Origin of the sequence: Stenotrophomonas indicatrix (assembly GCF_002750975.1) — a bacterium.
Lineage (GTDB): Bacteria > Pseudomonadota > Gammaproteobacteria > Xanthomonadales > Xanthomonadaceae > Stenotrophomonas > Stenotrophomonas indicatrix.
This window is the reverse complement of record NZ_PEJS01000001.1, coordinates 3,751,810-3,808,698: the sequence shown is the minus strand read 5'-3', so window position 1 is coordinate 3,808,698 and position 56,889 is coordinate 3,751,810. Positions and strand designations below refer to the sequence as shown.

General features: G+C 66.4%; 53 protein-coding genes and 2 tRNA genes (2 of these 55 cut by a window edge). 33 read left to right on the top strand and 22 right to left on the bottom strand.

Annotated features, from left to right (window positions below):
* The 3 genes from CR918_RS17570 to CR918_RS17560 form a co-directional block, all read right to left on the bottom strand.
* Positions 1 to 598: the start of a monovalent cation/H+ antiporter subunit A gene (locus CR918_RS17570; protein WP_032976643.1), read on the bottom strand. The gene continues 2,231 nt to the left of window position 1, outside the view; 598 of the gene's 2,829 nt are visible here — the first part of the coding sequence; its start codon is at positions 596 to 598; the stop codon falls past the left edge of the window.
* A gap of 331 nt (positions 599 to 929) precedes the next feature.
* Positions 930 to 1,415 (bottom strand): Mpo1 family 2-hydroxy fatty acid dioxygenase, encoded by a 486-nt coding sequence (locus tag CR918_RS17565; RefSeq protein WP_025874603.1) that lies wholly within the window; start codon positions 1,413 to 1,415, stop codon positions 930 to 932.
* Positions 1,416 to 1,693: 278 nt separating this feature from the next.
* Entirely contained in the window at positions 1,694 to 2,620 is a 927-nt protein-coding gene (locus CR918_RS17560; protein ID WP_032976644.1) for a phosphoribosylaminoimidazolesuccinocarboxamide synthase, read from the bottom strand.
* Between the two features lie 141 nt (positions 2,621 to 2,761).
* Between CR918_RS17560 and CR918_RS17555 the strand changes: the two genes are divergently transcribed.
* The 5 genes from CR918_RS17555 to yegS all read left to right on the top strand — a co-directional run bounded on the left by CR918_RS17555 (position 2,762) and on the right by yegS (position 6,162).
* Entirely contained in the window at positions 2,762 to 3,091 is a 330-nt protein-coding gene (locus CR918_RS17555) for a J domain-containing protein (RefSeq protein ID WP_025874605.1), read from the top strand.
* A 57-nt stretch (positions 3,092 to 3,148) separates the two neighbouring features.
* Entirely contained in the window at positions 3,149 to 3,823 is a 675-nt protein-coding gene (rpe, locus tag CR918_RS17550; RefSeq protein WP_025874606.1) for a ribulose-phosphate 3-epimerase, read from the top strand.
* 57 nt (positions 3,824 to 3,880) lie between these two features.
* The gene (locus tag CR918_RS17545; RefSeq protein ID WP_099843947.1) at positions 3,881 to 4,360 is read left to right on the top strand and encodes a GNAT family N-acetyltransferase; all 480 of its coding nucleotides are present in this window, start codon (positions 3,881 to 3,883) and stop codon (positions 4,358 to 4,360) included.
* Positions 4,361 to 4,386: 26 nt separating this feature from the next.
* Entirely contained in the window at positions 4,387 to 4,974 is a 588-nt protein-coding gene (locus CR918_RS17540) for a hypothetical protein (protein WP_099843944.1), read from the top strand.
* A 255-nt stretch (positions 4,975 to 5,229) separates the two neighbouring features.
* Positions 5,230 to 6,162 (top strand): lipid kinase YegS, encoded by a 933-nt coding sequence (gene yegS / locus CR918_RS17535; protein WP_099843942.1) that lies wholly within the window; start codon positions 5,230 to 5,232, stop codon positions 6,160 to 6,162.
* Between the two features lie 8 nt (positions 6,163 to 6,170).
* On the opposite strand, the gene CR918_RS17530 is transcribed toward yegS, so the two are convergent.
* Positions 6,171 to 7,043: an ankyrin repeat domain-containing protein gene (locus CR918_RS17530; protein WP_243379137.1), complete on the bottom strand. Its 873-nt coding sequence runs from the start codon at positions 7,041 to 7,043 to the stop codon at positions 6,171 to 6,173.
* A 103-nt stretch (positions 7,044 to 7,146) separates the two neighbouring features.
* Here CR918_RS17530 and CR918_RS17525 point away from each other — a divergent pair, with 103 nt between their 5' ends.
* The 7 genes from CR918_RS17525 to CR918_RS17495 all read left to right on the top strand — a co-directional run bounded on the left by CR918_RS17525 (position 7,147) and on the right by CR918_RS17495 (position 15,235).
* Positions 7,147 to 9,501: a Tle-like phospholipase domain-containing protein gene (locus CR918_RS17525; RefSeq protein ID WP_243379135.1), complete on the top strand. Its 2,355-nt coding sequence runs from the start codon at positions 7,147 to 7,149 to the stop codon at positions 9,499 to 9,501.
* A gap of 176 nt (positions 9,502 to 9,677) precedes the next feature.
* Complete coding sequence (trpE, locus tag CR918_RS17520) at positions 9,678 to 11,168, top strand: anthranilate synthase component I (RefSeq protein ID WP_025874612.1); 1,491 nt, start codon at positions 9,678 to 9,680, stop codon at positions 11,166 to 11,168.
* A 67-nt stretch (positions 11,169 to 11,235) separates the two neighbouring features.
* Complete coding sequence (locus CR918_RS17515; protein ID WP_080149680.1) at positions 11,236 to 12,015, top strand: SIMPL domain-containing protein; 780 nt, start codon at positions 11,236 to 11,238, stop codon at positions 12,013 to 12,015.
* Positions 12,016 to 12,017: 2 nt separating this feature from the next.
* Positions 12,018 to 12,605: an anthranilate synthase component II gene (locus tag CR918_RS17510; protein WP_025874614.1), complete on the top strand. Its 588-nt coding sequence runs from the start codon at positions 12,018 to 12,020 to the stop codon at positions 12,603 to 12,605.
* A 16-nt stretch (positions 12,606 to 12,621) separates the two neighbouring features.
* Complete coding sequence (gene trpD, locus CR918_RS17505; protein WP_025874615.1) at positions 12,622 to 13,653, top strand: anthranilate phosphoribosyltransferase; 1,032 nt, start codon at positions 12,622 to 12,624, stop codon at positions 13,651 to 13,653.
* Positions 13,654 to 13,727: 74 nt separating this feature from the next.
* Complete coding sequence (gene trpC / locus CR918_RS17500) at positions 13,728 to 14,522, top strand: indole-3-glycerol phosphate synthase TrpC (RefSeq protein WP_033832398.1); 795 nt, start codon at positions 13,728 to 13,730, stop codon at positions 14,520 to 14,522.
* A complete protein-coding gene (locus CR918_RS17495; RefSeq protein ID WP_099843939.1) occupies positions 14,519 to 15,235 on the top strand; it encodes a haloacid dehalogenase-like hydrolase in 717 nt (238 codons plus the stop codon). The genes trpC and CR918_RS17495 overlap by 4 nt, the downstream gene beginning before the upstream one ends.
* 151 nt (positions 15,236 to 15,386) lie before the next feature.
* On the opposite strand, the gene CR918_RS17490 is transcribed toward CR918_RS17495, so the two are convergent.
* Together CR918_RS17490 and crp are read right to left on the bottom strand one after the other, a co-directional pair.
* Positions 15,387 to 16,148 carry a sulfite exporter TauE/SafE family protein gene (locus CR918_RS17490; RefSeq protein ID WP_025874618.1) on the bottom strand — a complete coding sequence of 254 codons (762 nt, stop codon included), beginning with the start codon at positions 16,146 to 16,148 and terminating at the stop codon, positions 15,387 to 15,389.
* 137 nt (positions 16,149 to 16,285) lie between these two features.
* Entirely contained in the window at positions 16,286 to 16,975 is a 690-nt protein-coding gene (gene crp, locus CR918_RS17485) for a cAMP-activated global transcriptional regulator CRP (protein WP_025874619.1), read from the bottom strand.
* A gap of 150 nt (positions 16,976 to 17,125) precedes the next feature.
* On the opposite strand from crp, the gene speD reads away from it, so the two are divergent.
* Both speD and CR918_RS17475 read left to right on the top strand, forming a co-directional pair.
* Entirely contained in the window at positions 17,126 to 17,920 is a 795-nt protein-coding gene (speD, locus tag CR918_RS17480) for an adenosylmethionine decarboxylase (protein ID WP_025874620.1), read from the top strand.
* 165 nt (positions 17,921 to 18,085) lie between these two features.
* Positions 18,086 to 18,406 carry a DMT family transporter gene (locus tag CR918_RS17475; protein ID WP_025874621.1) on the top strand — a complete coding sequence of 107 codons (321 nt, stop codon included), beginning with the start codon at positions 18,086 to 18,088 and terminating at the stop codon, positions 18,404 to 18,406.
* 93 nt (positions 18,407 to 18,499) lie between these two features.
* On the opposite strand, the gene coq7 is transcribed toward CR918_RS17475, so the two are convergent.
* Entirely contained in the window at positions 18,500 to 19,144 is a 645-nt protein-coding gene (coq7, locus tag CR918_RS17470) for a 2-polyprenyl-3-methyl-6-methoxy-1,4-benzoquinone monooxygenase (RefSeq protein ID WP_099843937.1), read from the bottom strand.
* 196 nt (positions 19,145 to 19,340) lie between these two features.
* Between coq7 and rplM the strand changes: the two genes are divergently transcribed.
* Both rplM and rpsI read left to right on the top strand, forming a co-directional pair.
* Positions 19,341 to 19,769, top strand: coding sequence for a 50S ribosomal protein L13 (rplM, locus tag CR918_RS17465; protein WP_025874623.1), 429 nt, complete (start codon positions 19,341 to 19,343; stop codon positions 19,767 to 19,769).
* Positions 19,770 to 19,771: 2 nt separating this feature from the next.
* Positions 19,772 to 20,164: a 30S ribosomal protein S9 gene (rpsI, locus tag CR918_RS17460; protein ID WP_005411311.1), complete on the top strand. Its 393-nt coding sequence runs from the start codon at positions 19,772 to 19,774 to the stop codon at positions 20,162 to 20,164.
* A 281-nt stretch (positions 20,165 to 20,445) separates the two neighbouring features.
* Here the strand turns inward: rpsI and CR918_RS17455 are convergent.
* A tRNA-Gln gene (locus CR918_RS17455) sits at positions 20,446 to 20,519 on the bottom strand.
* 52 nt (positions 20,520 to 20,571) lie between these two features.
* Positions 20,572 to 20,648: transfer RNA gene (locus tag CR918_RS17450), tRNA-Met, on the bottom strand.
* Positions 20,649 to 20,769: 121 nt separating this feature from the next.
* Between CR918_RS17450 and CR918_RS17445 the strand changes: the two genes are divergently transcribed.
* The 4 genes from CR918_RS17445 to bfr all read left to right on the top strand — a co-directional run bounded on the left by CR918_RS17445 (position 20,770) and on the right by bfr (position 22,648).
* Positions 20,770 to 21,393: an RNA pyrophosphohydrolase gene (locus tag CR918_RS17445; RefSeq protein ID WP_025874624.1), complete on the top strand. Its 624-nt coding sequence runs from the start codon at positions 20,770 to 20,772 to the stop codon at positions 21,391 to 21,393.
* Positions 21,390 to 21,692 carry a hypothetical protein gene (locus tag CR918_RS21345; RefSeq protein ID WP_243379132.1) on the top strand — a complete coding sequence of 101 codons (303 nt, stop codon included), beginning with the start codon at positions 21,390 to 21,392 and terminating at the stop codon, positions 21,690 to 21,692. The genes CR918_RS17445 and CR918_RS21345 overlap by 4 nt, the downstream gene beginning before the upstream one ends.
* A 135-nt stretch (positions 21,693 to 21,827) precedes the next feature.
* A complete protein-coding gene (locus CR918_RS17435; protein ID WP_032951724.1) occupies positions 21,828 to 22,037 on the top strand; it encodes a (2Fe-2S)-binding protein in 210 nt (69 codons plus the stop codon).
* A gap of 140 nt (positions 22,038 to 22,177) precedes the next feature.
* Entirely contained in the window at positions 22,178 to 22,648 is a 471-nt protein-coding gene (gene bfr / locus CR918_RS17430) for a bacterioferritin (protein WP_025874625.1), read from the top strand.
* Between the two features lies 1 nt (position 22,649).
* Here the strand turns inward: bfr and CR918_RS17425 are convergent, their stop codons facing one another.
* From CR918_RS17425 to CR918_RS17415, 3 genes are read right to left on the bottom strand one after another with little or no spacing between them, the layout of a single operon-like run.
* Positions 22,650 to 24,854 carry an ATP-binding protein gene (locus CR918_RS17425; protein ID WP_099843933.1) on the bottom strand — a complete coding sequence of 735 codons (2,205 nt, stop codon included), beginning with the start codon at positions 24,852 to 24,854 and terminating at the stop codon, positions 22,650 to 22,652.
* Complete coding sequence (locus CR918_RS17420) at positions 24,855 to 26,750, bottom strand: EAL domain-containing protein (protein WP_032976658.1); 1,896 nt, start codon at positions 26,748 to 26,750, stop codon at positions 24,855 to 24,857.
* A gap of 44 nt (positions 26,751 to 26,794) precedes the next feature.
* Positions 26,795 to 27,412, bottom strand: a complete 618-nt coding sequence (locus tag CR918_RS17415) for a DUF4126 domain-containing protein (RefSeq protein WP_025874628.1) — start codon at positions 27,410 to 27,412, stop codon at positions 26,795 to 26,797.
* Positions 27,413 to 27,590: 178 nt separating this feature from the next.
* Here CR918_RS17415 and CR918_RS17410 point away from each other — a divergent pair, with 178 nt between their 5' ends.
* The 5 genes from CR918_RS17410 to ampE all read left to right on the top strand — a co-directional run bounded on the left by CR918_RS17410 (position 27,591) and on the right by ampE (position 31,280).
* Positions 27,591 to 28,334: a DUF6776 family protein gene (locus CR918_RS17410; RefSeq protein ID WP_025874629.1), complete on the top strand. Its 744-nt coding sequence runs from the start codon at positions 27,591 to 27,593 to the stop codon at positions 28,332 to 28,334.
* Between the two features lie 4 nt (positions 28,335 to 28,338).
* The gene (locus tag CR918_RS17405) at positions 28,339 to 28,800 is read left to right on the top strand and encodes a bactofilin family protein (protein ID WP_099843931.1); all 462 of its coding nucleotides are present in this window, start codon (positions 28,339 to 28,341) and stop codon (positions 28,798 to 28,800) included.
* Between the two features lie 31 nt (positions 28,801 to 28,831).
* Positions 28,832 to 29,224: an iron-sulfur cluster insertion protein ErpA gene (erpA, locus tag CR918_RS17400; RefSeq protein ID WP_025874631.1), complete on the top strand. Its 393-nt coding sequence runs from the start codon at positions 28,832 to 28,834 to the stop codon at positions 29,222 to 29,224.
* A 141-nt stretch (positions 29,225 to 29,365) separates the two neighbouring features.
* A complete protein-coding gene (gene nudC, locus CR918_RS17395; protein WP_025874632.1) occupies positions 29,366 to 30,298 on the top strand; it encodes an NAD(+) diphosphatase in 933 nt (310 codons plus the stop codon).
* 94 nt (positions 30,299 to 30,392) lie between these two features.
* Positions 30,393 to 31,280: a regulatory signaling modulator protein AmpE gene (gene ampE / locus CR918_RS17390; protein WP_025874633.1), complete on the top strand. Its 888-nt coding sequence runs from the start codon at positions 30,393 to 30,395 to the stop codon at positions 31,278 to 31,280.
* 514 nt (positions 31,281 to 31,794) lie between these two features.
* Here the strand turns inward: ampE and CR918_RS17380 are convergent.
* The 10 genes from CR918_RS17380 to CR918_RS17335 all read right to left on the bottom strand — a co-directional run bounded on the left by CR918_RS17380 (position 31,795) and on the right by CR918_RS17335 (position 48,372).
* Entirely contained in the window at positions 31,795 to 32,220 is a 426-nt protein-coding gene (locus CR918_RS17380; RefSeq protein WP_025874634.1) for a DUF2752 domain-containing protein, read from the bottom strand.
* A gap of 43 nt (positions 32,221 to 32,263) precedes the next feature.
* Positions 32,264 to 32,548, bottom strand: a complete 285-nt coding sequence (locus CR918_RS17375) for a CD225/dispanin family protein (protein ID WP_025874635.1) — start codon at positions 32,546 to 32,548, stop codon at positions 32,264 to 32,266.
* A 33-nt stretch (positions 32,549 to 32,581) separates the two neighbouring features.
* Entirely contained in the window at positions 32,582 to 32,869 is a 288-nt protein-coding gene (locus tag CR918_RS17370; RefSeq protein WP_025874636.1) for a CD225/dispanin family protein, read from the bottom strand.
* Between the two features lie 181 nt (positions 32,870 to 33,050).
* On the bottom strand, positions 33,051 to 34,940 hold the full coding sequence (locus tag CR918_RS17365) for an MFS transporter (RefSeq protein WP_099843927.1): 1,890 nt from the start codon (positions 34,938 to 34,940) through the stop codon (positions 33,051 to 33,053).
* A 93-nt stretch (positions 34,941 to 35,033) separates the two neighbouring features.
* On the bottom strand, positions 35,034 to 35,831 hold the full coding sequence (locus CR918_RS17360) for an SDR family NAD(P)-dependent oxidoreductase (RefSeq protein WP_025874638.1): 798 nt from the start codon (positions 35,829 to 35,831) through the stop codon (positions 35,034 to 35,036).
* A 180-nt stretch (positions 35,832 to 36,011) separates the two neighbouring features.
* Positions 36,012 to 38,189 (bottom strand): YccS family putative transporter, encoded by a 2,178-nt coding sequence (gene yccS, locus CR918_RS17355; protein ID WP_099843925.1) that lies wholly within the window; start codon positions 38,187 to 38,189, stop codon positions 36,012 to 36,014.
* A gap of 136 nt (positions 38,190 to 38,325) precedes the next feature.
* Positions 38,326 to 40,383 carry a TonB-dependent siderophore receptor gene (locus tag CR918_RS17350; protein ID WP_099843923.1) on the bottom strand — a complete coding sequence of 686 codons (2,058 nt, stop codon included), beginning with the start codon at positions 40,381 to 40,383 and terminating at the stop codon, positions 38,326 to 38,328.
* A gap of 288 nt (positions 40,384 to 40,671) precedes the next feature.
* Positions 40,672 to 43,794 (bottom strand): efflux RND transporter permease subunit, encoded by a 3,123-nt coding sequence (locus tag CR918_RS17345; protein ID WP_099843921.1) that lies wholly within the window; start codon positions 43,792 to 43,794, stop codon positions 40,672 to 40,674.
* A 31-nt stretch (positions 43,795 to 43,825) separates the two neighbouring features.
* Positions 43,826 to 47,059: an efflux RND transporter permease subunit gene (locus tag CR918_RS17340; protein WP_025874642.1), complete on the bottom strand. Its 3,234-nt coding sequence runs from the start codon at positions 47,057 to 47,059 to the stop codon at positions 43,826 to 43,828.
* Positions 47,060 to 47,133: 74 nt separating this feature from the next.
* Positions 47,134 to 48,372: an efflux RND transporter periplasmic adaptor subunit gene (locus tag CR918_RS17335; RefSeq protein WP_032976663.1), complete on the bottom strand. Its 1,239-nt coding sequence runs from the start codon at positions 48,370 to 48,372 to the stop codon at positions 47,134 to 47,136.
* A 186-nt stretch (positions 48,373 to 48,558) separates the two neighbouring features.
* Between CR918_RS17335 and CR918_RS17330 the strand changes: the two genes are divergently transcribed.
* From CR918_RS17330 to CR918_RS17295, 8 genes are all read left to right on the top strand, one after another.
* A complete protein-coding gene (locus CR918_RS17330; RefSeq protein WP_025874644.1) occupies positions 48,559 to 49,878 on the top strand; it encodes a M20 family metallopeptidase in 1,320 nt (439 codons plus the stop codon).
* Between the two features lie 583 nt (positions 49,879 to 50,461).
* Positions 50,462 to 51,280, top strand: a complete 819-nt coding sequence (gene queF, locus CR918_RS17325; protein WP_099843920.1) for an NADPH-dependent 7-cyano-7-deazaguanine reductase QueF — start codon at positions 50,462 to 50,464, stop codon at positions 51,278 to 51,280.
* A gap of 205 nt (positions 51,281 to 51,485) precedes the next feature.
* Positions 51,486 to 51,779 carry a LysM peptidoglycan-binding domain-containing protein gene (locus CR918_RS17320; protein ID WP_025878595.1) on the top strand — a complete coding sequence of 98 codons (294 nt, stop codon included), beginning with the start codon at positions 51,486 to 51,488 and terminating at the stop codon, positions 51,777 to 51,779.
* Positions 51,780 to 51,826: 47 nt separating this feature from the next.
* The gene (locus CR918_RS17315) at positions 51,827 to 52,330 is read left to right on the top strand and encodes a hypothetical protein (RefSeq protein ID WP_025878596.1); all 504 of its coding nucleotides are present in this window, start codon (positions 51,827 to 51,829) and stop codon (positions 52,328 to 52,330) included.
* A 371-nt stretch (positions 52,331 to 52,701) separates the two neighbouring features.
* A complete protein-coding gene (locus CR918_RS17310) occupies positions 52,702 to 54,924 on the top strand; it encodes an NADP-dependent isocitrate dehydrogenase (protein WP_099843918.1) in 2,223 nt (740 codons plus the stop codon).
* Positions 54,925 to 55,256: 332 nt separating this feature from the next.
* Positions 55,257 to 56,204 carry a hypothetical protein gene (locus CR918_RS17305; RefSeq protein WP_099843916.1) on the top strand — a complete coding sequence of 316 codons (948 nt, stop codon included), beginning with the start codon at positions 55,257 to 55,259 and terminating at the stop codon, positions 56,202 to 56,204.
* Positions 56,197 to 56,745 carry a GTP-binding protein gene (locus tag CR918_RS17300; protein WP_025878599.1) on the top strand — a complete coding sequence of 183 codons (549 nt, stop codon included), beginning with the start codon at positions 56,197 to 56,199 and terminating at the stop codon, positions 56,743 to 56,745. The genes CR918_RS17305 and CR918_RS17300 overlap by 8 nt, the downstream gene beginning before the upstream one ends.
* On the top strand, positions 56,738 to 56,889 hold the 5' portion of the coding sequence (locus CR918_RS17295; RefSeq protein ID WP_032976421.1) for a roadblock/LC7 domain-containing protein. It continues 265 nt past the right edge of the window; 152 of the gene's 417 nt are visible here — the first part of the coding sequence; its start codon is at positions 56,738 to 56,740; its stop codon lies off the right edge, out of view. The genes CR918_RS17300 and CR918_RS17295 overlap by 8 nt, the downstream gene beginning before the upstream one ends.

Genomic DNA, 56,889 nt, shown 5'->3' with positions numbered 1-56,889 from the left:
CGCCGGCGGCCAGCACCACGTCCAGGTCGAAGCTGCCGACGATGCGGCCGATCAGCAGCACGCCGGCCAGCAGCGCCAGGCCGCCGCCACCGGTGATCACCAGCGCCATCCGCGCGCCCTCGCGCGCGTCCTGGCGGTGCGACCAGAAACCGATCAGCAGGAACGAGCTGATGCTGGTCATTTCCCAGAAGACCATCAGCAGCAACAGGTTGCCCGACAGCACCATGCCCAGCATGGCGCCCATGAACAGCAACAGGTAGGTATAGAAGCGGTGCGCGTTGTCCTGGCTGCTGAGGTAATAGCGCGCATACAGCACCACCAGCGCGCCGATGCCCAGCACCAGCCCCGCGAACATCCAGGCCAGGCCATCCAGGCGCAGGGTGAAGTCCAGGCCGATCTGCGGCAGCCACGGAACCATCGTGCGCACCACCTGGCCATCAAGCACCGATGGGGTCAGCCAGGCGAGGATCGCCAGCCCGCCCAACGGCGCCAGCGCCGCCAGCCAGGCAGCAGTCGAGCGCGAACTACGGGGGAAGGCTGCGACAGCCACTGCCATGAGGAATGGCAGGGCCAGCAGCAGGGGCAGGCTGGGGAGCATGCAGGGAATCCATGATTCACGAGCAGGTCAGGGAGCATAACAGGCTGCCAAATGTCGCCGAAACCCATTGAACAGCGATCAATTGCATGTAACGTGCGCTGATTCATTTTTTCTGCGATGCAGCATGCCGCGCGGATGACCATCAGGACCCGCTGGGCAGGTCCACCCTACGCCCACGCAGGGACAGCGCAGCCCCTGTCGCACAGGGACCGGCGCCGCTGGGCGGGGCAAGGTGAGGAGGTCACCGCGGCAGGCTGGCAGGCGCGCCGTGCAGTGTCGGTGACGGGATCTGCCCGTTCAGGAAACGAAGGCGTCGACGCGGCGACGCTGGTCAGTAGCGCCAGTCGAGCTTGCGATAGGCCTTGGCCATCACCCACGCCGGGCCGATCAGCAGGTAGGTCAGGTCGGTCAGGAAGCTGGGCTTGCGGCCTTCGAACTTGTGGCCGATGAACTGCGCGATCCAGGCGACGACGAATACGCCGATGGCCAGCGAGCGCAGGTTGTGCAGGCCGATTTCCGCTTCCAGCAGCCGGCACAGGCAGCCGAACACGAAGAACTGGATGAGCATGCCGATGCCAAGCGGACGCGACAGCTTGTTGTAGAAGCACCACGCGCTGAACATCGCGAACGCCGACCAGATGCCGTATTGGAACCAGGTGATCAGCGGCGGCACGCACCACAGCAGGGCCACCACCGACCACAGGATCGCCGGCACCGCCACCACGTGGATGCGCTGGTTGACCACATTGCGGTGGTCGTCGGAGTAGCTGGCGAAATAGCGGTCGATCGGACGCGCAAGCTGGGTGCTGGTCTGCATGTGGCCAGCATACCCCGGCCGGGGCCGCCAGTAGAGCCAGGCCATGCCTGGCTGCAGTTTCGCCGGGGTTGCCGGCCAGCGGCCGGCACTACCAACCGTCAGTAGAGCCAGGCCATGCCTGGCTGCAGGTTCGCGGGGTTGCTGGCCAGCGGCCGGCACTGCCAACCGCCAGTAGAGCCAGGCCATGCCTGGCTGCAGTTTCGCCGGGGTTGCCGGCCAGCGGCCGGCACTACCGCACTCAGAACGCCCCCGCCACGCGGGCCGGGGGCGCAGGGGGATCAGTCGACGCTGATCCCGGCCAGACGCTGCAGCGCCTCGGCGTACTTGGCGCGGGTGCGCTCGATGATCTCCGCCGGGATGCTGGGGCCCGGGGCGGTCTTGCCCCAGTCCAGCGTCTCCAGGTAGTCACGCACGAACTGCTTGTCGTAGCTCGGCGGGCTGGTGCCCACTTCGTACTCGTCGGCAGGCCAGTAGCGCGAGGAATCCGGCGTCAGCATCTCGTCCATGATGTACAGGCGACCGTCGGCGTCGGTACCGAACTCGAACTTGGTGTCGGCCAGGATGATGCCGTGCTCGCGTGCGTAATCGGCCGCGAACTTGTAGATGCGCAGCGTCGCGTCGCGCACCCGCTCGGCCATTTCCGCACCGACCGTCTTCACCATCGCGTCGAAGTCGATGTTCTCGTCATGGTCGCCAACGGCGGCCTTGGTCGAGGGGGTGAAGATCGGCTCGGGCAGCTGCTCGGCCTGGCGCAGGCCGTCGGGCAGCTCGATGCCGCTGACCTTGCCGGTGCGCTGGTAGTCCTTCCAGCCGCTGCCGATCAGGTAGCCACGGGCGATGGCTTCCACCGGTACCGGCTTCAGCTTGCGGGTGACCACCGCGCGCTTGGCGTACAGGGCCGCGTCCACGCCCTCGGGCAGCACGCTGGCCACATCAATGCCGGTCAGGTGGTTGGGCATCAGGTGCGCGGTCTTGGCGAACCAGAAGTTGGACACCTGGCAGAGCATCTCGCCCTTGCCCGGGATCGGGTCGGGCAGGACCACATCGAACGCCGACAGGCGATCGGTGGCGACCATCAAGAGGTAGTCCCCCGGTGGGGTCCCGGCTGGCAGCCGCTCGCGCGGGATATCGAACACGTCACGCACCTTGCCGCGGTGGCGCAAGGGCAGGCCGGGGAGATCGGATTGCAACAGCGTGGTTGGCACGGGCACTCCTGGGGCTTCGTCGATACGGCTGCCCAACGGACCCGGCGGGCCCGCTGACCAGCGGGCGGCCTAGTGTAAAGCGGTCCGGGCCCGCTGTGACGTAAAATGAGCGTCCATTTCGCCGGTCGACCCTGGGGCGCCATGCGCTGGTACGGAAAACTGCTCGGATTCATCGCCGGCGCCCTGCTGTTCCGGCCCAATCCGCTGTTCGGCGCGGTGGTCGGCCTGTTGCTGGGGCATGCCTTCGACAGCGACTGGTTCCGCCTGAACAAGGAGAACCCGTACCGCGAGCTGGGGCTGACCTCCGAGGCCACCGATGCCGAGGTCGAGCGCGCCTACCGCAAGCTGATCTCCCAGTACCACCCCGACAAGCTGGGCGGCGCCGCCCCCGAGCTGCAGCAGCAGGCCGAGCAGAAGTCGCGGCGCATCAACGCCGCCTACGACCGCATCAAGACCCTGCGCAAGCGCTGACCCCATTGCCCCGCCTGCGGGCGGGAGACCCCTTTCCCCGTTCCGAAGGCCCCGGCCATGTCCAACTGCCTCATCGCTCCTTCCATCCTCTCGGCCAACTTCGCCCGCCTGGGCGAGGAAGTCGACAACGTCCTGGCCGCGGGTGCCGACTGGGTCCATTTCGATGTGATGGACAACCACTATGTGCCCAACCTGACCATCGGCCCGATGGTCTGCCAGGCGCTGCGCAAGCACGGCGTCACCGCGCCGATCGACGTGCACCTGATGGTCGAGCCGGTCGACCGCATCATCCCGGACTTCGCCGAGGCCGGTGCCACCTACATCAGCTTCCACCCGGAGGCCAGCCGCCACGTGCACCGCACCATCCAGCTGATCCGCTCGCTGGGCTGCAAGCCGGGCATCGTGCTCAACCCGGCCACCCCGGTGGACATCCTCGACTGGGTGCTGGACGACCTCGACCTGGTGCTGCTGATGTCGGTCAACCCGGGCTTCGGCGGCCAGGCCTTCATTCCGTCGGCCTTGGACAAGCTGCGCGTGGTGCGCCAGAAGATCGATGCCAGCGGCCGTGACATCCGCCTGGAGATCGATGGTGGCGTGAAGGCCGACAACATCGGCGAGATCGCCGCCGCTGGCGCCGACACGTTCGTCGCCGGCTCGGCCATCTTCAACGCCAAGACCAGCTACCAGGACGTGATCGCGCAGATGCGCGCCAACGTCGCTGCAGCGCGCTGACAAAAAGGGGACGGAGGGGATTAAGCTCGTTCAATTCCCTCCGTTCCCTCTTCGCCCATGGCACTGTTGAACATCCGCCCGGCCACCGTCGCCGACGCCGGCCTGATCCTTCGGTTCATCCGCGAACTGGCGATCTACGAGAAGGCCGAGCAGTCGGTGCAGACCGACGAGATCGGCATTGCCGAAAGCCTGTTCGGCGCCGACGCCACCGCCCGCGCGCTGGTCTGCGAGGCGAACGGCGAAGCCATCGGCTACGCGGTGTATTTCTACAACTATTCCACTCGGCTGGGGCGCAAGGGCATCTACCTGGAAGACCTGTACGTGAGCCCGGAAAAACGCGGCTCCGGCGCGGGCAAAGCGCTGCTGAAGTACATCGCCCGCCAGGCGGTAGCTGAAGGTTGTGGTCGCTTCGAATGGTCAGTGCTGGACTGGAACACGCCGGCCATCGACTTCTACACCGCAGCCGGCGCCAGACCGCAGGACGAGTGGACGGTGTACCGGTTGGAAGGTGAGGCGCTGAAGGCATTCGCCGGGTAGGCCGAGTCCTGGCGACTGGTGTGCCGATGAAATACGCCATTGCCGCACTCCGCCAGCGGCTGCCGGCCTCGATTGCTGTCTGCAGGCAGGCGCTGGAGGCTGCCGGCGGTGACCTGTCACAGGCGCACGCCTTGGTGGTTGATCAGCTCGTGGCCGATTACGGGCACCGCACAGGGTTGGGGGTCGCCGAGGCCGCCATTGAGCTGCAGGCCGCTGGCCATGACGTGGAACGCGCCATGATGCTTTGGCGTCGCCGCCACCCATCACCGCCACCGCGGCCATTCGCGGCGCTTGAAAAGGGATGGGCGCTGGCAGCGGAGCTGGCTTCGGTGGACACCGGGTTGCGCTGCTTCGCCCATGTCATTCCTGGCGAACAAGACACCTACGAGCTGCGCATGATCACCCATGCCGCACGCTTCACCGAGACCGCCTATGGCTTCGACTACGACTACGCCATGCAGGACGCGCAGACGCGGGTGGGACGCAGGTTCGTAACCGGAGTTCCGGCGCTCGACCTTCTGTTGCAGGAGTACGCAGTTGATGAAGCGATGTTGTGCAGCATCGATGCCTTCGACAGCTGCCTCCTGCACGGTCCCATCGAGGCTTACCTGTAAGCCGATATGCAGCGCCGCGCAGCAAAAAAAAAGCCACGCCAAACGCTGGCGTGGCCTTGCTGCATGCGTGGGAGGCTGATCCTGCCTCCATCCGTCGTCCCTGCTATGGCCTTCCATTCTCCCGGTGGCCGATGACACCTGCATGACATGCCGCGCGGGCGAGCCCAGCGCCCTGACCTGAACGGTGGCCACTGCCTTTCACTGGCCCCGAACGCGCGGTTGCTAGCCTGTGCCGCCCTTCCCTGGAAGCACCGCATGAGCACCCCCCGCTGGCGCCTGATCCTCAACGGCAAGTCCGCAGGCAACGATGACCTGCGCGAGGCCGTGGGCCACTGGCGCGAACGCGGCGTGCAGCTGGAAGTGCGGGTGACCTGGGAAGACGGTGATGCCGAGCGCTATGTCGCCGAGGCCATCGACCACGGCGTGGACGTGATCGTGGCGGCCGGCGGCGACGGCACGCTCAGCGCGGTGGCCGAGACGCTGGCCCATCGCGACGAGCCGGCTGAGGCGCTGCCTTCGCTGGCGCTGGTGCCGATGGGCACCGCCAACGATTTCGCCACCGCTGCGGCCATTCCGGTGGAGCCGCAGGAGGCCTTCGCGCTGATTGCCGGCGGCCACCCACGCCCCATGGACCTGCTGCGCGTCGATGCCGACGGCAAGCCATGGTGGTGCGCCAACCTCGCCAGCGGTGGCTTCGGCACCCAGGTCACGGTGGAAACCGATGCCGGCTTGAAGAAGATGCTCGGCGGCCTGGCCTATGTCATCACCGGTATCGCCAAGCTCGGCCGCATCGAACCCATCACCGCACGCCTGAGCGGGCCGGACTTCCAGTGGGAAGGTGGGTTCATCGCGCTGGGTATCGGCAACGGCCGTCAGGCCGGTGGCGGCCAGCAGCTGTGCCCCCAGGCACTGATCGATGACGGCCTGCTGGATGTCACCGTGGTGCCGGAACTGGAGGGTGAAGTCGCAGCCACCCTTGGACAGATGCTGACCGGCGGCAAGGAGGCGGCGCTTGAACGTGTCGCCACGCGCGCGCAGCTGCCGTGGCTGCAGATCGACGCACCGCAGCCGTTGACGTTGAACCTGGACGGCGAACCGGTGCAGGCACGCCGCTTCCGCATCGACTGCGTGGCGGGCAGGGTGCGGATGCATCTGCCGGATGACTGCGTGCTGCTTTCCGGCAGCTGAGACAGGAATCAGAGCAGCGGAATGTCTTCTTCCTTGCTCGGGAATTTGAAGGCCTCGCGCTTCCTGCGGATGTGGTCGGGCATCGGCGGGCGGGGGATGTTGCGCTCAGCCAGCCATTGCTGGCACTTCTTCTGCCACGGCAGGTTGTCGGGCGTGGTGATTTCCCAGTAGATGTCTTCGACCATCAATTGCCGAGCAGATTTGCCCGAACTTTCCGATACGTGCTCGGGAATGGTGGGGTCTGCGCCGTGCTCCAGCAACCAGTAGGCGTAGTCGAATCCGCCTCTTCCCGTGTACCAGCTCAGAACAGTGTCGTCTCCCAGGCTTCTGCGGTTGGATCCATTCACGTCTGCGCCGTGATTGACCAGGGCCTGGACATTCTTCCACTGGTTCCCGCTGATGAAGGCTTGGAAGAGAAGCGTTTCATTGTTGACGTTTCGTGTGTTGGGATCTCCACCGTGCTTCAGCAGCAATTCCAGGAACCGAGGGTCGTCCATCTTTGCTGCGTAGACCATGGCGTTGTCGAACCTGATCAGTTCTCCGTGCATCTGTTTCGATTCACGCGCATTGGGGTCTGCTCCGACATCGAGCAGTGCTTTGAGTCCCTCGATGTTGCGGGTCCGCAGCGGCCATGCAATCAGAGGGATTCCATCCCGCGTTGAAAACGCTTTGTCCGGGTTGACGCCTTCTTCCTTTACGAGGTGGTGTATAGCATTGGCGTCGCCGTCTTCAGCAGCGATGGCGAGTCGTAACGCAGCACCCTCGAAATAGTTTTCGGCATCATGTGCAGACGTTCCAGAGCACCCCATCACAAGCAGAAGTGTGATCCATGCCACGCTTGCGAGGAATTTTGTCGTCATATTGTGAAGAATGACGGTCATGTTTTTCCTATCGATTCGCTGATGAGGTGACACTAGCAAAAGGTTCTGGTAATCCATAGGTGCTGCGAAACAGGCGGCACTTCAAAGTGCAATGGAGCTTGCCATGAGTGGTTCGGAGAACGAGACGCGTGCGCGCGCAGTCAACGAGCAGAATCTTCTCGTACAGAAGTTGCGCGAAAGTGGGAATGAAGAAGAGGCCGAGCGCCTGCAGGAAACCTACCATGCGCGTGAAATGGCGGGACTGGCTGCTGACGTGTATAAGTCGGCGAAGCACGAGGGAGAGCCCCCGGTAGGATGGACGCGCGCAAGTAGTGATCCCGACGCACTCCGTAAGGCCGGTATCAACATCTCGGACGCCGAACTCAAGGAAATGCTTCAGCCGAGGAGGTCGGGGTTCCGTGCTGAAATCTACATCCCGGACAAGCGCGTCTTTGGCGAGGATGCGAAACCTGTCGTGGTCTACAAGGGATCTACGGGTGAGATTGTTGACCCTCTGGCGCCCGATGGAAAACGTGAATCCGGCGGCGAGGATTTCCTCAACAACGGCCAGCAGGGCATCGGCATGCGCAGCGATTACTACGATCGCGCGATGGAACTTGCCGTAGCCATGAACAGACGCCTGCCCGGTGGCTTCGAAATCGCCGGTCACTCCCTCGGTGGCGGCATGGCATCCGCCGCGTCCGCAGTCACCGGCGCACGTGCCACCACGTTCAACGCCGCCGGCCTGCATCCGGCCACCCCGGCGCGTTTCGCCAAGGACAACGGCCTGCCGACCTTCGATACGCAGCAGACCGTGCACACCTACCAGACCACCGGTGAAGTGCTGAACGATGTGCAGAACGGCATGCACCGCCTGAGCGAGCAGCAGCGTCGTGGCTACGGCGTGCTTGCCAACGAGCTGGGCATGGTGCTGAAGGATCCGGCCATGCAGAAGGTCGTCGGTGAAAAGCTGCGCGAGATGCTGCCCCCGGGGGCGCAGACCTCCGCCGCACAGTTCATCGAACAACTGGCGAGCCAACCGGGCCAGCAGGCGCTGCGCGATATTCCGCTCGCGGCAGGGCGCCTGGAATTGTTGCTTGATCCCAAGACCCGCGATGCGCAAGGGGCGCTCGTCGATCGCCCGCACGTGGCGCCGCCCAGCCAGGTGGCGGAACTGGCGGGGCCGTTGTCCACTGTGCTGCACGCCACGGCCTACGGCATGCGTAGCGGTCGCCTGGCCGGCGAGCAGGTCGAGCGGGCGGGCGCTGCCACTGCCCAGGTGCTGGACAGAACGGGCGATGGCGTCGAGCGCGTGCTGAAGACCGAGGGCATGGTCATCGGCCAGGTAGTGAACATGGGCTCGGCCAGCCTGCAGTTGGGTACCCGGGCGACGAGCACGGTGGTTGCTTCGGGGCGCGAACTGACCGGAAGCATCGAATCCACCCTGCACCGCGTCGAATCGCAGACCCGCTCCCATGGCCTCTCCGCACTATCGTGGGTCGCTGGCCGGGTGGGCGCGGACAACGTCGCCGGCAGGCTTGCCAGGCAGGCCGAAGACGTCCGTGACCACGGCGAGCAACATGCGCAGCATGCGACGAAACAGGCCCTTGCCGATGCCGCAGGCACGCGCGCGGCGGGCGAGCGCGTGGCCGCCGCCATCAACCACGACGGCCAATGGGTCGCTGGCAAGCTGCAGAACGGGTTCGCCACCGCCGGCGCCCATGTTGACCGCGGCTATGACCTGGTGGCCTCCCATGTGAAGGGCATTACCGACAAGGCGCCGATCACCCTGTCCGCGGTAGGTGGTGCTGCGGTGGGCATCGGGGCTGCCGCTGCGACCCACTTGCCGACCGGCAACCTGGCGTTGGACGCAGCGAAACTGCACAACCTCGACAAGTCCGAACGCGTCATCCGCGGAATGATGCCGGCCTTCAGTGAGGCGACCGCCCGCCATGGCATGGATCCGACGGTCATCCCCAGCCTGGACTCGGAACTGATCAAGCAGGAGGCCGCCGCCCGGAAACTGGTCGAGCGGCCCCCGCACGTCCAGCCTGCCGCCGAACCCTCGGCGCAGGCGATCGGCATCGACCATCCCTCCCATGCCGGCAACCCCCTGTTTGTGGGTGCCCAGACCGGGGTCCACGCGCTGGACCGCGCCCACAACCGGGTGCCTGACCTGCAGAGCGACCAGCTCGCCGGCGCACTGGCCGTGCAGGCCAGGCGCGAGGGGCTGGAGTCCATTTCCCACGTGGTGCTCAGCGACGGCCACAGCCGCGCCTTCGCGGTGGATACGCCCGACCTGAACGCCGCGCACCGTCGCCATGCCCACGTCGAAGTGGCGGCGGGCATGGCCCAGCCGTTGAGCGCGAGCACCGCCCAGATGGACGCGATCAATGCCACTCGCGAGCAAGCGCAGGGGGTGTCGCTGGCCCAGCAGCAGGTGCACGAGACCCAGGAACAGGCACGGCGGATGGGCTAGGGCGGCGTAAACCGCCCGTCGCCAAAGGGTTTCCCTGCGGCCAAAGCTGCGATACAGTCATTGGGTGTCCAGCCTGACGACCCCGCATACCCTTTCTTCCGCACGCCGTTGGTGGCGATGGTGGCCTGTTGCCGTCGTCCGTCCCCATAACGCTGTGTCCCGGAAGGAAAGTCGTCTTGATCTCGCACGCTCAGTTTCAGCAGCAGGCCGCTGAAGGCCACACCCATATTCCCGTTGTCCGCGAAGTGCTGTCCGACCTGGACACGCCGCTTTCGGTCTATCTGAAGCTCGCCGACGGCCCTAATACCTACCTGTTTGAATCCGTCGAAGGCGGCGAGCGCTTTGGTCGTTACTCGATCATCGGCCTGCCGGCACGTCGCGTGTACGCCTTCCACGGCCACACCCTGACGGTGCGCGAGGACGGCCAGGTGGTGGAAACCCGCGAGGTGGCCGATCCGTTTGCCGAGGTCGAGGCGCTGCGCAGTGCTCACTCGGTGCCGAAGCTGGAAGGCCTGCCGGGCTTCACCGGTGGCCTGGTCGGCTGGTTCGGGTTCGAGTGCATCGGCTACATCGAGCCGCGCCTGGCATCGCCGGCCGGCCGCGACGAACTGGGCACTCCGGACATCCTGCTGCTGCACTCCGATGAGCTGGCGGTGTTCGACAACCTGAAGGGCCGGCTGTACCTGATCGTGCACGCCGACCCGCGCCAAGCGGGCGCCTTCGAGCAGGCGCAGGCGCGCCTGGACGCATTGGCGGCCAGGCTGCGCGCGCCGGGTGCCGGCTATCCGGCACCACTCACCAGCGACGTGCTGGACGAGTCCGATTTCGTTTCCGGTTTCACCCGCGAAGGCTTCGTCGATGCGGTCCAGCGCAGCAAGGAGTACATCCGTGCCGGCGACATCTTCCAGGTGGTGCTCAGCCAGCGCCTGAGCGTGCCGTTCAAGGCGCGGCCGGTGGATGTGTACCGCGCGCTGCGGGCACTGAACCCGTCGCCGTACATGTATTTCCTCGATGTCGGCGACCTGCAGGTGGTCGGCTCGTCGCCGGAAATCCTGGTGCGTCTGCAACATACCCATGAAGGCGTGGGTGAAGTGACCGTGCGCCCGATCGCCGGCACCCGGCCGCGCGGCGCCACGCCGGAACTGGACCAGGCGCTGGAAGTCGAGCTGCTGGCCGATCCGAAGGAACGCGCCGAGCACTTGATGCTGATCGACCTGGGCCGCAACGACGCCGGCCGCGTGTCCAAAGCCGGTACCGTGGAAGTGGGCGAGCAGTTCGTAATCGAACGCTACAGCCACGTCATGCACATCGTCAGCGAAGTGACCGGGCAGCTGCAGCCGGGCCTGAGCTACGCCGACGTGCTGCGTGCCACCTTCCCGGCCGGTACGGTCAGCGGCGCGCCGAAGATCCGCGCGCTGGAAGTGATCCGCGAACTGGAACCGATCAAGCGCAATGTCTACGCCGGCAGCATCGGCTACATCGGCTGGCACGGCGATGCCGATACCGCGATCGCGATCCGCACTGCGGTGATCAAGGACGGCCGCCTGTACGTGCAGGCTGGCGCCGGCATCGTCTACGACTCGGACCCGGACAAGGAATGGGACGAGACGATGAACAAGGGCCGCGCGCTGTTCCGTGCCGTCGCCCAGGCCGCCAAGGGCCTGTGAGTTCCGCCGTGCTGTGGCCTGCGCCGCAGCACCTCTCGCTGTTTCCGTTCAAGACAAGGAGTACCGCATGAAGCTGCTGAGCGCATTGCTGTGGTCGTCGCTGCTGGCCACGATGGCCCCGTCTGCCTGGGCGCAGGCCAACACCATTCCCTCGCAGCCGCACCTGCTGGTGAAGGGCGAGGGCGCGCGAACGGTGATGCCGGACCGGTTCGGCCTGCAATTGAACATCGAAGAGACAGATATGGATGCCGATGCCGCGCGTCGCCGCGTGCAGGACAACGTCGCCCGCGTGCTGGCGCTGTTCAAGCAGCACAAAGCGGTGGACGGCAGCGTGCGCGCGGACAACCTGCGCATCGGCCCCGCCACGCGCTATGAGCAGAGCCGGCAGGTCTTCATCGGTACGCGCGTGTCACGCCAGCTGCGCGCCAGCTTTGCCAGCGTGAAGGCGATGCAGGATGTGCTGGGTGCGCTGAAGGCCAACGAGAACGTACAGGTCAGCAGCCTGGCCCCGACGTACTCGGGCGAGGTGGCGCTGCGCCGTGAACTCAAGGGCGAGGCCGCAGCCAAGACCCGCGAGTCCGCGCAGGGCCTGGCCAAGGCCTACGGCACCCAGCTGCGCGGTCTGTACAGCATTTCCGATGTGGCGCCGAACTTCGCCTACGGCATCCAGGCAGGCAGCTGGCCCAGCAGCGGCGATCTGGTGACGCCGCCTTCGCCGCCCTCGCCCGAGGCGCCGATGAACAGCATCGAGACCACGGGCTCGCGCCTGCCCGAATCCATCGAAGCGGGCCCCATCACCTACACCGAAAACGTGTACGCCATTTTCCTGATAAGCGACGGAACCTGACCATGTTGTGGATGATCGACAACTACGACAGCTTCACCTACAACCTCGTGCAGTACCTGCAGACGCTGGGTGCCGAAGTGAAGGTGGTGCGCAACGATGCGATGAGCGTGGACGAGATCGCCGCGCAGAAGCCTGAACGTATCGTCATTTCGCCCGGCCCGTGCACGCCCAATGAAGCGGGCGTGTCGCTGGAGCTGATCCGGCGCCTGGGCCCGACCACGCCGATCCTCGGCGTGTGCCTGGGCCACCAGGGCATCGGCCAGGTCTACGGCGGCACGGTCATCCGCGCCGGCAACATCATGCACGGCAAGACCTCGCCGATCCGCCATGAAGGCAAGGGCGTGTTCGCCGGCCTGCCGGACGGTTACCAGGCCACCCGCTACCACTCGCTGGTGGTGGACAAGAACAGCCTGCCCGACGCGCTGGAAGTGACCGCGTGGACCGAAAACGAGGATGGCTCGATCGAAGAGATCATGGGCCTGCGCCACCGCCAGTTCCCGGTGGAGGGCGTGCAGTTCCATCCCGAATCGATCCTCACCGAGCATGGTCACGCGCTGCTGCGCAATTTCCTGCAGCGCCCGGCTGCCTGATCCAAGGAGTATTCCGATGAGCTTCTCCCCCCAGGAAGCCCTGCAACGCACTATCGAACACCGCGAAATCTTCTTCGACGAAATGGTCGACCTGATGCGGCAGATCATGCGCGGTGATGTCTCGCCGATGATGACCGCCGCCATCCTCACCGGCCTGCGCGTGAAGAAGGAAACCATCGACGAGATCGCCGCTGCGGCGACGGTGATGCGCGAATTCGCGCTGGCCGTGCCGGTCGCCGATACCACCCACCTGGTCGACATCGTCGGCACCGGTGGCGATGGCTCGCATACGTTCAACATCTCAACCTGCGCGATGTTCGTTGCTGCTGCCGCCGGCGCGCGCGTGGCCAAGCATGGCAACCGCAGCGTGTCGTCCAAGTCCGGCAGCGCTGATGCGGTCGAGGCATTGGGCGCGGCGATCGAGCTGCAGCCGGCGCAGGTGGCGGCGGCCATCGAACAGACCGGCATCGGTTTCATGTTCGCGCCGATCCACCATCCGTCGATGAAGGTGGTGGCGCCGGTGCGTCGCGAGATGGGCGTGCGCACCATCTTCAACATCCTCGGGCCGCTGACCAACCCGGCCAGCGCACCGTCGGTGCTGATGGGCGTGTTCCATCCCGACCTGGTGGGCATCCAGGCGCGCGTGCTGCGCGAGCTGGGTACCGAGCGTGCGATGGTGGTCTGGGGCCGCGACAACATGGACGAGATATCGCTTGGCGCCGGCACCCTGGTGGGTGAGCTGCGCGACGGCAAGGTGCGCGAGTACGAGATCCATCCGGAAGACTTCGGCATCGCCATGTCGGCCAGCCGCAACCTGCGCGTGGACGGCCCGGAGCAATCCATTGCCATGCTGCGCGCGGTGCTGGACAACGAGCCGGGCCCGGCGCTGGACATCGTCGCCCTGAATGCGGGCGCAGCGTTGTACGTCGCCGGCGTAGCCAGCGATATCGGCGACGGCCTGGCCCGTGCCCGCGCGGTCATCGCCGATGGCAGCGCCCGTGCCCGCCTGCAGCAGTATGTCGATACCACCCGCGCGCTGGTTGCCTGAGCGCGCGGTTCAGCCTGACCCACCCGATGGCCGATAATGGTCGTCCTCACCGCCCCAGCACCGACCCGACGACGATGAGCGATATCCTGCAGACGATCCTGGCCCGCAAGGCCGAAGAAGTAGCCCAGCGCCGCGCCCAGCGACCGCTTGAGGAGCTGCAGGCGGCGCTGGCCGATGCGCCACCGGTGCGCGGCTTCGTGCGCGCGCTGCAGGCCGCCGTCGCCAATGGCGATCCGGCGGTGATTGCCGAAGTGAAGAAGGCCAGCCCGTCCAAGGGCGTGATCCGCCCCGACTTCCGCCCGGCCGACATCGCGGTCAGCTATGAGTTCGGCGGCGCCAGCTGCCTGTCGGTGCTGACCGACGTGGACTTCTTCCAGGGCGCCGACGCATACCTGCAGCAGGCCCGCGAAGCGTGCACGCTGCCGGTGCTGCGCAAGGACTTCGTGATCGACGCCTACCAGGTGGTCGAGGCGCGCGTGCTCGGCGCCGACTGCATCCTGCTGATCGTCGCCGCGCTGGACGATACGCAGTTGGCCACGCTGTCCGAACTGGCGATGTCGCTGGGCATGGACGTGCTGGTGGAAGTGCACGACATCGACGAACTGGAACGTGCACTGCAGGTGCCGGCGCCGATGATCGGCATCAACAACCGCAACCTGCGCACCTTCGAAGTGTCGCTGCAGACCACGTTGGACATGCGCCTGGCCGTGCCGCGCGACCGCCTGCTGGTTACCGAGAGTGGCATTCTCGGCCCGCAGGACGTGGCGTTGATGCGCGATGCCGGCATCCACTCGTTCCTGGTCGGCGAGGCCTTCATGCGCGTGGAAGAGCCGGGCGAGGGTCTGCGTCAGCTATTCTTCGCAGCATGAAAACGCACTATCCAACGCCGCGCGAGGATGCGCCGCTGGTGGTCTTCGACTTCGACCACACCCTGTATGACGGCGATTCGGGGACCCACCTGTTCGCCTCGCTGATCAAGCGCAACCCGCTGCGGATGCTGGCGGCGCTGCTGGTCACCCCGATTGCCGGGCCGATGGTGGCGATGCTGCCGACCCGCCGTGCCGGCATTTCGGTCTATGTGTGGATCGGCAGCTTCGGGCTGCACCGCGCGCGTGAGTTCAACAAGGTGATCGACGCCTACGTGCTGCGCAACGAGGCGCAGATGCGCGCCAAGCTGCTGCCACAGGCGCTGGATGTATTCGCCGCGCACCGTGCCAAGGGCGACCGCGTGGTGGTGGCCACCGGTGCGCCGCCGGAGCTGGCCCGCGCGATCCTGGCCTTTGTCGCTCACCAGGACGTGCCGGTGATCGGCACCGAAGTGGGGCCGCGGCTGGGCGGGGTAGGGCCGACCCGTCACTGCCACAACGAAGAGAAGATGCGCATGCTGCGCGAGCGCGGCTACGGTGACATCGACATCGCCTATTCCGACAGCACCGCCGACCTGCCGCTGCTGCTGGCGGCGAAAGCGCCGGTGGTGGTCAACCCGAAGCCGGCCAAGGTGGAATTCTTCCGCCGCGTGCTGCCGGCCGGCACCCGCATCCTCAACTGGGGCTGCGTGGACCGCGGTGGCGACAAGGCGTAATCGATCCCGCCTGCCCGCCGGGCAGGGACCCGGTAGTGCCGGCCGCTGGCCGGCAACCTTGCACGCGTTTCCGGAGTTCATGAGGTTGCCGGCCAGCGGCCGGCACTACCGAAGCCCACGCGGGTAGCGCCGGGCCACGCCCGGCGGGCGGTCAGCGGCCCAGGTACCCGAACAGTGCATGGCCCACTTGGAACAGGCTGATGCCCAGTACCAGCACGCCCACCGCGACCAGCACCCAGCGTTCCTTCACCCGCTTCACCAGCACCGCCGCCACCGGCGCGGCCATCATGCCTCCGATCAGCAGGCCGGCGACGATCTGCAGGTGCTGCACCCCCATCGACAGCAGGAACGTGGCCGAAATGGTCAGGGTGACCACGAACTCGGCCGCGTTGACGGTGCCGATGGTGGTCCTGGCCTGGCCACCGCGGGCGAGCAGGGTGGAGGTGGCCACCGGGCCCCAGCCGCCGCCGCCGCTGGCATCGAGCAGGCCAGCGAAGAAACCCAGCACCGGCACCCGGCGGATCTCGCCCTTGGGCATCCAGCGGCCGGCCGCGCGGGCCAGGATGATGATGGCCAGCACCAGCAGGTACAGGTAGATCAGCGGGCGGATCAGGTCGCCAGGGACCTGTGTCAGGACGTACGCGCCGAGTGCACCACCCAGTGCGCCGGGCAAGGCGAGGCGGAAGAACAGGCGTTTGTCGACATTTCCTGCAACCAGATGCGACACACCGGATGCGCCGGTGGTGAACACCTCAGCGGTATGGACGCTGGCGCTGACCTGTGCGGGAGGCAGCCCCATGCTGAGCAGCACCGATGAAGAAACCAGCCCGAATGCCATGCCCAGCGCACCATCGACCAGCTGTGCGCCAAGGCCGATGAGGATGAACCACCAGAATTCGCTGCTCAGTTCCATGGATCGAGCCTAGCGGAAGCGGGTGTGCGGGACATGCGATGGTACGTCGCACGTACGGCGATCCGCCGGGCATGCCCCGGCGCTACCGGCGCAGGTCTTGTGGTAGCGCCGGGCCATGCCCGGCGGACACCGGGTGGTCAACGGGTGCCGTACAGCACCACGGTCTTGCCGCGGGCGTGCAGCAGGCCGTCGGTCTGCAGCTTCTTCAGCACCCGGCCGGCCATTTCGCGCGAGCAGCCGACCAGGCGGGCCAGTTCCTGGCGTGAGACGCGCAGCTGGCTGCCCTGCGGATGGCTCATCGACTCCGGCTCCTGCGCCAGATCGTGCAGGGTGCGCACGATACGGTCGGTGACATCCAGGAAGGCCAGGCGGCTGGCCTTGCGGCTGGTGTCCAGCAGGCGCTTGGAGATCTGCTGGCCCAGCGCGTACAGCAGGCGCGGGGCATCGGCCGACAGCGGGCCGAGGAACAGCTGATGCAGGCGCTCGTAGCTGATTTCGGCCAGCTCACAGGCGGTGCGGGTGCGCAGGATCACCTCGCGGCGGTCCGACTCCACGAACAGGCCCATCTCGCCGACGAACTCACCGGCGCCGAAATAGCCCAGCACCAGCTCGCGGTCCTCCTCCTCCTCGGCCATGATCGAAACCGAGCCGCTGATGACGTAATACAGGGTTCCCGCCGGGTCACCGGGTCGGAAGACGTCGGTACGGGTGGGATAGCGCCGCCGGTGGCTGTGTGCCAGGAAGCGGTCGATTGTTGCGATGTCCAAGGCCAATGGGCTGCTAGCTAGGCGCACGGTTGACACGATAGGGGCGCTCCCTCTGCGCATGAACGGATTCACGGGGTCGATAGCGGAGCTTAACCAGCGCAATTGTTAAGGGCAAACAGTGTGCCAGAACCTGAGCGTCTTCACGTTCCCCCTGGAGACACTTATGCCGCATAATTCCCCCTTTCCCTTCTTACACAGGAATCGACCGCCGTGGTCAAGCCGTTGCCTCGCCTGAGGTTGCAGGGTTTCAACAACCTCACCAAGGCGCTGAGCTTCAACATCTATGACGTGTGTTACGCGCGCACCGAAGAGGAGCGTCAGCGTTACATTGAATACATCGATGAAGAGTACAACGCCGACAGGCTTACTCAAATCTTGACCGATGTCGCTGAGATCATCGGCGCCAACATCCTCAACGTGGCGCGCCAGGATTACGATCCGCAGGGTGCCTCGGTGACGATCCTGATCTCCGAAGAGCCGGTGATCGACAAGAAGCAGGCCGGCAAGGAGTTGATTTCCGATGCCGTGGTCGCGCACATGGACAAGTCGCACATCACCGTGCACACCTATCCGGAAACGCACCCGCAGGAAGGCATTGCCACTTTCCGCGCCGATATCGACGTGGCTACCTGTGGCGTCATTTCGCCGTTGAAGGCACTGAACTACCTGATCGAGAGCCTGGAATCGGACATCGTGATCATGGACTACCGTGTCCGTGGCTTCACGCGTGATGTGAAGGGCAAGAAGCACTACATCGATCACAAGATCAACTCGATCCAGAACTTCCTGGCCAAGAACATCAAGTCGCGTTACGAGATGTTCGACGTCAATGTCTACCAGGAAAACATCTTCCACACGAAGATGCACCTGAAGGACTTCGACCTGGACCAGTACCTGTTCGAGGAAAAGGCCAAGAACATCTCGTTCAAGGAACGCATGAAGATCGAAGCGCTGCTGCGTCGTGAGATCGAAGAGCTGTTCCACGGCCGCAACCTGGCGGAGTGACCCATGTGCGATGCCGGTAGGCATCGCCACCCAGGCGGGACGCCCCGCCCCGTGGAGCCTGCGTTTGGCGCAATCTTCAGTTCCACGGCGATGTACCGACCTACGGCCCGGTGTGAAAGCACCGGGCCGTTTCGTTTTTCCCAAAAAGGTAAGGAGCCCCCACCCATGCCCTGGATCTACCTGCTGCTGGCCGGTCTGTTCGAGATCGGATTCGCCCTTGGAATGAAGTACTCCGAAGGTTTCAGCAAACCCGTGCCGACCGCCCTGACGGTGGTGTCGGCGCTGATCAGCCTGTACTTGATGAGCCAGGCGATGAAGAACATTCCGGTCGGCACGGCCTATGCGATCTGGACCGGCATCGGCGCCATGGGCGTGACGGTGCTGGGCATCTACCTGTTCAACGACAGCGCCTCGCCGGCACGCCTGGCCTGCGTGGGCCTGATCGTGGCCGGCGTGATCGGCCTGAAGCTGGTGTCGCCCAATTAATCCCGGTAGTGCCGGCCGCTGGCCGGCAACCTCATGACCTGCGGCGACCCATGCGGGGTTGCCGGCCAGCGGCCGGCACTACCCTCATGCGGGTTACAGCCGGTAGGCAATGGTCTTCATCACCCTGGAGGCCAGCGCCATCGCGCCCGGAATCGGGAACGGCAGGCGGCGCGCGCCGGCCTGCTCGGCATGTTCGGCATGCCGGGCCTCGTCTTCCTTCATCACCCGGATGACCGCGCGGCTGCGCAGGTCGCCGGCCGGCAGGTCGACCAGGTGTTCGTCCAGATGGGCTTCCACCTGGCGCTCGGTCTCGACCACGAAGCCCAGGTTCCAGCCGTCGCCGCGCAGCCCGGCCAGGGTGCCGATGGTGTAGCTGCCGGCGTACCAGAGCGGATTGAACAGGCTCGGGCGGCTGTCCAGCTCGCCCAGGCGGGTGGCGCACCAGGCCAGGTGATCGGTCTCTTCCTGGGCCGCTTCCAGCAGGTGTTCGCGGGTCGCCGGGTCGCGTGCCACCGCGGCCTGGCCGAAGTACAGGCCCTGGGCGCAGACCTCGCCGACATGGTTGATGCGCATCAGCCCGGCCGCGTGGCGACGCTGGGCGCTGTCCATGCCGGGCTCGCCGGTGTCCGTGGCCGGATAGGGGCGGCTGGCCGGCGGGTTGCCGAACACCGTGTCCAGGGCGCGCTGCGCCTCGGTCAGCAGGTGGTCCAGCGGGGTGGTCTGGCGAAGCACGGTCATGGCGGCACGGCGTGGAGCGGGGGAAGCCCGATTCTCGCCCGGCCCCGGTCCCCTGCCAACCCGGGGCGGGCACCGGCTTGCACCCGCCAGCCAAGCTGCGTACAATGCCGCCCCTTACGCTCCACCTTTCACAACGCGTGGCAGAGTTCCGGCGAGTCCTTCGCCGCAATGAGCCCGACCTAACCAAGAGTTCTTCATGAGCACTTTCACTGCCAAGAACGAGACCGTCCAGCGCGACTGGTACCTCGTCGACGCCGAGGGCAAGACCCTGGGCCGTCTCTGCACCGAGCTGGCCCGCCGTCTGCGTGGCAAGCACAAGCCGGTCTACACCCCGCACGTTGATACCGGCGACTACCTGGTCGTCATCAATGCAGAAAAGATTGTCGTCACCGGCAAGAAGCTGCAGGACAAGATGTATCACCGTTTCACCGGTTACATCGGCAACCTGAAGACCGAATCCCTCGCCCAGGCGCTTGAGCGCCACCCGGAGCGCGTGATCGAGACCGCCGTCAAGGGCATGCTGCCGAAGGGCACGCTGGGTCGCCAGATGTACCGCAAGCTCAAGGTCTACGCCGGCACTGAGCATCCGCACGCCGCACAGCAGCCGCAGGTTCTGGATATCTAATCATGGCTATCACTCAAAACTACGGCACTGGCCGCCGCAAGTCCTCCACCGCTCGCGTGTTCCTGCGCAAGGGTTCGGGCAACATCACCGTCAATGGCCGTCCGCTGGACGAGTTCTTCGGCCGTGAGACCGCTCGCATGATCGTGCGCCAGCCGCTCGAGCTGACCAAGAACACCGAGAGCTTCGACATCCTGGTCACCGCCGCTGGCGGCGGCACCACCGGCCAGGCCGGTGCGATCCGTCTGGGCATCGCCCGTGCTCTGGTCGAGTACGACGAGACCCTGAAGTCCGAGCTGCGCAAGGCTGGCTTCATGACCCGCGACGCCCGCGAAGTGGAACGTAAGAAGGTCGGTCTGCACAAGGCCCGCCGCGCCACCCAGTTCTCCAAGCGCTGATTTACCGCGCCTGGTTGGGTTCCTTCGGGAGCCCGCTGGATGGAAAAGCAAAAGCCCGGCTTCGGCCGGGCTTTTGTCGTTCTGGGGCTGCGCATTTCAAGGTTGCCGGCCAGCGGCCGGCACTACCCATGGTCCGTATGCCCGACCCCGGTCTCTGTCTGGAGGAGAGCCCCTTGTTGTTCAAGGGGGCGCGCCGACAGGTGCGGGGATAAGGTGGGATGCGTGACCAAATTAAAAAGAAAAAGGCCTGATCTTTCGATCAGGCCTTTTTCTTTTTAATTTGGCTGCCCCTGATGGATTCGAACCACCGATGCCTGAGTCAGAGTCAGGTGCCTTACCGCTTGGCTAAGGGGCAATGTAACGTGTAACTATTTTCTCACTTTTCACGTTGAAAAACAACTTCAACGTGGTGGCTATGGGTGGACTCGAACCACCGACCCCAGCATTATGAGTGCTGTGCTCTAACCGGCTGAGCTACATAGCCTTGGTGAGCCCGCTATTCTGCTGATGTGTACAAGGACTGTCAACACCTTTGTATCGTGCTTGTGGCCCGACAGACGGCATGGGATAGTCCCAACCAGTAGATTTTCTTAGGAGTCCGCATCGTGATCGATCCGGACGGCTATCGACCGAACGTCGGCATCGTGCTGATGCGGCAGGACGGGCAGGTGTTCTGGGCACGACGTGTGCGCCGGGATGGCTGGCAGTTCCCGCAGGGTGGCATGAACACCGACGAGACGCCTGTCGAGGCCATGTATCGTGAACTGCAGGAAGAGACCGGGCTGTTGCCGGAGCACGTTGAAGTGCTTGGGGCGACACCGGGCTGGCTGCGTTACAAGCTGCCGGCGCGTGCCATCCGCCGCAATGAACGCCAGGTCTGCATCGGCCAGAAGCAGGTCTGGTTCCTGCTGCGCCTGACCGGTGATGAAGCCCACGTCAGCCTGGACCATACCGACTCGCCTGAGTTCGATCATTGGCGCTGGGTCGACTTCTGGTATCCGGTGGAGCATGTGGTGGTGTTCAAGCGTGGCGTCTATGCGCGCGCCCTGCGACATCTGGCGCCGTTGGCCCAGGGGGTGGCGGGGCAGGGCATCAGCGCCATGCCCAAGAGCGCTGCCGAGGCCTGGATGCCAGGCCACGCGGCCGGCCACGACAGGCCCAGGAAGCGCACGCCCATGCGCGGCGGGTACTGGCCGCGGAAAGCAAAGGGTGAACCGGGAGCCGTTTGACGGGCAGGTTGCGCAAAGAGCGGGCCGAACGGTCGCAACGCACGTCAGCCGGGTATTTCCGGCAGCAACTGGCTGTCCGTCTGGCAAGCCTCCCCTGGCTGTTGTTGAGCGTGGTGGTCCTCGGCGGCATCGCATGGATGCCGCTTGCGCTGGGCGTTTGCCTCGCCTTCGTGACCTGTGCGGGTGCGCTGTTCCTGGCGGACTACCTGCTGCGGCTGAGAGCGGCAGGTGGTGGTGTGCAGTGGCTGATCGTCTTCTTCAGTACACCGATGCTGGCACTTGGGCTGTTGTCCCTGTAGCCGCCTCGTACCGGGTGGATTCGACGGTACTCTGAACCGTATCGAGAATGGTTCAGGTCTCTGATTGACAACCATTCTCGTTTCCATTGGAATAGCGACCAGGCCGCTACTGGCCTGCTGCCCTGGTTCCCGCCCGTGTACGTCTGCATCTGCAACGGTGTTACCGACCACCAGATCCGCGAAGCCGCCAGCCATGGCGTCACGTCGGTGGCCGAGCTGACCATGCGCACCGGATGCGGCGCGACCTGCGGTTCCTGTCTGGACATGGCCGGCGAACTGCTGGCCAAGGCGCGTGCCACCCACGATCTGCCGTTGCCGGTGTTGGGCCTGGCGCAGGTCGCCTGAGTCGTTTCGCGGCGCGTTGACGCCGCGCTCTCCTGGTCTTCATTGTTGGCCGCAGTGGCCAATGCGCACGATTCGCGTTCCTTCACGCGCGCGCTCAAGGCGCTACAGTGCCCGCGATTTCAGCGTGCAGGAGCATCCCCATGAAGGGCGACACCAAGGTCATCGAATTCCTCAACAAGGTCCTCTACAACGAGCTGACCGCGATCAACCAGTACTTCCTGCACGCCAAGATGCTCAAGAACTGGGGCATCAAGGAACTGGCCGAACACGAGTACAAGGAATCGATCGAGGAAATGAAGCATGCCGACATGCTTGCCGATCGCATCCTGTTCCTTGAAGGCCTGCCGAACTTCCAGGCGCTGGGCAAGCTGCGCATCGGTGAGAACCCGACCGAGATCCTGCAGTGCGATCTGTCGCTGGAACGCGATGGCGTGGTCACCCTGCGCGAGGCCGTGGCCTATGCCGATTCGGTCGGCGACTACGTCAGCCGCCAGCTGTTCGTGAAGATCCTCGATTCCGAGGAAGAACACATCGACTGGCTGGAAACCCAGCTGGAGCTGATCGAGCGCATCGGTGAGCCGAAGTACCTGCTGAGCAAGCTCGAAGAGTGATTCAACGGGCCTGGCCGGCGAGGTAGCCGGTCAGCGCCACGCGCGCGCGGGCGAACTCCGCCACCAGCAGCGCCACTGCCACGGCAGGGCGCTGCAGGCTGCCACTGCGGGCTTCGAGTTCGATCCGCCGCGCCACCGCTGACAGCGACAGCGCGCCGACGTTGGCGCTGGAGGATTTCAGGCTGTGCGACAGCGCCTGCAGGCGTTCGATGTCGTTGCCCTGCGCCGCCTGCTGCAGCTGCTGCACCAGCTGCGGTGCGTCTTCCAGGAACACCGTTACGATCTGCGCGGCGGCATCGCCGATCACCGCCTGCAGTTCATCCAGCACACTGCGATCAAGCACCGGCTGTGGAATCGGGATCGCGCGCGTTCGTTCATCGTCCAGGCTTTCGCCGTCGGGCACGCTCGGGGTTGCGGCAGGTTGCACGGGTTCCGGCAGCGGTGCATGTCCGCGATCCACGGAAACCCGGCCCCAGCGTTGCAGCAGCGCATGCAGCGCTTCACGCGTGATCGGCTTGGAAAGATAGTCGTCCATGCCCGCCTGCAGGCAGCGTTCCCGATCACCAGCCATGGCGTTGGCGGTCATCGCGATGATCGGCAACCGCGTGCGCCCGGCTTCGGCTTCCTCCCTGCGCCAGCGCTGTGTCGCGCTGTAGCCGTCGAGCACCGGCATCTGGCAATCCATCAGCACCACGTCGATTCCACCTTCGTGCAGCAGGGCGAGGGCCTTCTCGCCGTCGGCGGCATTGCGCACCCGGCACTGGAAGACCCGCAGCAGGTGCTCGGCCACCATCCGGTTGACCGTGTTGTCTTCGACCAGCAGCACATGCAGATCCAGCGGTGGCAGCGCGGCGGCCGGCCTGGCGTCTTCGGCGTTGGCCAGCAGGGCTGCCGGGCGTGCAGTGGCTGTTGGCTGGGCCAGCAGGGCGTGCAGGTCGGCATCGTTGAATGTGCTGTGCAGCTGCTGCTGGCGCGGCCGTGCTGCAACCGGATCATCCTGCAGCCACAGCACCTGCAGTGCGTCGTCGGCAGCGCGCTCGGCCAAGGCGCGCTGCAGGGCCACCTCGCCATTGCGGCGGTGGCGCGCGTCGACCAGCAACCATGCCGGTGTGCTCTGGCCCGGGCGTGGTGCTGCGCGCAGGCGTTCCATTGCCTCATCAATGCTGGCCAGCGGCTGCACCTGCAGGCCGTGGTGCGCGGCGATGCGTTCGACGCGTGGCTGCAGCTGTGCATCGGCGGTGTACAGCAGCAGCGCTGCCGGCGAGCGGGCCAGCGCCGGCAGGTCGCCGGGAACCTTCAGCAGCGGTATTTCAAACCAGAAGGTTGCGCCCTGGCCTGGGGTGGAATGCACGCCGATATCGCCATGCATCAGGTCGGTGATGCGCTTGCAGATGGCCAGGCCCAGGCCGGTGCCACCGTAGATGCGGGTGGTGGACGCGTCGGCCTGGCTGAAGGACTGGAACAGCCGCGCCTGCAGGGCCTCATCGATGCCGATGCCGGTGTCGACCACTTCGAAACGCAGCTGGTGCTGGGCGGGGCCTTCGCCCAGCCGCTGCACGCGCAACTGCACCTGGCCGCGTGCGGTGAACTTGATGGCATTGGCCAGCAGGTTGCCCAGGACCTGGCGCAGGCGCACCGGGTCGCCGCGTACCGGCAGGCGCACGGTCGGATCCAGTTGCAGGCTCAACGTCAGGCCCTTGGCCTCGGCGGCGCGCTGCAGCAGCTGCACCACGCCATCGAGCAGTTCGCGCAGGTTGAAGCTGGTGATCTCCAGCTCCAGCGCCTGGGCTTCCAGGCGCGAGTAATCGAGGATGTCATCGACGATGCGCAGCAGCTGCTGCGAGCTGGCCGAGGCGGTGGCCAGCATCTGCCGCTGGTCTTCGCCGAGCGGGCCGCGGGCAATCAGCTCCAGCATCGGCAGGATGCCGTTGAGCGGCGTGCGGATTTCATGGCTCATGGTGGCCAGGAATTCGCCCTTGGCCAGCACGGCTGCTTCTGCAGCCTGCTTGGCCTGCAGCAGCTGATGTTCCAGCTGGCCCTGGCGCTCGGTGGTGCGCCGCAGCTGGTCGCGTTCACTGGTCAGGGTGATGCGTTCGCGCTGCAGTGCCGCCAGCGCGCGATTGCGCGAACGCAATCGCAGGCCCAGTACCAGCAGGGCGACGATGGCCAGCGCCAGTACCGCCAACAGCGCGACCGTCGGTGACACTCAGAGCACCGCGTTGTGGAAGTCGAAGTTCAGGTCGCTGCCGGCCGACTGCACCATGTTGCCCTGGATGTAATCGACACCGCCGACCCACATCGCGGCCGCTGCCTGCGGGTCCTCGATCTGCTGGCCGATGATCTGCAGGCCGGCTGCATGCGCCTGCTCGATCGATCGGCGTAGTTCTTCGCGCGTATCGGGGTTGGAGTGGCTGCTGGAAAAGCGTGCGGCCATGCGCACGAACGACAGTGGCAGCTGGGTGAGCAGGGCCAGGGCTTCGCTGCCCGGTTCGAACTGGCTCAGGCAGAAGCGCACGCCGACGCTGGCCATGCGCTGGCAGAACTGCTGCAACGGCACGGTGTGGATCAGCGCATCGGGCAGGCGCACGTCGATCACCAGCGCGCTGCCGGGCAGCCGGCGTTGCTGCAGTGACTCCAGCAGCCAGTCGGCGAAGGCATCGCGCTGCAGGGTACGCAGCGACTGCGAGACGAACAGGTTCAGCGGCTGGGTGGCGTGGCGATACAGGTCGAGCAGACCCATCGCATGCTCCAGCACCTGCTGGTCGAGGTCGGCGATGCGGCCGGCCGCCTCGGCGGCCGGAATCACCTGGCCGGCGGTCAGTACGCTGCCATCGGTCCGGCGCAGGCGCAGCAGCAACTGGTACTGCGCGCTGCTGCCGCCGGCGACGGCGACGATCGGCTGGTAAGCGAGCTCGAGCTGGCCTTCCAGCAACGCCAGGTGCTCCTGCTCGGTCGTGACCTGGCGATGCACGTGGCCGGCCACGCCGGCGCTGAGCAGGCGTGCCTGCAGGGTGGTACGTTCGACCGCTTCCAGGGCGCTGCTGGCATCGTCGAAACCCGGCGACAGCGGTGCGTAGCCGACCACGCCACGCAGGTGTACCGACTCGTCGTCGCGGATCACGAAGGCGCGCGCGGACAGCTGCTCGCGCAGGGTGCCGGCGATCGCTTCCAGGCTGTCCTCATCGGCGTTGCGCGCCAGCAGCAGGAAGCTGTTGTCGTTCAGGCGCGCCAGCAGGTGCGGATGGCCAGCCTCGGCAAGGCGTTGCCCGGCCTGCACCATCAGCCGCTCGAAGGCCGCATAGCCATAGCGCTCGCGCAGGCCCAGCGCGCTGGAGATTTCCACGAAGAACACGCCGCCGCGGTCGTGCTGCGCCAGGGTCGCGTTGAGTTGCTGCAGCACGTGGTGGCGCGTGGGCAGCCCGGTTTCCGGGTTGCTGGTGGCCGGTGCACCGTTGGCACCGGGCAGGGTCGCTGCCTGCGCGCGTGCGCGGCGGATACGGTTGGCCACCGCGGCAATCAGGTGGCGCGGCCGGATCGGCTTGCTCAGGTAATCGTCGGCACCGCAGTCGAGCACTTCGAACTGGCGCTCCGGATCCGGGTCGCCGCTGAGGAAGACGATCGGCAGCAGCTGCATGCCGGGCTGCTGGCGGATCATCGCGGTCAGCCGCATGCCATCCAGCCCGGGCAGGTGCAGATCCATCAGGATCAGGTCAGGGCGTTGCTCGCGGATGGCCTGCTGCACGCCATCGGCATCGCCGAGCACGATCGCCTGCATGCCGGCGCCATGCAGCACGCTCTGTGCGAACAGCGCCTGGGCACGATCGTCTTCGACGATCAGCACGCGGTAGGGCGAGTCGGCATCGACAGGCGGGATGTCACTGTTGCCCGCCTCGGGCAGTGCGGCGGTGGAGGGCAGGGGGGGCGGAGCCGCCAGTCGGGCGCCGTCGCCGGGGACCGACAGGGCGGGTGTCTCTGACACCGCCGGTACTGCTTCGGCAGGCGTTGCCGCGGCCAAGGGGGCGGCCCAACGTTGCCAATGATCGGCCGGAGGGGTTTCAGCGCGTCCCGGGCGGGGGCCCGCGGCGGATTCGTTTGCGGCCATCGATGCTCCTGGTGTTCGCGGCCATTATGCGACAAGCCCGCCGATCAACCGGTACGCGGTTGCCGTTGTCCGTCGTCGCTGCCGCCACGTGCCAACCAGCGCACGCTTTTCCACAGGGTGCGCCAGACCAGCCAGACCAGCAATGCGCCGGCCAGGCTGCAGGCCAGCACCACCACCAGCGCGATCCATGGATGCGCCAGCGCGAGCGCCAAGCCGCCGATCACCACGGTATCTTCGGCCGCAGAGGCGACCCAGTTGCTGGCCGGTTCCGGTGAGGTGTTGAGCAGGGCGCGGGTGCCGGCCTTCAGGCCATGGCTGGCCAGCGCAACGCCCGCGCCGGCGACCAGTGCACCGGTGCCCAGGTCGCCATCGGGCGACAGTGTCGCTGCCGCGAGGAAAGCGCCGGCGGGCACGCGCGCCAGGGTCTGCACCAGGTCCCAGGCTGAATCCACGCCGGGAATCTTGTCGGCGAAGAATTCGGCAATGGCCAGCGCCGCCGACGTGCCGAGCACCCACCACGACTCGGTGGCCTGCAGCGCCGGTGGCAGGTCGACCCAGCCGAGCAGGCCGGCGATGCCGACGCCGAATACGGTGAGGTAAACGCGGATGCCGGCCAGCCAGGCCAGCAGGATGCCGATCACGAACAGGTGGGCTTCGGTCATGGCGGGCTCCGGCGGCGGAACTGTGCGGGGTGCCACACTATCGACCATGGAGTGGCTGAATGCCACCGCCCGGTACCGGCCGGCACCGGGGAAACCTGCCGTTCCTGTCATACACTAGCCCGTCGTTTGCCCCAGGGGCCGTACTGGCGGCGCTTCGGCGCTGCCACGGAGACTACCCATGAACAACCGCCCTCCCATGCGCGTGCAGGTCCGCCTTCCCGGTGCCGCGCAACCACCCGCCGACCGCCGTCGCCTGCTGGTGATCGCCGGCATCTGGCTGCTGAGCCTGGTGCTTGCGGTGTTGGGTGGCTGCTGGCTGGGCACGCCGCGCGGTGAACAGGGCCAGCGCGTGCAGGCTGCCGAGAAGCGCGCCGATACGCTGCAGACGCAGCTGACCGAACTGCGCCAGAAGCAGGCCACGCTGGAAGCGTCGGACCGCATCAGCCGCGCCGCCAACAACGAAGTGCAGTCTTCGCTGGCCGAGCGCGATGAAGAGATCGCCGGCCTGCGCGCTGACGTCGCCTTCTACGAACGCCTGGTGGGCTCGACCAGCCAGCGCAAGGGCCTGAACACCCATTCGATTGAATTCAGCCCGGAATCGGCCGGCACCTGGCAGTACAGCGTGGTGCTGACGCAGAACCTCAACCGCGGAGCGATCAGCCAAGGGCAGATGCGTTTCACGGTGGAAGGCGTGAAGAACGGCAAGCTGGCCACCATCAGCTGGGACGAGCTGCACCAGCGCAGCAAGGTGCCGGGACAGGATTACTCGTTCCGGTACTTCCAGCAGCTCACCGGCAGCGTGATGCTGCCGGCTGACTTCACCCCGCAACGGGTGAAGGTGACATTGGGGAGTGGTGCGGGGGGCACCACGCAGGTATTCGACTGGAAACAGGCCGGCGCACCGGCCAGCAAAGGGGAGTAGGCAGATGTTCGGAAGCAGCAAATCCAGCCGTGATGGCCAACTGGTGGTGGATGCCCTGATCGGCAACCAGGTGGTGATCCGTGGCGATGTGGAATTCAGTGGTGGCCTGTACGTGGAAGGTCGCATCCACGGCAAGGTGATTGCCCAGGAGGGCGCCAGCGCGGCGACCCTGACCCTCGCCGAGCATGGCGTGATCGAAGGCGAGATCCGCGCCCAGGTGGTGGTCATCAGTGGCCGCCTGGACGGCGATGTCCATGCCACCGAGAAGGTCGAACTGACCCCGAGTGCGCGGGTCAACGGCAACGTTCACTACCAGGTGGTGGAAATGAATGCGGGTGCCCAGCTGAACGGACGGTTGATCCATGCCAGCGCCCCGATGCAGGCCCTGCCGGCGCCGGAAGAAGCGTCCGCTGACGGCAAGGGCGACACCGCCGCCCGCCGCAAGCTGGCCGAGGCGATGGCTTGAAAGCCAGCGCCGGCGCCCCCATGCTGAGCCCATGAACACGCTCGTCTCCCTCCCCGGCGCCACGCCGGCCGCCGCGCCCGACTACCAGTCGCTGGATCGGCCGCTGAACTTCACCGAGGCCGCTGCGGCCAAGGTCAAGGAGCTGATCCAGGACGAGGGCAACCCCGACCTGTCATTGCGTGTGTACATCGAGGGTGGCGGCTGTTCGGGCTTCCAGTACGGGTTCGAGTTCGACGAGAACCGTGCCGGCGATGACCTGGCGGTGCAGACCAGCGGGGTCACCCTGCTGGTCGATCCGCTCAGCCTGCAGTACCTGATGGGTGCCGAAGTGGATTACACCGAGAGCCTGACCGGTGCGCAGTTCGTGATCCGCAATCCGAACGCCAAGACCACCTGCGGCTGCGGCAGCAGTTTCAGCATGTAATTGCAGGGCGTGGCGCATGCACCCCGCGCGCTGCCTTCGCTGGATCCACGCCATGCGTGGATGACCGTTACTGCAACCACAGGCGGGTTTCTGCACAGTCTGCGGCTTGCCACTTGCCGTGATTGGCGGCAGGCTAGCTGGATGCTCAATTCTCCTTCGCCGCTTTCCGGTTTTGCCTTCGTGGGTGAACCGTTGGAGCGCGCCGATGCCATGCGCGAAGACGCCGATGCTCTGGCGCGCCTGTGGCCCGATGCGCGCATTCTTGTCCTGGACCAGGACGGTACCGCCTTCACCGGTGATGACGACCAGCCGCTGGCGTTGACCGGCGCCGATGTCGGTGGCGGGCCAGGTGTTGCGATCTTCCTCGGCCTGCGTGGCGAGCAGGCGTGGTTCTCGGTGGAAGCGGCCAGCGTGACGGTCACCGCGCCACGCCGGCTCGATCTGCGCCAGGCCGCGCTGCTGTGGACCGTGGCCGATGCGACCGCCTTCAGCTACGCCCGTGGCATGTCCTACTGGCAATCGCGTACCCGCTTCTGCGGTGTCTGCGGCAGTGCCGTGACGTTCGCCCGGGGGGGCTTCGTCGGCCGCTGCCCGCAGTGCGCGACCGAGCACTATCCGCGCGTCGACCCGGCCGTGATCGTCGCGGTGGAAAACCAGGGCCGGCTGTTGCTGGGCCGCCAGTCCAACTGGGCGCCGCGCCGCTATTCGGTGCTGGCCGGCTTTGTCGAGCCGGGCGAGACCTTCGAGCAGACCGTAGCGCGCGAAGTGCACGAAGAGAGCAAGGTGCGGGTGACCGCCTGCCAGTACCTGGGCTCGCAGCCCTGGCCGTTTCCCGGCGCATTGATGGTCGGATTCCGCGCGCAGGCACACGACGACGTGCCGACCGTGGATGGCGAGCTGGAAGACGCGCGCTGGTTCAGCGCCGAGGAAGTTGGCGCGGCCCTCGCGCGTGACGTCGAGGACGATGGAGAAGGCATCCGTCTGTCACCGCCGATTTCCATTTCGCGGGGCCTGATCGAGCATTGGTACCGCCAGCAACCGGCATCCGGCGGCGCCAGCATTGCCGCCACCTGAACACGCTGCCGGTTACAGTACGGTTCACCGCTGACGGCGACGCTGCGACAGGTAAGGTAGCGACGCCGAACGCTCGCTCGTAGGGAGACCTGCCATGTTCACCACCCTGGTCGCCGTGTTGGTGGCACTGGCCCTTGGCCATGTCGCCCCGGCCGCTGCCGCGTCGCTGCGCCGTTTCGACGGCTTCCGGCGTTGGCTGGGCTGGCTGGACGCGCGCGGTGGTCGGGCCTGGCAGGGGGCCGCCGGCGTGGCGCTGGCGATCGTACCGCCACTGTTGCTGATGGCGCTGGTCGCCTGGCTGCTGCGCGGGGTGCTGTTCGGCCTTCCGGCGCTGCTGCTGGGCGTGGCCGTGCTGGCCTGGTGCTGGGGCCCGCGCGATCTGGACCGCGACATCGAGGCGATCATCGATGCCGACGATGCGCCGACCCGGCAGGCGGCGGTACGCAACCTGCAGTCGGCCGGTGGCAGCCTGCGCGAGGATGTTCCTTCACTGGTCGAGGCGACCGTGCTCAACGCCCTGCGGCGCTGGTTCGCGGTGCTGTTCTGGTTCCTGCTGCTGGGCCCGGTGGGGGCTCTCGGTTATCGCCTGCTGGCACTGATGGCGGAAAGCCCGATGCGTGCGCGCGTGCCGGTGGAGCCGCTGGCGCTGGCACAGCGGCTGCTGGGCTGGATCGAGTGGCCGGTGGCGCAGTTGATGGCGTTCTCGATGGCCCTGGTCGGCAACTTCGACACGGCCTGGAAGGCATGGCGCCAGGCGCATGGTGAGCGCTTGGCCGGTGGCATTGGTTTCCTGGGTGCGGTGGCGCGTGCCAGCGTCAATGCCGAGCTGCGCGAGGACGCTCACGATTACACCGAAGCGGGCCTGCTGCCGGTGTGGCAGCGGTTGCCGGACCTGCGGGATGCGATGAGCCTGGTGTGGCGGATGCTGCTGCTGTGGCTGGCGGTGCTGGCCCTGCTGGTGATCGCGGGCTGGGTGACCTAGTTGTGCTTTTCTGCAGGGCTTGCTGCCCTGCACCCGCTGGAAGCAACAGCAACAGCAACAGCAACAGCAACAGCAACAGCAACTGCAACAGCAACTGCAACAGCAACAGCGGCTCTGGATTTCTGTGGGTTTGGCGGGGCGGTGTGGGGCTGCAGGACACGCCGTTAACCCATCCATGGGGGCTCGATGGCGCCATCCATGGCGCCAACGGTCCTGCAGCCCCACACCGCCCCACCCCCGACAGTTTCCGATGACGGTCAGTAGATCCACGCCATGCGTGGATGCCGAGCGGAGCGACCCGCTTCGGCTTTTGATCTTCTCTTTCTTTTCCGTGGTGGACGCGCACGGAAATTGTCCGTGGCCGGGCGGGTGGGTTGCGCAGGGGCGTAAGCGCCATGGATGGCGCGACCGAGCTTACATGGACGTACTTGCAGCGGCCCATGCGTAACCCACCCGCCCGGCCAACCCCAGCTTCTGCCTTCCACCACGAGGGGCTGCGCCGTTGGCTGGAAACCTACACCGGGGCCAGCGCGGTGAACGGTGCCCACGGCAGGTTGCGCAGCACGGCATAGCCGGGCAGCAGCCACAGCCAGAACGTGGGGCTGGCCAGTACCCGCATCAGTGGATCAAGCACGCGCGGGCGTACGCCGGCGGTGTTGAGCAGCATCAGGAACAGGAAGGGCAGGCTGATGACCAGCAACGGGTTCATCGCCATCGCGCCGGGCAGGTCGAAGTGGACCAGTGAGTACAGGCAGCGCGTGCTGCCGCAGCCGGGGCAGTAGAAGCCGGTCAGTGCGTACAGCGGACAGCCCGGCAGCGGATTGCCGGAGACATACGGATTGACGTGGCGCAGGACCACGGCGGCACCCGCAGCCAGGCCGGACGCGGCCAGCAGCGGAGCCCAGCGGGTAAGTCGGGAACGAGCAGGAAGTGCGGACATGCGGGGGCGGGATCCGGCGCATGGCCGGACCCCGTCGCGGGCATCAGTAGCTGCCGTTGCCGCCGCTCAGGGCGCCCAGGCCGCCAACGGCCATGATGATGATGAAGTACAGGACGCCAACCACAACGGCAGCGATGGCCGACCAGATGGCCCACTTCTTGGCCTTGTCGGCCGAATCACGGGCACCGGCGACGTCGCCGGCAGCCAGCTTGCCGTTGACCTGCGCGGCGTAGACGATCGACACGATGCCGGCCGGCAGGCAGCAGAACAGGGTGGACAGGATGGCCCAGACCAGATTGTTGGGGACCTGCGCAGTGGTGGTGTTCATGGTTCAAGCTCCTCGATGGGTGGTGGTGGTGAATCAAAGGTCGGATAGAGCGCCCAGCGCGGCCAAGCCGCCGAACAGCCCGAACCACAACAGCAACAGGACCGGCAGGGCTGCGGCCGAAGCCACCGCCCACCAGCCCGCCTTGCGCGACGCGCTATAGGCCCCCGGCAGGTCACCGGCCGCATTGCGACCATCGACCTGGGCGGCATACACGATCGACACCACGCCCAACGGCAGGCAGCAGAACAGCGTCGTCAGGATCGCCCAGACCAGATGGTTGGGGATGTAGACCGGACGGCTGAGCGGTGGCGGTTGATTCAAAGCAAGACTCCATTCCTTGGTGGTCGGCCGTGTGAACGGGCCGAACCTCCCCCCTGTGGGTGCGTAATCTACCGCAACCAACGACGCATGTATGCGTTTTCAGCCCCGTCAGGCCTCGCATCGCCCTTGGACGGTGGCGTATGCAGCGTACCGTCATCGCCCCCGGATGGGGGCGATTGCGTCAGGCGAGGTCGCCGCGCAGGCTGCGGACCTGCGCTTCCAGGGCGGCGGCATCGGTTGAATGGCCATCCACCGCCGGGGCGGCGACCACCTCCACTGTCGCCCGGAACCGGCGCGGCACGCGCATGCGGCCCAGACGGGTATCGCGGCGGCTCCACATGCTCGACCACATGCCACGCAGGGCCATCGGCACCACCGGTACCGGACGGCGTTCGAGGATCTTCTCCACGCCGGATTTGAACGCTGCCATCGTGCCGTCACGGGTCAGTGCGCCTTCCGGGAAGATGCATACCAGCTCGCCCTCGGCGAGTGCGGCATCGACCTCATCGAACGCGCGCTGCATCAGGGCGGGGTCTTCGCGCGCACCAGCGATCGGAATCGCCTTGGCGGTGCGGAAGATCCAGCGCATGACCGGGATGTTGAAGATCTTGTAGTACATGACGAAGCGCACCGGGCGCGGGATCGTCGCCGACAGGATCAGCGCGTCCATGTAGCTGACGTGGTTGCAGACCAGCAGCGCGGCGCCCTCATCGGGCACGTTCGCTTCGATGCCGTGCGGGCGCAGCCGGTACAGCGTGCGCACCATCACCCAGCTGAGGAAGCGCATCAGGAATTCGGGGACGATGGTGAAGATGTAGATCGCCACCACGGCATTGGCGATGGCCAGTGCCAGGAACAGCTGCGGGATGGTCCAGCCGAGCAGGCGCTGGGTGAGCAGGCCGAGTACGGCCGCAGCGACGATGAAGCCGGAGTTCTGGATGTTCAGCGCGGCGAATACGCGCGACATCTCCGATTTCGGCGTGCGGCTCTGGATCAACGCAAACAGCGGCACCACGAAGAAGCCGGTGAACAGGCCGATGCCGAGCAGGTCGATGATGATGCGGATGCTGCCGGCCTGGTGCACGAACTGGGTGACCGACAGGCCCTGCGCGGTGGCCTCACCGGCGCGTGCGAAGTACAGGTCCAGCAGGAAGGCGGTCATGCCGAACGCACCCAGCGGCACCAGGCCGATCTCCACCGTGCGCGCCGACAGCTTTTCGCACAGCAGCGAACCGACACCGGTGCCGACCGAGAACAGCGCCAGGGCGAAGATGTACAGGGTGGGCTCGCCACCGAGGTTGGTGACCGCATAGGACGGCAGCTGCGCGGTAAGGATGGTGCCGACGAACCAGAACCAGGACACGCCGAGGATGGCGTTGCGTACCGCCTTCTGTTTCCTGGCCATGCGCAGCACGGCCAGCGATTCGGGGATCGGGTTCCAGTTGATCTTCAGGTCCGGGGCGCCGGCATCCACCTTGGGAATCATGCGCGCGGCCAGGTTGCCGCAGATCGCCAGCGCGATGACAGCGGTGGCGGCCACGATCGGGCCATGGGTGCCTGCCAGGGTGAACACCAGGCCGCCGACGATCATGCCGGTCAGGATCGACATCGACGTGCCCATCTCGACCAGGCCATTGCCACCGGTCAGTTCTTCCGGACGCAGCACCGAGGGCAGCACCGAGTACTTCACCGGGCCGAACAAGGTGGACTGCAGGCCCGTGCAGAACAGGGCCACCAGCAGCACCGGCAGGCTCTCGGTGAGAAAGCCCACCGCAGCCAGCGTCATGATCACGATCTCCATGGTGGTGGTGATCACGATCAGCCGCGACTTCTCCAGCTTTTCCGCGATCTGCCCGGCCAGGGCGGAGAACAGGAAGTAGGGCAGGATGAACAGCGCCGGCGCCAGGTTGGTGTAGAGCGTGCGCTCGCTCTCGGCCACGCCCAGGTAGAACAGCAGGCCGATGATCGCCTGCCGGTACACGTTGTCGTTGAAGGCACCCAACCCCTGCACGATGAAGAATGGCAGGAAACGGCGCTGGCGCAGCAGGGCGAACTGGTTGTGACCGGACATGGAACCTCCTTGGACCGGCGCAGCCTAGCATCCCTGCCTGTCAGGCAGGGATGCGGTAGGTGCGGACCGTTGGTCCACACACCCCACCAACGCTCACACGATATCGTCGACCACGCCGCCATCGACCCGCAGCGCTGCGCCGGAGGTGGCCGATGCCTGCGGCGAGGCGAGGTAGACCACCATGTTGGCCACTTCCTCGACCGTGGCCGCGCGCTGGATCACCGATGCAGGGCGATGGGCCATCACGAACTCACGGCCGATCTGTTCCAGCGGCTTGCCGGTGCGTGCACGCTCTTCTTCGAACATCGTTGCGAAGCCATCGGACAACGTCGGGCCGGGCAGCACCGCATTGACGGTGACGCCGCTGCCGGCCACGCGCTTGGCCAGGCCGCGCGACAACGACAGCTGCGCGGTCTTGCTGACGCCGTAATGGATCATGTCGGCAGGAATATTGCGTGCCGATTCGGAGGAGATGAACAGCACGCGGCCCCAACCGGCGTCGACCATCGCCGGCAGCAGGGCGCGCGACAGGCGCACGCCGGACATGACATTGGTCTGCCAGTATTGCTCCCAGGTGGCATCGTCGGTCTCGAAGAAGTCCTGCGGGCCGAAGATGCCGGCATTGTTGACCAGGATGTCGACGTTGCCCGGCAGGCCGGCCAGCAGCGCGTCGACCCCGCGGGCGTCGGACAGATCGGCGGCCACGCCCAGCACGTTGGCGCCGGGAATTGCAGCCAGCAATCGCTGACGTGCGCGTTCCACGCTGTCGGTACTGCGGCCGTTGAGGATGACCTGCGCACCCGCGGCGGCAAGCCCCTGCGCGATGGCCAGACCGATGCCGGCGGTGGAGGCGGTGACCAGTGCGGTGCGGTCGTTGAGTTCGATCTTCATGGGGGAGATCCTGCGTGGGCGACACCGCAGTATCGGCGTCGGGGCGTGATCGGAATGCCCCCGTGCACGCAACACGATGTTGCACGGTCGACAGGGTCACGCGTGGATGCCGCTCCAGCAGATCAAGCCACGCGTGGATGCCACTCCAGTAGATCCACGCCATGCGTGGATGCCTTCCGCTCAGGCCAGGCCGCGCACCGCGCCATTGGCCGCTGCCCTCACCTTCGGCAACATCCGCAGCACCAGCGCCATCTGCGTGCGGATCAACTGCAGTTTCGGCGGCATCGTCTCATCGAGCTGCTCCAGTTCGGCGGCCACCGCACGATCGGCGTCGTTGTCCTCCTCCGACACCGGCTGCTGTGCCGTCAATGCCGATGCCAGCTGCTGCAGCGCTTTACGCACCCGCTCGCCGGCGGCCAGTGCGAGTGGATCGCCCGCGTAGCTGTCGACCTGGTCGCGGTGCGCACCCAGCGCCGACAGATGCCCGAGCAGGGTGTTGGACAACGCCAGGAAGTGGAAACCCGAATCGAGGTTGCGGCGCACGTGGCCCGGTTCGCGCAGCATGTTCGACAATGCGGTGGACAGTGCGGCATCGGCGTTGTGCATGTCGCGGCGGGCGATGCGGTAGGCCAGGTCGTCGCGCATGCCGCTGCGGTACTGGCCCAGCACTGATTCCAGATAACGGGCGGCAGTATCCAGCACCCGCGCCAGCACGCGGTGCAGCTGTCGACCCTGCCAGTCCGGCAGGATCAGGAACGCGGCCGCTGCGGCGATCGCGCACCCCAGGACCGTATCGACCATGCGCGGCACGATCAGCACGAAGCCGTCGCCGATCAGGTTGAAGCAGGTCAGCGCCATCACCGTGATGGCGGCCGAGGCGACCAGATAGCGGTCGGTACGGGTGAAGAAGAACAGCAGTGCCGACAGCAGTGCGATCAGCAGCTGGATCCCCAGCGTTGGGAACAGCTGCAGCAGCGCCCAGGTCAGCACCAGGCCGGCAAGCGTACCGACGATGCGCTGGGCCAGGCGCTGGCGGGTGGCACCGAAGCTGGGCCGGCACACGAACACGATGGTCAGCAGGACCCACGAGCCGTTCTGTGCATTGAACAGATGGATGGCAACGAAACCGGCGATCAATGCCAGCGCCATGCGCAGGCCATGGCGGAACAATACCGAGCCGGGGGTGAGCTGCTGGCGCACGCGCACGCCCATTTCGCGCAGCGTGTGCGGGTTGCTGTCGCGCAGGCGGGTGTCGACGTTGTCCAGGCTGGCTTCGGATCGTTCGGCATCGAGCAAGCGGCGCTCGATGCTGCGCAGGTTGTGCACCAGCAGGTCCAGCGAGCCGAGCAGGCGCTGCCACTGCGGGCGTTGCTGGTCGCGCAGGTAGGCCAGGGCATCGGCCAGATCGCGCCCGGCCTGCTGGTTGCTCTCGCCGTAGACGAACGGACGACGCAGCCGGATCGCTTCGCCCAGCCGTGCGCAGGCCTGGCCCTGCAGGTCGAGCAGGCGCTGGCAGCGGTACAGCACGTCGCTGTGGAAGAACGCGTCGACCAGCGCGCCGTACGGGTAATGCGAGGAGCTGGCGCGCTCATGGAAATCCTGTGCCATGTAGTACAGGCGCAGGTACAGGCCGGAGTTGACGCCGGGCCGTCCGGAGCGGCCAAAGCGCGCCAGGATCGCGGTCTTCGCCTCGTTCAGCGCGCCGACCACGCGGCGGTTCTGTTCGGCCAGGTCGAGCTGGCGGCGCTGCAGGTCCGCCTCGCGTACGGGTTCGAACAGCGCGGCCTTGAGCTGCAGGTAACGGCCCAGTTCCACGTACAGGCGGGCCACGCGCTCGCGCACCGGCCGGTTGGCGAACAGCGTGGTCCACAGGATCGACAGCAGCCCGTACCAGACCGCACCCGCAAGCAGGTGGCTGACCGCATCCAGCGCACTGTGCAGGTCATGGGCGCCATGCTGCTCCAGGCCGATCATGGTGTAGATGGCCAGCGTGACGGTCGCCTGGGCGATGGACGCGTAGCGCTCGCCCAGTGCACCGAGCAGTGTCAGGCCGAACGTGGACAGCGCCAGTGCCGCGATGAATATCCACGGCCAGGGGAACAGCCAGATCACCGAGGCCGCTGCCAGGCAGAAGCACAACAGCGACAGCAGCACGGCCTTGGTCCGGCCCCACCAGTTGTCATCGGTCTCGGCAATCGCACTGGCGATGATGCCGAGGAACACGCCGGGCAGCGCGGTCAGCGCATCCAAGTGCCAGCACACGGCCATGGCCGCGGTCAGGGCAATGAACACCCGCAGGCCATAGCTGGCCTTCTCGTGGGCCCACAGGCGGCTGAGGCGGGATTCGCGTGCGGACATGCAGGCTCGGCGAAAGGATCGGCCACCATTATTACGGGCCACGCGTGAAATCCGGTAGCGCCGCGCCATGCGCGGCGAGCGCGCGGCGCGGCGTGGCATGCAGCCGCCGGGCATGGCCCGGCGCTACCGAGGCCCGTTACATGTCGAACCGCACGCTGAGCGCGAAGGTGCGCGGCAGGCCGACGCCGGCATTGGACCAGTACCTGCGGTTGGCCAGGTTCTCCACGCTGGCCCGCAGGGTCACCGGATGGCCGGAGGCCAGCAGGCGGTAACCGATGCCGGCGTTGACGAGGGTGTAGTCGGGCAGCTTCAGGGTGTTGTCGGCGTCGTACCAGACATCGCCGTAGTAGCGCACGGCGGCATAGGTCTCCAGCCCTTCCACCCACGGCAGCTGGTAAGTGGCGTGCAGCACGCCGCTCCAGCGCGCAGCACCGACGGTACGGTTGCCTTCCTGCGCCGCGCTGCCCGGTGACAGCTTGTCGTAGGTCGGGTCCAGCCAGGTCACGCCACCGCCCACGGTCAGCGCATCGGTCAGGTGCAGGTCGGCGCTGGCTTCGACGCCTTCGTACAGGGTGATGCCATCCTGCACCAGGCGCTTGCCTGCATCGGTCAGCTGATCGATGTTGGCGCCACGTTCCAGGCGGAACGCAGCGACATTCGCGTTCCAGCGATTCGCTTCCACCTTGGCGCCGATCTCGTACTGCTTGCTGATGGTGGGGTCGAGCACATCGCCGGCATTGATGTAGCTGCTGCCTACGCGGCTGCCTGCTTCCAGCGACTCGATGTAGCTGGCATACAGGGTGACGGCCTCGCTGGGCTTGAACATGACCGCATAGGTCGGGGTGACCGGATAGGTGTGGTAGGCGCCCTTGGTCTCGAAGTCGTTGTAGCGCCAACCGGCCAGCACCGACCAGCCATGGCCGAGATCGACGGTATCGCTGACGAACACCGCCTGCTGCACGGTCTCGTCACCGCGGGTCATCACCCGGGAACCCACCGCGTCGTGACGGATGCCATGGCGCTGGTAGAGGTTGGCGCGGCCGATCAGGCTGAACTCGTAGGGACGGTCCCAGCCCAGCCCGGTCTGGTGGCTGACACCGGCCACCAGCTGGTGCTGCAGTGGGCCGGTGCCGAAGCGGCCCTGCACCAGTGCCTGTGCCAGCTTCCACTCGCTCTTGCCGCCGAGCTCATAGACGTTGACGGCGTAGTCGCCGTTGGTATCGTCGATGTAGGCGAAGATCTTGTTGACGTCGTTCCACGAGGTGGTGACGCCATAGCTCAGGCTGGCCTTCCAGTCGCTGTTGATCTGCCAGTTCAGCGCGGTGGACAGCAGGCTGGAGCGGGTGTCGTAGTAGGTGCCGGGCACGCTGTTGTCGACATCGCCGGCGATCGGCCGCGGCAGTGAGGTCAGGCCACGGAAGTAGTACTGCGGTGATTCCTCGCGCAGGTCGCGCGACTGGAACACGCCGTCGAAGGTCCAGGTGAGCGCATCGCTCAGGCGCGCGTCCAGCGACAGTGCACCGACCTTGCGATCGACATGGCCACCGTTGAAGGTTTCGCCCTTTTCCTGGTATGCGTTGAAGCGGTAGCCGAACATCTGCTCGTTGCCGAAGCGGCCGCCGACGTCGATGCCTCCGCTGACGATGCCCTGCTCGCGCCAGCCGAGCTGGGCGGAGAAGGTCGGTACGTCGGTCGGTTTCTTGGTGATGTAGTTGACGATGCCGCCCGGCGCGCCGAAGCCGTACAGGAAACCTCCCGGACCCTTCAGCAGGTCGACCTGTTCCATCACTTCCAGCGGCCATTCGGTGCCCCAGGACGAGACCTGCAGGCCGTTGACCCGGTAGCTGTCGAAATTCAGGTCGATGCCACGGTTGCGGATCGGCGAGCTCCAGCCACTGGCATAGGCGCTGACCTGGGTGGTGACCGAGGGGTCGAGCAGGAAGGCTTCGCCCAGCGACACGACCTGGCGCTGTTCGATCTGCTCACGGCCGACGGCGGTGATCGCGAACGGGGTATCACGCAGGGCGCGATCGCCGAGGGCGCCAGCCTCGGTATGGGTACGCTCGGCGATGACCTTGACCGCGTCCAGATCGGTGGCGCTGCGGGATCCGGCCGGGGCTTCGGCGTGTGCAGTGCAGGCGGCGGACAGCGCGACGGCCAGTACGGCCAGGCGGGGGGAGCGAATCGGCAACATCGATGGAGATCCTCGGCGGGCGGCCACGGGCCATCCGCCCATGCAGGGGGGAAAGGTCGGTGGCTGGGATCACGCAGGCGTGCCGGGGACGGCAGCGGGGCGCCACAAGGGGGCGCAGGACCATGGCTGGATGAGAATTGTTCTCTTTTCGTTACAGCGCGTCAAATGCCATCGGCGTGCGGACCAACGGTCCGCACCCACCAGAGGCCGGTAGCGCCGGGCCATGCCCGGCGAGCGCGCAGCGCGGATTGCTGAAAGGCCGCCGGGCATGGCCCGGCGCTACCGAAGTCAGGCCCGCTGTGCGCGCCTGAGCAGCTTCGCTTCACGCCTGCGCGCGCGCCGCGCCTTCCAGCGCTCGGCCAGGCACGAGAAGATCACGTACAGCGCCGGCGTGCTGAGCAGGGTCAGGCTCTGCGAGAACAGCAGGCCGCCGATCATCGCGATGCCCAGCGGGCGACGCAGCTCTGAACCTTCGCCCAGGCCGATCGCCAGCGGCACCGCCGCCAGGATCGCCACCATCGTGGTCATCATGATCGGGCGGAAACGCACGATGCTGGCTTCACGGGCAGCATCGCGCGGAGTCAGCCCATGTTCGCGCTGCGCCACCAGGGCGAAGTCGATCATCATGATCGCGTTCTTCTTGACGATGCCGATCAGCAGCACCAGCGCGATCATCGAGATCACCGACAGTTCGGTGTTGGTGCCGAACAGCGCCAGCAACGCACCGACGCCGGCGGCCGGCAGGGTGGACAGGATCGTCACCGGGTGGATCAGGCTTTCGTACAGGATGCCCAGCACCAGGTAGACGGTGAGGATGGCTGCCAGCACCAGGATCAGCATGTCGCTGGGGTCGGAATTGAAGCCGAAGCCGGCGTCGTCGGCCAAGCGGATGTCGCCGGGCATGCGCATGCCGGCCACGGTGCTGTCGATGATGGCCTTGGCCTCGCCCATGCTGACGCCGGGGGCGAGGTTGTAGCTCAGGTCCATCGTCGTGTACTGGTTTTCATGGGTGATCTGCGAGGGCGCCAGGCCCGGCGCCTGGCGGGCCACCGCCGTGATCGGCACCATCTCGCCGTTGCGTGCACGCACATGCACTTCGTCCAGCGCCGAAGGCGTAGCGGTCTGCGACGGCAGCGCATTGACCACCACGCTGTACTGGTTGATGTCCGAGTAGATGGTGGAGATCTGGCGCTGGCCGAAGGCGCCGTACAACGCACCGTCGATGGCGCCGACCGAGATGCCCAGGCGCGCGGCCTTGGCCCGGTCGATCTCGATGTTCTGGCGCAGGCCAGCGTTGTCGACGTCGGTGCCGACATCACGCAGCTTCGGGTTCTTCTTCAATGCCGCCTGCAGTTTGGGCAGCCATTCCTGCAGTGCGGCCAGGTCGTTGCCCTGCAGCGAGACGCGGTACTGCGCGCCCTGGCTGTTGCCACCGCCATCGTTGCTGGGCAGGTCCTGGATCGCGCGCAGGCGCAGCTGCAGGTCCGGGTAGCGGTCGGCCTTCGCACTCAGCCGAGCCAGTGCGTGTGCGGTGGTTTCGCGGCGGCCTTCCTTGCGCGACTTCAGTTCCACGTTGAACTGCGCGCTGGAACCCTGGCGTCCGCTGCCCAGGCGTACGCCCACGGTCTTCACTGCCGGGTCGGCCATCAGCATGTCGGTGATGCGGCGCTGGCGGCTGACCATGTCCTCGAAGGACACCGTTGCGCTGGAATTGGCGCGGCCCCAGATCAGGCCGGTGTCCTGCGGCGGGAACGCGCCCTTCTTCACCGCACCGAACAGGAAGATGGTGACGCCGATCAGGATCAACGGCGTCAACGACAGCAGCAGCGCATGGCGCAGCGAAAAATCAAGGAACACGGTGTAGATGCGCAGCATCCGCTCGTGACCGGCATCGAGCCAGCGGCCGAAGCGCGACGGTGCCGCCGTGTGGTCGTGCGCGCTGAGGAAGCGGCTGCACAGCGCCGGGGTCAGCGTCAGCGAAACGATCATCGACACCACGATCGCCGCCACCAGGGTCACGGTGAATTCGCGGAAGAACGCGCCCATCATGCCGCTGGCGAACAGCAGCGGGATGAACACCGCCACCAGCGAAGCGGTGATCGAGACGATGGTGAAGCCGATTTCGCGCGCACCGGCGAAGGCCGCCTGCATCCGCGGCATGCCCTCGTCGAGGTGGCGCATGATGTTCTCGATCACCACGATCGCATCGTCGACCACGAAGCCGATCGCGATCACCAGCGCCAGCAGGCTCAGGTTGTTCAGGGTGAAGCCCATCACGTACATCACCAGCGCGGCACCGGCCAGCGACAGCGGCACGGTGACCGCCGCGATCAGCGTCGGCGCCAACCGGCGCAGGAACAGCGCCATGGTCAGCACCACCATCGCCAGGCTGATCAGCAGGGTGATCTGCACTTCATGCAGCGACGACCGGATGGTCGGGGTGCGGTCGAAGTAGGGCGTCATCGTGGTGCCCGGCTGCAGGTAGTCGCGCAACGCGGGAATCTGCGCTTTCACCCGGTCCACGGTCTCGACGATGTTGGCGCCGGCGCGGGTGAACACATACATCACCACGGCCGGTTTGTGGTCGAACCACGCGGCCTGGTAGGCATCCTGTTGGCCGTCGTAGACGTTGGCGATGTCCTTCAGGCGGATCACCCGGCCATCGCCCTGGGTCTTGACCACCAGATCGGCGAAGTCGGCGGCGCGTGCAACCGAATCGTTGGCGATGATCGCCGTGGTGGTGTTGCCATCGCTGAGGAAGCCGGTGGGCGAGGTCACGTTGGCCGCGCGCACGGCATTGCGCAGGTCGTCGGCGGTCAGTCCCAGCGCGTTCATCAGGCGCAGGTTGACGTCCACACGCACCGCCGGCGTCGAGGCACCGGCGATATCCACCGAGGCGACACCGCCGATCTGGCGGATGCGCTGGGCCAGCAGCGAATCGGCGACGTTGTACAGCTCATCGGCGGACTGCGTCTGCGAGGTCAGCGCGATGGCGATCACCGGATCGTCGTTCGGGTTCGCCTTCTGGTACATCGGCGAGCCCATGCCCGAGGGCAGGTCGGCCTGCGCCGAATTGATCGCGGTCTGTACGTCCAGCGCGGCCGAATCGATGTCGCGGTCGCTCTGGAAGATCATGAACACCAGCGAGCTGCCTTCCGAACTCGACGAGCGCATGCGGTCGATGCCCGGCAGCTGGCCGAGGTGGCGCTCCAGCGGCGCGGTCACCGTGGAGGCCATGGTCGCCGCATCCGCACCGGACTGGCTGGCGTGCACGAAGATCACCGGGATCTCGATGTTCGGCAACGCCGACACGCCGAGCCGCAGGTAACAGATCACGCCGACCATGAACAAGCCGATGGCCAGCAGGGCGGTGCCGATCGGGCGACGGATGAAGGGGCCGGACAGGTTCATCGTGCAGCCCCCCGAAGGTGCGGGGCCAGGGTCATGCCTGCGGCTCCTGCACCGTGCCATCGCGCAGCGCACGCTGTTCACGGCGACGGGCGAGCCATTCCGAGAAGCGTTCCATGTACAGGTAGATCACCGGCGTGGTGTACAGGGTTACCAGCTGCGACAGCAGCAGGCCGCCGACGATGGCGATGCCCAGCGGCCGACGCAGTTCCGAGCCGATGCCGGTGCCCAGCGCCAGCGGCAACGCGCCAAGCATGGCTGCAGCGGTGGTCATCATGATCGGGCGGAAGCGCAGCAGGCAGGCGCGGCGGATGGCTTCGCGCGCGTTGGCGCCGGTGCGCCGCGCCTCGATGGCGAAGTCGACCATCATGATGCCGTTCTTCTTGACGATGCCGATCAGCAGCACGATGCCGACGATGCCGTCCACCGACAGGCTCAGGCCACAGACCATCAATGCCAGCAGCGCACCGACGCCGGCCGGCGGCAGGGTCGAGATGATCGTGATCGGGTGGATGTAGCTCTCGTACAGCACGCCCAGCACGATGTAGATCACCACCAGCGAGGCCAGCAGCAGCCACACCACGTCGGTCTGGCTGCCGGTGAATTCGGCGGCCTTGCCGATGAACTGCGCATGCACGTGCGCCGGCATGTCCAGGCTGGCCTTGGTCTCTTCGATGGCCTTGACCGCATCGGACAGCGAATAGCCCGCCGCGACGTTGAAGGAAACCGTCACCGCAGGAAGCTGCTGCTGGTGGCTGACCAGCAGCGGCGCGCTGGAGACCTTCGCCTCGGCCAGCGCCGACAACGGGATGATGCCGCCCGCACCGACGGTGATGCCGGTGTTCTGTGCACCGATACCGGTGGCGGTCGACGAGTTGGACGAGGTGACCTGGCCGAAGCTGGTCGCGTTGGTGCCGGTGAGGGCGCCGGCGCCGTTGGAGGCGACCGCCAGCTGTTCCATCAGCGCGGTGCTGGTGCGGAACTGCGGCGCCACTTCCAGCACCACCCGGTACTGGTTGAGCTCGGTGAAGATGGTCGAGATCTGGCGCTGGCCGAACGCATCGTAGAGGGTGTCGTCGATGGTCTGCATCGGCACGCCCAGCACGCTGGCCTTGTCGCGGTCGATGTTCAGTTCCAGTGCGCGGCCCTGGTTGGACAGGTTGTTGTCGACGTCGGCCAGTTCCGGGCGCTGGCGCAGCGCCTGGGTCAGGCGGTTGGCCTGCAGCGCGACTTCCGCGCTGTCCACGTCCGACAGCGAGTACTGGTACTCGGTGGCGGCCACGCGGGTGTCCAGGGTCACGTCCTGTACCGGCTTCAGGTACAGCGCCACGCCGGGAATGCCGGCGACGGATTTCTGCAGGCGCGGCAGGATGTCTTCCAGCCCATCACGTTCGCCGCGCTCTTTCAGGACGATCGACAGCTGGCCCTGGTTGAGCGTGGGGTTCATGCTGCCAGCACCGATGAAGGCCGATACGCCGGTCACGTCCGGATCCCTGCGCAGCGCTTCGGCCACCTGCTGGGTGCGTTGCTCCATCTGCGGGAAGGCGATGTTCTGGTCGGCCTGGACCACGGCGGTGATCAGGCCGGTGTCCTGCTCGGGCAGCAGGCCCTTGGGAATCAGCACGTACAGCAGCACGGTCAGTACCAGCGCGGCCGCGGCCACGGCCAGGGTGAGCGGCTGGTGTTCCAGCACCCAGTCCAGGCTGCGCTCATACAGGCCGACGGTGCGCGTCCACAGGTTCTGCTTGCCGGCCGCGGCCGCACGTTCGTGCGCGTCTTCGCCCTCGGGCAGCGCATCGGGCTTGAGCAGGTAGGCGCACATCATCGGGGTGAGCGTCAGCGAGATCAGCATCGACAGCACCACGGCGATGCTCAGCACCCAGGCGAACTCGTGGAACAGGCGGCCGGTGACGCCGGGCATCAGCAGCAGCGGCAGGAACACCGCCACCAGTGAAACCGTCAGCGACAGCACGGTGAAGCCGATCTGGCGCGCACCGATCTCGGCCGCCTCCTTGCCGCTCTTGCCTTGTTCGATGTAGCGCACGATGTTCTCGATCATCACGATCGCATCGTCGACCACGAAGCCGGTGGCCACCACCAGCGCCATCAGCGAGAGGTTGTCCAGCGACATGCCGGTGAAGGCCATCACCGCGAAGGTGCCGGCCAGCGACAACGGCACTGCCACCGAGGGAATGATGGTGGCCCAGAACCGGCGCAGGAACACGAAGATCACTGCCACCACCAGGCCGATCGTCAGGATCAGGGTGAACTGCACTTCATGCACCGAGGCGCGGATGGTTTCGGTACGGTCGGAGAACACCTCCAGGTGCACGTCGGCCGGCAGTACGCCCTGCAGCTGCGGCAGCAGCGCGCGGATGCGCTCGACGGTCTGCACGATGTTGGCGCCCGGCTGCCGGCGCACTTCCAGCAGCACGGCCGGCTTGCCGTCGGCCCATGCCGCCAGCTGGTCGTTCTCCACGCCATCAATCACTTCGGCCACGTCGGACAGACGCACCGGGCGGCCGTTCTTGTAGCTGATGATGGTGTCGCGGTACTCGGCGGCGCTGGCCAGCTGGTCGTTTGTGCCGATGCTGTAGGACTGGGTCTTGCCGTTCAGCGAGCCCTTCGGCGCATTGACGTTGGCCTGGGTGAGCGCGCTGCGCAGCTCTTCCAGGGTCAAGCCCATGTTGGACAGCTGCGCCGGATTGACCTGGATGCGCACGGCCGGACGCACGTTGCCGGCGATCGACACCAGGCCCACGCCCTGCACCTGCGACAGGCGCTGGGCGAGGATCGAGTCAGCGTAGTTGTTGACGTCGCGCAGCGGCCGCGTATCGGAGGTCAGCTTGAGGGTGACGATGGCCGCGTCGGCCGGGTTCACCCGGTTGTAGACCGGCTGGTACGGCAGCGACGAGGGCAGGGTGGCCTGGCGGATCGCCGCCTGCACGTCCTGTGCGGCGATGTCGATGTCGCGGTCCATCGAGAACTGCAGGATGATCGTCGACAACCCCGCCGAGGAATCGGAGGTCATCAGTTCCAGCCCGGAGATCTGCCCGAACTGGCGCTCCAGCGGCGTGGTCACCAGCGAGGCCATGGTGGTGGCGTTGGCACCGGGGTACTGCGTGGTCACCACCAGGCTGGGCGCATCGATTTCCGGCAGCGCCGACACCGGCAGCTTGCGGTAACCGAGGATGCCCAGCAGCAACAAGCCCGCCATCAACAGCGAGGTGGCAATCGGGCGGCGGATGAAGATCGTCGAAAAGCCCACGGACTGATCCTTGCTGGCACTTCAATGGCAGCGCCGGCGGGATCGCCGGCGCGGGGAAGAGCAGGGGCCTGCGCTCAGCGCGGGCCACCACCGCGGCGGCCGCCGCCACTCTTCTGTTCGGCGGCCTTCAGTTCGGCCTCGGTCGGTGCGGCCGGGGTTTCGCCCGGCTTCAGCGCGGTCACCTTGCTGCCCGGCTTCAGGCGGAACTGGCCTTCGCTGACCACGCGCTCGCCGCCCTTCAGGCCTTCGGCGATCTGCACCTGGCTGTCGCCCACTTCCACGCCACTGCGCACGGTCTGCATCTTCACCGTGTTGTCGCCCTGCACGACGTAGACGTACTCGCCGTCCGGGCCACGCAGCACTGCCTGGGTCGGGATCACCACGCCGCCGCCGATGGTGCGCAGCTGCATGCGCACATTGACGAACTGGCCCGGCCACAGGCCGTTGTCGGTGTTGTCGAACACCGCGCGTGCCTTGAAGGTGCCGCTGTCGGCGCTGATCAGGTTGTCGACCACGTCCAGCTTGCCGTCGCCGCTGAGCACGTGCGAATCGGCGCGGTCCAGCGCTGCGACCGGCACGCTGCCGGCGGCCTGCGCCTGGCGCACGTCGCCGAGCTGGCGTTCGGGCAGGTTGAACAGCACGTGGATCGGATGGATCTGGGTCAGGGTGACCAGTGCGGTACCGGCGTTGACCACGTTGCCGGCGTCGACTGCGCGGATGCCGGCGATACCGGTGATCGGCGCGGTGACCCGGGTGTACTGCAGCTGCACCTGCGCCGAACGCATGCTGGCTTCATTGGCCGCCACTGCGCTTTCGTACTGTGCCACCTGGTTTCGTTGTGTATCCAGATCGGTCTTGGCCACGAACTGGCGGTACTCCGGCGCGTTCGAGCGCTGGTAGTTCGAGCGTGCGGTGGCCAGCAGGGCTTCGTTCTGGCGCTTGGATGCAACGGCCTGGTCATAGCTGGCCTGGGCGGTGCGCGGGTCGATCACCGCCAGCACGTCGCCCTTCTTCACTTCCTGGCCTTCGCGGAAATTGAGGCTCATCAGCTGGCCGCCCACCTGCGGGCTGACCGTCACGGTGTTCATCGCGGTCACCGTGCCCAGTGCGCTGGCATACACCGGCACGTCCTGGCGCGCAGCATCGACCACGGTCACCGGCACCGGGCCGGCATCGGGATCTTCCCCCCCCTGGCCGGCGCCTGCCTGCTGCCCGGCAGCCTTGTCCTTGCCGCCACCGAGTACGCGCAGGCCGACCACGGCAAGCACCAGCACCGCCACGACCAGCAGCACGATCTTCCAAACACGTGACATTCAAGACTCCAAGAGGGCTGGACGGGGTGGCACCCCGGGTGGCAATGCACAAAGCATACCTGTGGCCCACCGGGTTTCCTGCATGACGGATGGGACGGGCGCTCAGACAGATGGACGACGCTGGAGGTTCCCGTAACGGCAAGGTTGCCCTACATTCAGGTGCAGACCCCTTCCGTGGAGATCGAGATGCGCCGTTCGTTGCTGCTGTCCGCCCTGCTGCTGGCCCTGCCGGCCCTTGCCCACGCCGAGGACGCGCAGCGCCCGGAAGTGACCGCTGCCGCACAGCGCCTGCAGGCCAAGGTGGTGGAATGGCGGCGCGATTTCCATCAGCACCCGGAACTGTCCAATCGCGAGGAACGCACCTCCGCCGAGGTCGCCAAGCGCCTGCGCGCGATGGGCCTGAAGCCGAAGACCGGCATTGCCCACCACGGCGTGGTGGCGATCATCGAAGGCGGCAAGCCGGGCCCGAAGATCGCCCTGCGCGCGGACATGGACGCACTGCCGGTGACCGAGCAGACCGGCCTGCCGTTCGCTTCCAAGGCCACCGCGCAGTACCGCGGGCAGACCGTAGGCGTGATGCATGCCTGTGGCCATGACGCGCACACTGCCACCCTGCTGGGCGTGGCCGAAGCGCTGGTGGCGATGAAGAAGGACCTGCCGGGCCAGGTGATGCTGATCTTCCAGCCGTCCGAAGAAGGTGCGCCGCCGCCGGAAGAGGGCGGTGCGGCGCTGATGCTGAAGGAAGGCCTGTTTGCCGACTTCAAGCCCGAGGCGGTGTTCGGCCTGCATGTGTTCTCCAGCGTGCAGGCAGGGCAGATCGCGGTGCGCGGTGGCCCGCTGATGGCCGCGTCCGATCGTTTCGGCATCAAGGTGATCGGCCGCCAGACCCATGGCTCGGCACCGTGGAACGGCGTGGATCCGATCGTGGCCACTGCTGATCTGATCGGCACCGCACAGACCATCGTCAGCCGCCGCGCCAACCTGTCCAAGCAGCCGGCGGTGCTGACCTTCGGCGCGATCAACGGCGGCATCCGCTACAACATCATTCCCGATGAAGTGGAGATGGTCGGCACCATCCGCACCTTCGACGAAGGCATGCGCCAGCAGATCTTCGCCGACCTGCGCAACGTGGCCGATCACACCGCTGCCGCGCATGGGGCCAAGGCGGTGACCGACATCTACGAATCGGAAGGCAACCCGGCCACGGTGAACGACCCGGCGCTGACCGCGAAGATGCTGCCGAGCCTGCAGGCGGTGGTGGGCAAGGACAACGTGTACGAGCCGCCGCTGCAGATGGGCGCGGAGGATTTCTCGCTGTACGCCAAGGAAGTGCCGGGCATGTTCTTCTTCGTCGGTTCCACCAGCGTGGGCATCGACCCGGCGACGGCGCCGGCCAACCATTCGCCGAAGTTCCTGCTGGATGAGAAGGCGCTGGATGTCGGATTCCGTGCGCTGCTGCAGGTGAGCCTGGATTACCTGCATGGTGCGGGCACCCCGGCGGGTTGAGGGTTTCCGGCAGGGCTGCGCCCTGCACCCGCCGAAGCGGTAGTGCCGGCCGCTGGCCGGCAACCTCAACAGCAACAGCAACAGCAACAGCAGAAGCGGGCTATCCGTGGGATGGCGGGGTGGGTCCGGTTGCGGGGGACGCCGTAAACCCGTCCATGGGGGCTTGGCCGCGGCATCCATGCCGCGGACACCCCCGCAACCGGACCCACCCCGCCTTCGACAGCTTCCCGCAGCTGTCGGAACGACATCCTGCTTTGGTAGGTGTCGACCTTGGTCGACACGGCGGACATCATGAACGTCTGAAGCATCGGTTTTTGATTTTGATTTTTCTGATCTTTCCCGTGGTGGATCGGCGGCAGAAATGTGTCTGGGGGCCGGGCGGGGGGGGGTGGCGGGGTATCCGCGCCATGGATGGCGCGGCTAAGCCTCCAAGGACGGATTCACGGCGTCCCCGCCAGCCCCACCCGCCCGGCCCGCACCCGGGAGTTGGGGCTTCCCGCGACCAACCAACCCCACCACGGAGGGGCTCCGCCGTTGGCCGCCCCGGCCGAAGGCCCGCTCTGCGCGCGATACAATAAGCACCATGAACACCCCACAGGATTCCAGCCTCGGTCGCGAGGTCAGTTACCCGTCGCAGTACGATCCCGGCCTGCTGTTTCCCATCCCGCGCGTCGGCGCCCGTGCCGAGATCGGTCTGGACGAGGCCGCGCTGCCCTTCGTCGGCCATGACCGCTGGCACGCCTTCGAGCTGAGCTGGCTTGACCCGCGTGGCAAACCGCAGGTCGCCGTCGCCACCGTGCAGGTGCCGTGCACGTCGCCGCGGTTGATCGAATCGAAGTCGTTCAAGCTGTACCTGAACTCCCTCAACAGCACCTGCATCGACAGTGCCGAAGCCCTGCGCGAGCGCCTCGTCGCCGACCTGTCGGCCTGCGCCGGCGCCCCGGTCCAGGTCACGTTCGGCCTGCCGGCGTTGCGCGAATCACCGCTGGGCGAGTCGATCGACGGCCTTGAGGTGGACATCGACTGCTATGGCCCGCCACAGGCGGACTACCTGTCGGCCAACGCCGATGCGCTGGTGGAGGAGACCCTGGTCTCGGCCCTGCTGAAGTCCAACTGCCCGGTCACCGGGCAGCCGGACTGGGCCACTGTCAGCCTGCGCTACTGCGGCCCGCAGATCGATCGTGCCGGCCTGCTGCGCTACCTGGTCAGCTACCGCGAGCACGCGGAGTTCCATGAGCAGTGCGTCGAGCGCATCTTCAGTGAAGTGTCCGCGCGCTGCCGGCCGCAGTGGCTGGAAGTCGAAGCCCGCTATACCCGTCGCGGTGGCCTGGACATCAACCCGTGGCGCGCCAGCCCTGGCATTGCCGCCCCGGCCGCGACCTACCGCGAACTGCGGCAGTAACCGCCGCAGGCGGTTACAGGTAGCGCCGGGCCATGCCCGGCGAGCGCAGCGGCCCCATACGGAGCCGCCCGGCATGGCCCGGCAAACCGGTTGGGCCCCGATTGTTCAGCCGCCCCGGGGGGCGGCTTCACATCGGCACCATCCCCATTTAACAACCTCTATGACACCGTGCCAGCCATGTAGTCATACAGACGGGAGTGTGTGGATGAGTACCGAGAAGAAAGCCGATTTCTCCGGCGTCAGTGGCAGCGTCGACAGTACCGCCCAGCAGGTCCCCAAGGCGGACTTTTCCGGCGTCAGTGCTTCGGTGGACAGTACCGCCGAGGTGGTCAGCGGTGGCACCTACACCGTGCAGAAGGGTGATTCGCTGTCGAAGATCGCCAAGCAGCACCTGGGCGATGCCAACGCCTGGAAGAAGATCTTCGAAGCCAACCGCGATGTGCTCGACGACCCGGACAAGATCTTCCCGGGCCAGACCCTGAAACTGCCGCCGAAGTAATACCGGCGATCCAATCGCCGTCCGAACAATCCTTGGAGGAATCCCGAATGATCAAGACGACCCCGCTTCAGAATGCCCTGCTGGCCGCGCTGCTGGGCAGCGTCGCCCTGGTGGGCTGCAAGAAGAAGGAAGAAACCGCAGACAACAACGCGGCTCCGGCGGCAACCACGCCGGCCGAGGCGCCCGCGCCGATGACCGGCGCACCGCCGCCGATGGCTGCATCGGCCGTAGCGGTATCGGCGGTCACTGTCGGCAAGACCGCCGCAGCTGACAAGTCGGTCACCACGGCCGCCCTGTTCGCGCCGAAGGACGATGTCATCGTCTCGGTGAAGACCGATGGCGCGGCCAACAATGTCACCGTCGGCGCCAAGCTGACCTTCCAGGATGGCCAGGTGGCCGGTGAGCAGAACGCAACCCTGAACACCAGCGGTGCAGAGACCACCAACATCACCTTCAAGAATGCCAATGGCTGGCCGGCCGGCAAGTACCGCGCCGAAGTCATGGTTGATGGTAAGGCGGCCGGAACGCCGCAGGAGTTCGAGGTCAAGTAAGTCCCGCCGACTCTCTCCCGGTTGGACTCACGATGGACGCAGCCGCGAGGCTGCGTCCTTTTTTGTTGGCGGTTTTGCGGGAACGCCTCATCCACGCATGGCGTGGATCTACAGGTGCAGACACCTGGCCGATCCTCGCGCGGCGATGTTTCCGCAGACCCACGCCATGCGTGGATGGATCACAGCGTTGCCGGCGTGCAGTACCGCCGCGTATGGCACGGCTTTGCCCCGCGCGGCTGAAAACGCGACAATGCAGGGGTTTCCCCGGCGCGCGCCCACCCTGACGGCGGCGGGGAAAGTGACACGGTTGCACGTGGCCCGGCGCTGGCGCCGGCCTTCCCCTGAGCACTGCTACAGAGTCCAAGTCCCCCATGTCCAAGATCCTCTACACGCTGACCGACGAAGCACCGTTCCTGGCCACCCAGTCGCTGCTGCCGATCGTCGACGCCTATACCTCCACCGCGGGCATCGCAGTGGAAACCCGTGACATCTCGTTGTCCGGCCGCATCCTGTCGCTGTTCCCGGAACTGCTGAGCGATGCGCAGAAGGTCAACGATGACCTGGCCGAGCTGGGCCAGCTGGCGACCACCCCCGACGCCAACATCATCAAGCTGCCGAACATCTCCGCCTCGGTGCCGCAGCTGAAGGCCGCCATCAAGGAACTGCAGGACCAGGGCTATCCGCTGCCGGATTACCCGGAAACCCCGGCCGACGACCAGCAGCGCGACTACAAGGCGCGCTACGACAAGGTCAAGGGCAGCGCAGTCAATCCGGTGCTGCGCGAAGGCAATTCCGACCGGCGCGCGCCGCTGTCGGTGAAGAACTACGCCCGCAAGCACCCGCACCGCATGGGCGCCTGGGCGTCCGATTCGAAGTCGCACGTTGCGCACATGGACGCGGGTGATTTCTACGGCAGCGAGAAGTCGGCCACCCTGGCCAACGCCGGCGCGCTGAAGATCACCCTGCACGGCAAGGACGGTAGCACCGTCGTGCTGAAGGAAAAGACCGCGGTCAAGGCCGGTGAGATCGTCGACGCGGCAGTGATGAGCCGCAAGGCGCTGGCCGCCTTCATCGATGCGCAGATCGAAGACGCCAAGTCGCAGGGCGTGCTGTTCTCGCTGCACCTGAAGGCGACCATGATGAAGGTCTCCGACCCGATCATGTTCGGCGTGGTCGTCAACGAGTTCTACAAGGACGTGCTCGCCAAGCACGCCGACACGCTCAAGCAGGCCGGTTTCGATGCCAACAACGGCATCGGTGATCTGGTCGCGCGCCTGCCGTCGCTGCCCGAAGCCACCCGTGCCGCCATCGAAGCCGACCTGCAGGCCGAGTACGCGCAGCGTCCGGGCCTGGCCATGGTCAACTCGGACAAGGGCATCACCAACCTGCACGTGCCGAGCGACGTGATCGTCGACGCCTCGATGCCGGCGATGATCCGCGACTCCGGCAAGATGTGGAATGCCGAAGGCAAGCTGCAGGACACCAAAGCGGTCATTCCGGACCGCTGCTATGCCGGCGTGTACCAGGCTGTCATCGACGACTGCCGCAGCAACGGTGCCTTCAACCCGGCAACCATGGGCTCGGTGCCCAACGTCGGCCTGATGGCGCAGAAGGCTGAAGAGTACGGCTCGCACGACAAGACCTTCCAGATCGCTGCCGACGGCGTGGTCAAGGTCACCGACGAGGCCGGCAACGTGGTGTTCGAACACGCCGTGGAAGCCGGTGACATCTGGCGCATGTGCCAGACCAAGGACGCGCCGATCCAGGACTGGGTCAAGCTGGCCGTCGAACGCGCGCGCCTGAGCAGCACCCCGGCCGTGTTCTGGCTGGACGCCGCCCGCGCCCACGACGCGCAGGTCATCGCCAAGGTCGAGACGTACCTGAAGGACCACGACACCACCGGCCTGGATATCCGCATCCTGCCGCCGGTGGAAGCGACCACCTTCTCGCTGGCCCGCATCCGCAAGGGCGAGGACACCATTTCGGTGACCGGCAACGTGCTGCGCGATTACCTCACCGATCTGTTCCCGATCATGGAGCTGGGCACCAGCGCCAAGATGCTGTCGATCGTGCCGCTGATGGCCGGTGGCGGCCTGTTCGAGACCGGTGCTGGCGGTTCGGCACCGAAGCACGTGCAGCAGTTCGTCGAAGAGGACTACCTGCGCTGGGATTCGCTGGGTGAGTTCCTGGCCCTGGCCGCGTCGCTGGAGCATCTGGGCAACCGCTACGACAACGCTGCCGCCCGCGTGCTGGCCAAGGCACTGGACGAGGCCAACGGCCAGTTCCTGGACAACGACAAGTCGCCTTCGCGCAAGCTCGGTGGCATCGACAACCGTGGCAGCCACTTCTACATCGCCCTGTACTGGGCGCAGGCCCTGGCAGCGCAGAACGAAGATGCCGCACTGCAGGCACGCTTTGCTCCGCTGGCCAAGGCGCTGGCCGACAACGAGCAGAAGATCGTTGACGAGCTGATCGCGGTGCAGGGCAAGGCCGTGGACATCGGCGGCTACTACCGTTCGGATGTGGCCAAGGCCGCTGCCGCGATGCGTCCGAGCGCGACCTTCAATGCCGCGCTGGAGCAGCTGCGCGGCTGATTCATCGCCGCCCGGTTGAGACCTGGAAAGAAACCCGCGCTCCGGCGCGGGTTTCTTTTTTGCGGGCCTGGGGTCAGATCCCTCTGTACCGCAGAGGGATCTGACCCCACCCATGGCGTGGATGTACTCGGGCCCGGAACCGTGAAATCCGTCATCTGTCGGAACGCCGTCAACACGGCATGAAACTTGCCCGCGATGGCCGTCGCAGAACGGACGCATGCATGTTCACCACTGCCACCAATATGAGCAGTCGATCACGACGATGGCGGCAAGCCATGGCCTAGCCTTGGCGATGCGAGACCGCCGGGGAGGTGGTCGCACGGGGAACACGGATGGCACGCGTGCTCGTAGTGGGAACCGACATCCAGGGCGAACAGGCCCTGCTGCAGAGGCTGCGGCTGGCCTCGGCGCTGCCGGACGGGCAGATCCGCCGCAGCCAGGACCTGGACGACTGCGATCTGCTGGTGATCCGCGATACGCCAGCGCTGCGCAACGCGGCACTGCGCATGCGCCAGCAGCGCCCGCGGCTGCACTGCTGGATCGAGGACCTCGGCGGCCAGTTGCGCGAGGGCGATGGCGGCCAGGACGTACTGGATGATGGCGCGATAGGACGGGCGCTGCGCGGCATGCAGACCGGCACCGACGCGACACCGATCCGCTTGGCTGACGGCGCGCATGCGATCACCCGCCTGCTGCGCGAGCGGCTGCCATCGCGGCAGGGCCAGGCGCTGCTGGGCGAGGGCGCAGAGCCGCTGCTGCTGCTGGATCTGGAGCAGGACCAGGCGGTGCTGCTGCACGAGCCGGCTACGGTGCTGGTGGAGCGGCTGGCACACGGCTTCGAGCATCTTTATCTGGATGCGCTGCTGCCAGCGCAGCTGCAGGCACTGGCGGGTGACCGCACGCGACTGCCGTTGCGTCCGTTGCTGTGGCAATGGGCGCAGCGCAGCCGTCACTGGCAGGCGTTGGATGAGCGCCTGCGCGGGGCGTCGGTGAAGCTGCTGCGCTGGCCGGACTTCCGCGTGCTCGGCCACGATCACGATGGCTTCCGTCTATGTTCGCTGCTGCTCAAGCGTGCCTGCACGGTGGACGAATGCGCGATGCTGCTGGATCTTCCCGCCGCCGCCGTGCGCGATTTCATCCACGCCGCCTACCTGTGCGGTTATGCGCAGCTGCAGGTCGCACCTGCAGTACCGCCGGCGGGTGCGCGTGCCAGCAATGCCGACAACGGCCTGCTCGCACGCCTGTGGCGCACGCTGCGCGGGAGTGACCGCGATGCGTGAGCACAAGGTGGTGGTGCTCGGTGGCATGGGCAGTGGCAAGTCGACATTGGTACGCAGCATCGCCGCCGGTGCGGTGGTCGACACCGACGTAGCCAACAGCGACCGCGCGGGTGCCGACAAGGCTTCGACCACGGTGGCGCTGGACTACGCCGATATCGACCTGCCCAACGGCGAGAGGCTGCGCCTGTATGGCACGCCTGGCCAGCAGCGCTTTGATTTCCTGTGGCCGATCCTGCTGCAGGGTGCGCGCGGTGCGGTGTTGCTGCTGGACGCGCGCCGTGCCGGGGTGGCCGCCGAGCTGGACGCCTACCTGCAAGTGCTGCGCCCGTTCGGTCCGGCATTGGCCCTGGTGGTGGCGGTGACCCATCTTGACCAGGTGCCGGCAGCGGCACTGGATGACTGGGCCGAGCGCGCCCGGCTCGATGGCCAGCCGCTGCCGTTGCTGGCGGTGGATGCCCGTGATCGTGAACAAGGACTGCTGCTGATGGACGTACTGATGAGCGAAATGGAAGCGCATGCACTGGTGGCCGCACATGGCTGATGGACAAGGCGCGCCGTTGCCGGACGCGCAGCAGCGCGAGCGCCTGCAGCCGTTGCTGCAGGACCTGCAGCAGCGGGTGGAAGGGGTGCGGACCGTGGTGCTGGCCAGCGTCGATGGCTTTGCCCTGGTCAGTGCTGGTGCGGA

Coding starts and splice junctions, on each gene's coding strand:
- coq7 (WP_099843937.1), bottom strand. CDS start 19,144: ATGACCGTGCTTCGCCAGACCACCCCGCTGGACCACCTGCTGACCGAG.
- erpA (WP_025874631.1), top strand. CDS start 28,832: ATGAACACGCTCGTCTCCCTCCCCGGCGCCACGCCGGCCGCCGCGCCC.
- bfr (WP_025874625.1), top strand. CDS start 22,178: ATGAAGGGCGACACCAAGGTCATCGAATTCCTCAACAAGGTCCTCTAC.
- ampE (WP_025874633.1), top strand. CDS start 30,393: ATGTTCACCACCCTGGTCGCCGTGTTGGTGGCACTGGCCCTTGGCCAT.
- crp (WP_025874619.1), bottom strand. CDS start 16,975: ATGCGCAGAGGGAGCGCCCCTATCGTGTCAACCGTGCGCCTAGCTAGC.
- CR918_RS17330 (WP_025874644.1), top strand. CDS start 48,559: ATGCGCCGTTCGTTGCTGCTGTCCGCCCTGCTGCTGGCCCTGCCGGCC.
- CR918_RS17345 (WP_099843921.1), bottom strand. CDS start 43,794: ATGAACCTGTCCGGCCCCTTCATCCGTCGCCCGATCGGCACCGCCCTG.
- CR918_RS17315 (WP_025878596.1), top strand. CDS start 51,827: ATGATCAAGACGACCCCGCTTCAGAATGCCCTGCTGGCCGCGCTGCTG.
- nudC (WP_025874632.1), top strand. CDS start 29,366: ATGCTCAATTCTCCTTCGCCGCTTTCCGGTTTTGCCTTCGTGGGTGAA.
- CR918_RS17350 (WP_099843923.1), bottom strand. CDS start 40,383: ATGTTGCCGATTCGCTCCCCCCGCCTGGCCGTACTGGCCGTCGCGCTG.
- CR918_RS17475 (WP_025874621.1), top strand. CDS start 18,086: ATGCCCTGGATCTACCTGCTGCTGGCCGGTCTGTTCGAGATCGGATTC.
- queF (WP_099843920.1), top strand. CDS start 50,462: ATGAACACCCCACAGGATTCCAGCCTCGGTCGCGAGGTCAGTTACCCG.
- rpsI (WP_005411311.1), top strand. CDS start 19,772: ATGGCTATCACTCAAAACTACGGCACTGGCCGCCGCAAGTCCTCCACC.
- CR918_RS17380 (WP_025874634.1), bottom strand. CDS start 32,220: ATGTCCGCACTTCCTGCTCGTTCCCGACTTACCCGCTGGGCTCCGCTG.
- CR918_RS17410 (WP_025874629.1), top strand. CDS start 27,591: ATGAACAACCGCCCTCCCATGCGCGTGCAGGTCCGCCTTCCCGGTGCC.
- CR918_RS17510 (WP_025874614.1), top strand. CDS start 12,018: ATGTTGTGGATGATCGACAACTACGACAGCTTCACCTACAACCTCGTG.
- trpD (WP_025874615.1), top strand. CDS start 12,622: ATGAGCTTCTCCCCCCAGGAAGCCCTGCAACGCACTATCGAACACCGC.
- CR918_RS17565 (WP_025874603.1), bottom strand. CDS start 1,415: ATGCAGACCAGCACCCAGCTTGCGCGTCCGATCGACCGCTATTTCGCC.
- CR918_RS17495 (WP_099843939.1), top strand. CDS start 14,519: ATGAAAACGCACTATCCAACGCCGCGCGAGGATGCGCCGCTGGTGGTC.
- CR918_RS17310 (WP_099843918.1), top strand. CDS start 52,702: ATGTCCAAGATCCTCTACACGCTGACCGACGAAGCACCGTTCCTGGCC.
- CR918_RS17515 (WP_080149680.1), top strand. CDS start 11,236: ATGAAGCTGCTGAGCGCATTGCTGTGGTCGTCGCTGCTGGCCACGATG.
- CR918_RS17530 (WP_243379137.1), bottom strand. CDS start 7,043: ATGACCGTCATTCTTCACAATATGACGACAAAATTCCTCGCAAGCGTG.
- CR918_RS17555 (WP_025874605.1), top strand. CDS start 2,762: ATGCGCTGGTACGGAAAACTGCTCGGATTCATCGCCGGCGCCCTGCTG.
- rplM (WP_025874623.1), top strand. CDS start 19,341: ATGAGCACTTTCACTGCCAAGAACGAGACCGTCCAGCGCGACTGGTAC.
- CR918_RS17320 (WP_025878595.1), top strand. CDS start 51,486: ATGAGTACCGAGAAGAAAGCCGATTTCTCCGGCGTCAGTGGCAGCGTC.
- CR918_RS17545 (WP_099843947.1), top strand. CDS start 3,881: ATGGCACTGTTGAACATCCGCCCGGCCACCGTCGCCGACGCCGGCCTG.
- CR918_RS17405 (WP_099843931.1), top strand. CDS start 28,339: ATGTTCGGAAGCAGCAAATCCAGCCGTGATGGCCAACTGGTGGTGGAT.
- CR918_RS17360 (WP_025874638.1), bottom strand. CDS start 35,831: ATGAAGATCGAACTCAACGACCGCACCGCACTGGTCACCGCCTCCACC.
- yccS (WP_099843925.1), bottom strand. CDS start 38,189: ATGTCCGCACGCGAATCCCGCCTCAGCCGCCTGTGGGCCCACGAGAAG.
- CR918_RS17525 (WP_243379135.1), top strand. CDS start 7,147: ATGAGTGGTTCGGAGAACGAGACGCGTGCGCGCGCAGTCAACGAGCAG.
- CR918_RS17490 (WP_025874618.1), bottom strand. CDS start 16,148: ATGGAACTGAGCAGCGAATTCTGGTGGTTCATCCTCATCGGCCTTGGC.
- CR918_RS17335 (WP_032976663.1), bottom strand. CDS start 48,372: ATGTCACGTGTTTGGAAGATCGTGCTGCTGGTCGTGGCGGTGCTGGTG.
- rpe (WP_025874606.1), top strand. CDS start 3,149: ATGTCCAACTGCCTCATCGCTCCTTCCATCCTCTCGGCCAACTTCGCC.
- CR918_RS17305 (WP_099843916.1), top strand. CDS start 55,257: ATGGCACGCGTGCTCGTAGTGGGAACCGACATCCAGGGCGAACAGGCC.
- trpC (WP_033832398.1), top strand. CDS start 13,728: ATGAGCGATATCCTGCAGACGATCCTGGCCCGCAAGGCCGAAGAAGTA.
- CR918_RS17365 (WP_099843927.1), bottom strand. CDS start 34,940: ATGTCCGGTCACAACCAGTTCGCCCTGCTGCGCCAGCGCCGTTTCCTG.
- CR918_RS17415 (WP_025874628.1), bottom strand. CDS start 27,412: ATGACCGAAGCCCACCTGTTCGTGATCGGCATCCTGCTGGCCTGGCTG.
- CR918_RS17300 (WP_025878599.1), top strand. CDS start 56,197: ATGCGTGAGCACAAGGTGGTGGTGCTCGGTGGCATGGGCAGTGGCAAG.
- CR918_RS17375 (WP_025874635.1), bottom strand. CDS start 32,548: ATGAACACCACCACTGCGCAGGTCCCCAACAATCTGGTCTGGGCCATC.
- CR918_RS17420 (WP_032976658.1), bottom strand. CDS start 26,750: ATGGCCGCAAACGAATCCGCCGCGGGCCCCCGCCCGGGACGCGCTGAA.
- CR918_RS17540 (WP_099843944.1), top strand. CDS start 4,387: ATGAAATACGCCATTGCCGCACTCCGCCAGCGGCTGCCGGCCTCGATT.
- yegS (WP_099843942.1), top strand. CDS start 5,230: ATGAGCACCCCCCGCTGGCGCCTGATCCTCAACGGCAAGTCCGCAGGC.